This is a genomic window from Rhizobium acidisoli (genome assembly GCF_002531755.2).
In the GTDB taxonomy this organism is placed as follows: Bacteria; Pseudomonadota; Alphaproteobacteria; order Rhizobiales; family Rhizobiaceae; genus Rhizobium; species Rhizobium acidisoli.
This window is the reverse complement of the sequence record NZ_CP034998.1, coordinates 281670-337643: the sequence shown is the minus strand read 5'-3', so window position 1 is coordinate 337643 and position 55974 is coordinate 281670. Positions and strand designations below refer to the sequence as shown.

Genomic DNA, 55974 nt, shown 5'->3' with positions numbered 1-55974 from the left:
TGTTAACCGGTTCTTAAATTTGGTTAACCCGCCGTCTCGTTGATCGCAGAAAACAGCATTATGGTTAATCAACCGTTAACAGATATTAAAAAGCCGCGCTCCATTGAAGCGCGGCTCGTTTGCGAGGTGCCCGCCGGAGACCGGCGGGTCGATGTTTTCTGCGGATTATTAGCCGCGGAACAGCGTGAGGATCGTCTGCGAAGAGGAGTTCGCAATCGACAGCGACTGGACGGCCAGCTGCTGCTGGGTCTGCAGGGCGCTGAGCTTGGAGGATTCTTCTTCCATGTCGGCGTCGACGAGACGGCCGACACCGGAGTCGATCGAGTCGCTGAGCGCGGATACGAAGTTTTCCTGCAGTTCGATGCGCTTGGAGATCGAGCCGAGAGCAGCGCCGGCGCTGGTCATGGCCTTCAGAGCCGTTTCGACGTTCGTCAGAGCCGACTGGATCTCACCGAGGGTGAAGTTGGTGATGTCCATCGAGTAGATCGAGCCGGTCGAGCCCGAGGAAGTGCCGAGGATACCAGTGGAGGTTTCAACCGCACCGCCGCTCATGCCGAACAGGACGTTGCCCGTGGTGCTGTCGTCAAGAACGTAGTCGGTCATCACGACGGAAACGGCGTTGGAGCCGTCACGGACGAAGGAAGCAACGACGTTCTTCGTGCCAGAAGCACCGGCAACCCAGTTTTCACCGGAGAAGGAAGCCGACTGAGCAATGCTCAAGAGCTGCTGCTGCAGCTGGCTGACTTCTTCCTGGACCTTGGCTTTGTCCACGCCGTTTTCAGTCGCGGCAACCAGCTTGGCCTTGATGTCGCCGACGACATCGATGGCGCTGTCCATGGCGGAGTAAGCGGTGTCGACCTTGGCGGCGCCGAGGCCGAGAGCGTCGGAAACGGCGGAAAGTGCCTTGTTGTCCGAACGCATGGTCGTTGCGATCGACCAGTAAGCCGCGTTGTCGGATGCCTTTCCAACGCGATAGCCGGACGAAACGTGAGCCTGGGTTGTCTGGAGACCCTGGTTGATGCCACGGAGAGTCTGGAGGGCTGCCATTGCAGCGTTATTGGTGTTGATGCTCGTCATAGTTTGTTTGCCCCTTGTTGGCAGATTTTAAAAAGGGACATTCCGGATTTTCGGCCGGCCCACAGCGATCAGCATCATGCCTGTTAACCATCTCTGTTAGGGTTAACTCGCCGTTTCGATGGGCTTAGAAAACAGCAAGATGGTTAAGGAAAGCTAAATTCGAATTGGAAATAGTGTAAAAATATCTGATACTTAGAGGGATTTTCATTAACCTTATGTTAAAACATTTCGCGGCCGGGGATGACCCGGCCGCGAAACTTGGAACGCTTGTACCAACCGCTCTTAGCGGAAGAGCGACAGGATGTTCTGCGAAGAGGAGTTCGCGATCGACAGCGACTGGATCGCCAGCTGCTGCTGGGTCTGCAGGGCGCTGAGCTTGGAAGATTCTTCTTCCATGTTGGCGTCGACGAGACGGCCGACACCGGAGTCGATCGAGTCGCTGAGCGCGGACACGAAGTCGTCCTGGCTGCCGATGCGGCTGGAGAGCGAGCCGAGAGCAGCGCCGGCGCTGGTCATCGCCTTCAGAGCCGTTTCGACGTTCGTCAGAGCCGTCTGGATCTCACCGGCGGTGAAGTTGGTGATGTCCATCGAGTAGATCGAGCCGGTCGAACCATTCGAAGTACCAAGGATACCCGTGGAGGTTTCGACCGAACCGCCGCTCATGCCGAACAGGACGTTGCCCGTGGTGCTGTCGTCGAGAACGTAGTCGGTCGTGGTGACCGAAACGGCGTTGGAGCCGTCGCGGACGAACGAGGAAACAACGCTCTTGGTACCGGAAGCGCCGGCAACCCAGTTTTCGCCGTTGAAGGAAGCCGACTGCGCGATGCTCAGGAGCTGCTGCTGCAGCTGACCGATTTCTTCCTGGACCTTGGCTTTGTCGACGCCGTTTTCAGTCGCGGCAACCAGCTTGGCCTTGATGTCGCCGACGACATCGATGGCGCTGTCCATTGCCGTGTAAGCGGTGTCGACCTTGGCGGCGCCTACGCCGAGAGCGTCGGAAACGGCCGAAAGTGCCTTGTTGTCCGAACGCATGGTCGTTGCGATCGACCAGTAAGCCGCATTGTCAGAAGCCTTTTCGACGCGGTAACCCGACGAAACGTGGTTCTGCGTGCTGTTGAGGTTCTGGTTGACGCTACGCAGCGTCTGGAGAGCGGCCTGTGCGGAAGAATTCGTGTTAATGCTTGTCATAAATCTGTCCCCTGGAAACTAGATACAAAAAGGAGGACATACCGGACTATAGTACCGGCGATGACGGACCAGCTTCATGCTACTCGGCGCCTTTTTTGTTTGGCCCAAACCCGTCATGTCCAGGGCAATCTCGCAGCCAATGCTTGCCAACTTCTTAAAAATAGAGGCCCCGCGCCGGCTCCTTACATCGCATAGTTAATGCCGGCTGAATCTATTCCTTCGCATGCTAACATACCGGGAAAGAAACCGTTTTCTCTCATGAAAGGAAGCGCCTTCACGAGGCGCACCGGTTTCAAGCAAGCTTCGAATGGCAATGTGGCAGGCGCCGGGATAGCATCATCGGATCGATCCCCCGTTTTCGGGGAGGACGGCTCGTGCGTGTGTCGGCGATCGACAGCCATGCCAGAACATTTCCTTCACGGAGTTGGGTTTTGAACAGCAAAGTTTCGTTCTCTGCGGCATCCAGAGATTACCAGGCGGGCCGCTACACACAGTCCTTGGCGACGCTCAACCAACTCATGGATATCCAGCAGGACGCCAAGACCTACGCGCTGCTGGCCAAGAACCTCGTGCAGCTCGGCTTCAAGTCCGATGCCGCGAAAGCCTACGGCCTGGCCGGCAACTGTGAAGGACCGAATGCCTACGAATACCAGAAACAGGCTGCCAAACTGCATTATGAGATCGGCAATGAGGATGATGCTCTGCTGATCGCCATGCGAAACCTCGCCAAGGCACAGGACGACGCTGAACTCGCCTTCATCATCACTGCGATCTATCTGAAGCGCCAGCAGCGGGATATCATTCGCCCGTTCAAGACGGTGCTGTCACAGAGCTCCAATCCCGATCATATGCGCCTGGCAGCCTTGCTACTGAGCGACGATCTGAACGACGCAACCAACCAGAGCCTCTCGCGCAACATCTTCAAGCGGTTTCCAGGCAATTTCGCATTCCGCTTCCTGCATCTGGTTTTCGCCCGCGAATTCAATGAGTTCGAAGAGGCCAGCAAACATCAGGCGGTGATCGACGCCGCACTCGCAAAGGGCGATGTCGAGGTCCTGCGCAAGGACAACCCGTTCTATCATCTGCACTGGTGCGGTAACGAGGATTTCAACCGGTATGCCACCATCGGCACCACCCCCCTCAACCCGGAACGGGTGGCCTTCCGCCGCAACCAGCCGCACACATGGTCGGACAAGATCCGGATCGGCTACATGTCGTCGGACTTCTGGGATCGCCATGCGACGATGAAGCTCCTGCAGCGCATCCTGGAACTGCATGACAAGGACCGGTTCGAGGTGACGTTGTTCTGCCATACGGGTCCGGAATACCTGAAGCACAACGTTACCGACCGCAGCCGCTGGGGCCGGATCGTCGACGTTCACGGCTTCTCCGACCAGGCGGTGCTGGCAGTCGTGCGCGAGCATAATATCGACATCATGGTCGACCTGAAGGGCCATACTTCAGGCAGTCGCGCGACAGCCTTCAACCTGCCGCTGGCGCCCGTACACGTCGGCTGGCTCGGCTTCCCCGGCAGCACGGTCAATATCGATCTCGATTACGTCATCGGCGACCACTCGGTATTGCCCGAAGTGGCAAAGCCGTTCTACCACGAAAAATTCTGCCGACTGCCGGAGAGCTATCAGCCGAACGACCCGATGCATCGCCCGAAGCCGCGCGCCGTCACCCGCGAGCAGCTCGGCCTGCCGGAAGAGGCCTTCATCTTCGCCTCCTTCAACGGCAACCGCAAGATCACGCCTGAAGTCGTCAACAGCTGGTGCCGGATCCTCAAACGGGCGCCGAACAGCGTGCTCTGGCTGATGGCGAATTCGCCGCGCAACCAGGCGAACCTGTTGAAGCACTTCCAGACGGCAGGCATTTCGCCCAAGCGGATCATCTTCTGCCCGCGCGCGCCTTATGAAGAACATATCGACCGCCAGCAGGCGGCCGACCTCGGCATCGATACCTTCCCCGTCAACGGCCACACGACCACCTCGGAGCAGCTCTGGGGCGGCCTGCCGGTTCTGACCTTCAAAGGCACCAACTTCGCCTCACGCGTCAGCGAGAGCCTGCTGCGGGCCATCGACCTGCCCGACCTCGTCGCAAGCGACCTGCAGGCCTATGAAGATATGGCCGTCGAACTGGCGCAGAACCCCGGAAGGATCGCCGAATACAAGGCGCATCTGAAAGAGAAGCGCTATATCGCGCCGCTCTTCGATGCCGAACGTTTCTGCAATCATCTCGAGCAGGCCTACGAAATCATGGCCGAGCGCGGCAAACAGCGTCTCGCACCCGAGCACATGGACATTGCGGCGCTGCCGCCGCGAACGGCGCCGTTCGGCGCCGAGTAAGCCTTTCAATCGTCACGAAAACCCGCCGAAGCGATCCGGCGGGTTTTTCGTTGGCGAAGACCTGGGCGAAGATAGGGGGCGGGCACAGATAGGAGCGGCGGCTGGTCAGTTGAACGAGCGCACCAGACTGCCGACGAGCAGGTTCCAGCCGTCGATCAGCACGAAGAAGAGAATCTTGAACGGCAGCGAGATCGAGGTCGGCGGCAGCATCATCATGCCCATCGCCATGGTGATGGTGGCGACGATGAGGTCGATGACGAGGAAGGGCAGGACGACGAGGAAGCCGATCTCGAAGCCACGGCGAATCTCCGAAATCATGAAGGCCGGGATCAGCACGCGGTAGTCGATCGGATCGGTGGTCTGGATATTCTGGCCGCGCTCACGCGCCAGATCGACGAAAAGCGCCAGATCCTTGTCGCGGGTGTTGGCGGCCATGAAGGTGCGGAATGGTTCGGCAATCCGCTGGACGGCCTCGGTCTCGTTGATCTGGTTGGCAAGCAGCGGCTGCACGCCGTTCTGCCAGGCCTGATCGAAGGTCGGCGACATGACGTAGAAGGTCATGAACAGCGACAGCGACAGGAGGATCATGTTGGAGGGCGTCGAGGAGAGGCCCATCCCCGAGCGCAGGATCGAGAAGGCGATGATGAAGCGCGGGAAGCTCGTCACCATGATCAGGATGCCCGGCGCGACCGAGAGAATGGTCAGCAGGCCGAATGTGCGGATGATCCAGGCGGCGACGGAGCCATCGACCGGCACGTTCAACAAGTCAGTCGGCAGCTGCTGTGCCACCGCCAGTTCCGGTACCGCCATCATGGCGGCAAGGAAAACTATGAGACGAATCATTCGATGACAAATGTCCTGAACATGACCTTCGATACCCGCCCTTGCGAGCGAAGGTCAACACGTTCCTGTATGTCATCCTTGAGATATTGAAAGCCCCGCGGCCCTTCGATCTGCTGCAGGGAAACGGTCCTGATATATGCGAGGATATCCTGGTGAATATCCTCGGAAACCTTGACATCGGGTGGCCCGTTGAACAGCAGCGCGACCTCGAGTCGGACCCAGTTTTCCGAGGGGTAAGCGAGGTTCGACGTGATCGGCTCGAGCTGGACGACGTTGTTGGCCTCCGTCGAGATGTGGGCCAGGCCTTCCTCGGCCTTTTTCTTGGCCTCGGCGTCCTTGGCCTGCTCGGCCTCCTTGGCGCCTTTGATGTTGGGCGCGACGATCGTGCCGACCGCCCAGCCGCCGCCGGCGCCGAGCAGCGTCAGGACGGCGATGCCGATGATCGTCATCAGTGTGCCGGATTTCTTCTTCGGTTGACCTGCGCTTGCGTCTGGCTCTGCCATCGTCGTTCAGCCTCAAAGCGGCGAGAAAAGATCGACGGCCTGCTGGCCGCGCGGAGGCTGCTGCATTTCCATCAGGCGGCCGCGGCCACCGTAGGAGATGCGGGCTTCGGCGATCTTGTCGTAGGAGATCTGGTTTTCGGCATTGACGTCCTGTGGGCGAACGATACCGGCAACGTTCAGGATACGCAGTTCCTGGTTCAATCGGACTTCCTGCGAGCCCGAGATGACGAGGTTGCCGTTTTCGAGAATGCCGGTGACGACGGCGGCAACCAGAAGGGTCAGTTTGTCGGTGCGCTCGATCTTGCCCTTGCCGTCGGTGCTGGTGTCGGAACCATAGGTGAGGTCAGTCTTGGACTCGGGCGTCCAGCCGAAGATCTGGGCGTTGACGTCCCAATTCATGCCACTTGAATTCTTGCGGCTGCGGTTGGTCTCGTTGTCGAACGAGCCCTTGTCGTTGATCTGGATGTCGACGGTCAGGATGTCGCCGACATTGAGCGCGCGCGCATCCTTGAAGAGCGCCGCCTGTGAATCGCTCCACAGCGAATAACCCTGCGCCACGGCGCGCGGCTGCTTTGGATAAAGCGCCATCTGCGGCGTCTGGCCGTAGGCAAGACCGCTGCCGATCGGGCTCATGGCGGGCGCGCGGCCGATCTCGCTGACTGCCGTCGGAGACTGGCAACCTGCAAGGAGTGCGAGGGCGGCGATCGCGGCCGGGAAACGCATATTCATGAAGGATCCTTCGACGTATTGGGATCGGACGCACTGGCGATGACGCTGGCAATGGCCGCGGCCTTCTTCGGGTCCATCTCGTTGAGGATGAGGCTCGACTGACGCGGTCCGAGCCGCATGATCACGGCGGAGGCCACCTCAATCTTCATGTCCTGCAGCTGCAGTGCGGCCGAATCCGGCTTCATCTTCTTGTAGATCTCGGTGAGGCCGGCTTCCGCCTGCTTCAGGAAATCGTCGCGCCGCTTCAGCCAGTCCTGGTACTCGGCCTTGCGCTTATCCATCTCCGCCATGCGGGCGTCGATGTCGGCGCGAAGCTTTTCCAGTTCCTGCTTCTGCAGGAGGTAACGCTGGTCGCGGGCGGGGTCGGCGATGTTGGTGCAGAACTGCTTGACTTCGTCCTCAGAGGTGATGTCGCCCGCCGGCGCATGCTCCTGCGCGAAGGCGCCCGGGATCGACAGAAGGACGAGGCCTGCTGCCGGCAGCGCCAGCCGGCGCAGCAATTGCAGGACCGTCATGTCTTTGATGATCTTTATCATTGCAGCACAAGCTCCGCCTGAAGGGCGCCCGCCGACTTGATGCCCTGGAGAATGGCGATGATGCCATCCGGTTTCACGCCGATATTGTTGAGGCCGGCAACGAGGGTCCTGAGGTCGGGACCGTCGATGATGGCGACGCGCCCGCCGGTCTGCTCAGCCGCGATATCGGTCTGCGGCTGGACGGCCGTGCGGCCCTGCGAGAAGGGTTCGGGCTGGATGATCTGCGGCGTCTCGGTGACCTGAACCGTCAGGGTGCCGTAGCTGACGGCGACCGGCGAGACGCGGACGTCGGAGCCGATGACGATCGTTCCGGTACGTTCGTTGATGACAACCTTGGCCGGCGTATCGGTTTCGACGATGAGATTTTCGATGTCGGCCATCAACCGGGTGAGATCGGCCGTGCGCGGCTTCTGGATCACCACTTCCTGCGAATCCTTGGCTTCCGCGACCGGGCCGCCGAAACGTGCCGAGGCATAACCATTGACGATGTCGGCGATCCGGATCGCCGTCGAGAAGTCGGGGTTGCGCAGCTGCAGGACGAGATTGACCGAGTCCTTGAACCGGGACGGCAGTTCACGTTCGATGATCGCGCCGCCGGGCACGCGGCCGGCGGTGGTCACACCTTCGGTCACGGTCGCCGCCTGGCCCTGGGCCTGGAAGCCGGTGACGATGGCAGCGCCCTGGGCGACCGCGTAGATCTGGCCGTCGGCGCCGGAAAGCGAAGTCATGACCAATGTTCCGCCACGCAGCGATGTTGCGTCGCCGAGCGAGCTTACCGTTACGTCGATGCGGCTGCCGGGGCTTGCGAAGGGCGGCAGGTTGGCGGTGACCATGACGGCCGCGGTGTTCTTGGCGTTGGACTGGCCGCCCTGCGTCGAGATGCCGAGATTCTGCAGCATAGCCCGCATCGATTGCTCGGTGAAAGGCGAAGCACGGAAGCCGTCACCGGTTCCCTGCAGCCCGACGATCAGGCCGTAGCCGATCAGCTGGTTGTCGCGGCCGGCCTGAAGCGAGGCGATATCCTTGATGCGGGAGGTCAGCGCCCAGGCGGGCGCGACGTCGACGAGGCTCATGGCGAGCACCGCGACAAGGGTCAGAAACCGGAAGAACAATTTCATTTTGCCCTCACATGGACCGTGCCGTCCGCAAGCACCGTGCCGCTGACGATGACGCCGGAATCCATATTGCGCGCGCGGATCAGCTGCCCTGTGGCGCCGTCTTCGAGCGGCGAGCCGGCGGCTGAGATGGTCATCGCACCGAGCGAGAAGATAAGGCGGATCGAAGAACCGCGGGTCACCGTATAGGGCTCACGCAGACCTGAAACCGAAATCGTGCGGCCCGGCAAAAGCGTGCGCTTGGAGACCAGGCCTTCGACCTGGGAGATGGATTTGGCGAAATCGCCGGAAAGGTTGGGGTTGGTGACCTCGACCTCCTGAAGCTGGCTGGCCGACAATGTGTCGCCGGGGTAGATGATCGTCGTCGGGACGACGGCATAACCCATGCCGGCATCCGCGTCCGCGGGCAAGAAAATGCCCGCGACTGCGATCGTGGCTGCCGCCACCCATCCTGAGATGTGTCCTGCCCGGCAAAACATCATGTTTCGGCCCTTCCCTTTACTTCAGGTTCTTGCTGACGATGGAGGCCATTTCATCAGCGGTGGTGATCACCTTGGAATTCATTTCGTAAGCGCGCTGGGCCGAGATCAGCTCGGTGATTTCCTTCACCGGGTCGACGTTCGAGGATTCCAGATAACCCTGCTTCATGTAGGCGAAACCTTCCTCGTCAGGATTGCCGACGACGGCTTCGCCGGAGGCTGCCGTTTCCTGGAAGAGATTATCGCCGAGCGGCTGGAGACCAGCCTCGTTGACGAAATCGGCAAGCGTCAACTGCCCGAGGACGGTCGCATCCGTCGCACCCGGCAATTTGGCCGAGACCTCGCCCGAGCGACTGATCGTCAGCTCGGTCGAACCTGTCGGAATGGTGATGCCCGGCAGAACCTCGTAGCCGTCAATGGTGACGAGCTGGCCCTGGTCGTTCTTGTTGAAGGCGCCGGCGCGAGAGTAAAGCGTCGTCCCATCGGTCGACTGGATCTGAAAGAAGCCCTTGCCGATCAGCGCCACGTCGAGGTCGTTGCCGGTCTGGGTCAGTTCGCCCTGGAGATGCAGGTTGCGGACCGCCGAGGTCTGGACGCCGAGGCCGATATTGGCACCTTCCGGAACGACAGCCTGGTTGGCGCGGTTGGCGACACCCTTGGCGCGTTCGGTCTGGTAGAGAAGATCGGAGAATTCGGCGCGGGCGCGCTTGAAACCGGTCGTATTGATGTTGGCGATATTGTTCGCGATGACTTCGAGATTGGTCTGCTGGGCATCCATGCCCGTTGCCGCAATGGCGAGCGCTCTCATGTGTTCGTCCTCAAATCAGTTACATCTGCATCTTGGTGACTTCGAGAAAGGCCGAGACGACCTTGTCGCGGATGGCGATCGCCGTCTGCAGCGTCTGCTCGGCCTGGAGCATGGAATCGACGACTTCACGCGTCGTCGCCGTGCCTTTGATCCCGGCAAAGGACATGCTTTCCGCGCCCTTCAGGCTGCTGACCGCGTCGCTCGCCATGTTGCCCATGACCGAGGCGAAGCTCATATTATTGGCCGCACCTGCGGTGCCCGGCATGGTGGCGGCAGACGACGAGGCCGAATTTTCGGTGTCGACGGCGCCAAGCGCACGAGTCATCGAAAGGTTGCTGACATTCTGGACGCTGCTGATCATAATTATTGGCTCTTCAGGAGATCGATCGTGGAGGAGATGAGATCGCGGGTCTGCTTGATGGTCTGCAGATTGGCGTCGTACGAGCGGTTGGCTTCGCGCATGTCGGCCATCTCGACCAGAATGTTGACGTTCGGCAGCTTGACGACGCCCTTCTGGTCCGCAGCCGGATTGCTGGGGTCGAATTCGGTGCTGAAGTCGCCTTCGTCGACGCCGACCTTCTTGACGTCGACCGTCTCGACACCGCTCACACGATCCATCTGCTGGCCGAAGGTGATCGTCTTGCGGCGATAGGGATCGGCACCGGGTGTGTCGCCGGTCGAGCGGGCGTTGGCGATGTTTTCCGAAACGATGCGCAGGCGCGTCGACTGCGCCTCGAGCCCGGAACCGGCGATTTTCATTGCTGCTGAAAGCGGATCCATGACTTTTACTTCCTGACGGTCATCAGCATCATGCGGTTGAAGGAACTGACCAGCGAGGTGTTGAGATCGTACTGACGCTTGATATCGCCGGACTTGGAGAGCTCCTCGGCCAGACCGACCGTGTTACCGGATTCCTGGACGCCGATTTCCTGGTCGAGTGAGGCGTCCTTGACGTCGATATCGCCGCTGGCGCTGAAATCATTGCCGCTGAGATGCGCCGGATTGGTGCGCGCCATGGTGATGTCTGATTTGTCGAGCACGGCATCGAAGGGCGTGACGTCCTTGGCGCGGAACTTCGGGGTATTGGCATTCGCGATGTTGCCGGCAACAACCTGCTGACGGATCGTCAGCCATTCCGCCTGTCGCGAAGCCAAGTCGAAAAGTTGGATCGGTTGCATGAGACTCTCCGTTTTTACTGTCCCGAACCTATTGCGGTAATCTTGCGTGGGACTTACGGGAATTCAGGTTTCAAGGCGCTTTTCGGGGAGCGCCGCGCCCCAAAAAAACCGAGGCCCCGGCCGGTTCGCGGCGGAGCCTCTCTTGCCTCAGGCGTTGACCGACAGGTTCAGTTGTTCTGGTAGGTCTCACCCTTGGAGGTGACGATCATCCACTTGCCCTCGCGCTGTTCGATTGTCGCAAGGCGGCTCTGATCCGGCAAGATCGAGCCGACGCGCACCACATACATGCCGGAGGTGTCCTCGATCAGCGCCCGACCATTGGAGACGTGCAGCAGGCGGAAGGACGACTTGCCGGGGAAGGGCTGATCCTCCAGGATGGGGCGGCCCTCGCGCTCCTTGCCGAGGTCGGAGACCGTCGCCGTCGTCAGCGGATCGATCGGCGGCGCCTTCTTGTCCGGCTCGTTCTTGTTGACCATGGCAAGCGGCGAGACGCTGAAGACGTTACGAGCCGGCCAATCCGGCAGCTCGCGGGAATTGTCGCTGGCGGCGATATTGATGCCGAATTTGTCTTCGTTGAAGAAAACATACCAGGGAAAGAACGCGGAGGCGCCGGCAAGCGCCAGGCCGGCAAAGGTCAGAAACCGATCCAGGCGGGCGGCCTTCCCGCGCTGCTTCGGGGAAGCGATGCGTTCGTCGTCGAATTCAGCCACATCTATCTCCTCTGGATGGCTCCGCCCTGATTGCCGACACCGGCTGCAGCCTTGAGGGCGCCGGCGAGATCGGCAAAGGCATCGGGCGAGTTGCGATCGCCCGGCGACTGTTTCAGGACGTCGTAAATGATCGGCACCTGCTTGACCGCCATGTCGAGATCGGGATCGGCTCCCTGGCGGTAACCGCCGATCAGGCGCAGGTCGCGCGTTTCCTCGAAGCGGTGGATCAGCACTTTCAGCCGCGACACCAGCTTTTCCTGGTCCGGCGTCCAGGCCTTGCGGGCAAGACGAGAGATCGAGGCGAGCGGATCGATCGGCGGATAACGCCCTTCTTCGGCAAGGCTGCGCTGCAGGACGATATGACCATCGAGAATGCCGCGCGTAGAATCGGCGATCGGGTCGTTGTGGTTATCGCCGTCGACGAGGATCGAGATGATCGCGGTGATGGTGCCGGCGCCCTCGGGGCCGGGACCGGCGCGCTCCAACAGGCGCGGCAGCTCGGTGAAGACGGAAGCCGGGTAGCCGCGGGCGATCGGCGGCTCGCCGGAGGCGGTCGCCACCTCGCGGATCGCATGGGCGAAACGCGTGACGCTGTCGACGATGAACAGGACGTTCTCACCCTTGTCGCGGAAATGCTCGGCGATGGTGACCGCCGTCAGCGGCGCCATCTTGCGCAGCATCGGGCTCTCGTCGCTGGTGGCGACGACGGCTATCGCCTTCTTCATGTTGCTGCCGAGCGTATCCTCGATGAATTCGCGCACCTCGCGGCCCCGTTCGCCGACAAGCGCAATGACGACCTTGTCGAAGGCATCGGCGCGGGCGAGCATGGACAGCAGCGTCGACTTGCCGACGCCGGAGCCGGCGAAGATGCCGAGACGCTGCCCGAGGCAGAGCGGCGAGAAGATGTCGATGGCGCGTACGCCGGTCTTGAAGCCGGCCTCGACACGCTTGCGGGTCATCGAGGGCGGCGCGGTATTGGAGATCGAGCGGCGGTCGAGGCCCTCGGCGATCGGGCCGAGGCCGTCGATCGGCTCGCAGAGCGAGTTGACGGTGCGCCCGCACCAGTTGTCCGACGGCGAGATGCGGAAGGCGCCCTTGCGGATGACCGTATCGTGGATGCCGATCGGCTCGCCTGGTTCGATCGGGCAGACATAGATCAGATCCGGCTCGACGCGAACGACCTCGCCCAAATGGATGCCGGTTGCCGATTTATGGGCGACGAACTCGCCGAGGCGAACATGGCGGGAGAGACCGCGAACCGTGTAGTGACCGGCAGCGATGGTCTGCACGCGACCGCCATGGGCAACCGAAAACTCCGGCGATGCGTATCGGTCGACGAGGCCAGCCAGATGCGCCAGCTTCGGGGAAAGACCGTCCTCGGACAGCAGCGTGGTGCTCATTCTTCAATCCCACCCGCAAATGCGACGCATTTTCGGTCTCTGTTCTTATGCATGTCGTCCTCCCAAAACCGCTGCACACTTTTGGGCGACATGCATTAGCGGCTACCTCCAAGCGTCTGGACGGCTTCCTTGAAGGAATCCTCGCTGTCGCGCATCAGCGACGAGACGCTTTCGAAGGCGCGGTTGACTTCGATCAGCTGGGTGATCTCGCGCATGGCGTTGACATTGGAGTTTTCGAGATAACCCTGCTCGACACCGACATTGAAGCGGTCGACGACGGCGCGCGGCTGGTCGGTGGTCATGATGCCGCTGTTTTCGTAGCGCAGGTAACCCTTGCTGATATCCGCCTCGAACAGCCCGAGTGAACCGACCTGGCGGTCACCCTGATAGATGATGCCGTCGGTGCCGACGGCCGGCTCGCCGCCTTTGGAGTTGAGCTGGATCGGTGCGCCGCCGGCGTCGAGAACGGGATATCCGCGGATCGAGACCAGTTCGCCGGTATCCTTGAGGGTGAAGCGGCCGTCCCTCGTCAGCACCCGGCCGGCGGGCGTATCGAGCGAGAACCACGCATCGCCCTTGATGGCGAAATCAAGCATGTTGCCGGTGTGCTGCAGCTCGCCGTTCGACTCGTTCAGATAGTCATTGCCCTGGGAAACGAAGGCGACCTTGGTGTTCAGCTTGTTCTTGGTCGCCGCCACCATCTCGTCGAACTTCACCTCGGTGGCGCGAAAACCGGTCGTGTTCACGTTCGCCATGTTGTCTGCGATGGTGTTCAGGCGCTTTTCGAGAGCCATCTGCGACGACAGAGAAACATAAAGACCGGATTGCATGTCGGTAGGCTCCAAGCATTGGCGATGAACGGAACGAAAAGCCGGGCGTCGTCTTATGAGGTTCGGCCGGGATTTCGCTGAGGCGGCATCTCAGAAACGGGTGCGGGCACCCATTCGTCTCCTTAAGACTGACGCCAGATGCTTGCGCGAAGCTGGCACGCGGAAATGCTTGGCGCGCGGGCCCGTTCATCAGCCTCACGCAAGGCAGAAACCCTAACCGTCTTAGAGAAAAGTAACGTTCAGATTGGGCTGACGATGAATATCATTATCGGATTTATAGTGACTTGCGGCTGTGTCATCGGCAGCTTCATGGCAATGGGCGGCCACGTGGACGCGCTGTTCCAGCCCTTCGAATTCGTGATCATCGGCGGCGCCGGTCTCGGCAGCTTCATCATGGCGAACCCGATGAAGGTGGTGAAGGATTCCGGCAAGGCGCTCGGCGAAGCCTTCAAGCACGCCGTGCCGAAGGAACGCAATTATCTCGATACGCTCGGCGTGCTCTATTCCTTGATGCGCGACCTGCGCACCAAGTCGCGTAACGAAATCGAAGCCCATATCGACAATCCGGCAGAATCGACGATCTTCCAGTCGGCCCCAACCATTCTGAAGAACAAGGAACTGACGGCCTTCATCTGTGACTATGTGCGCCTGATCATCATCGGCAACGCCCGCAGCCACGAAATCGAAGCGCTGATGGACGAAGAGCTCAACACCATCATGCACGACAAGATGAAGCCCTACTACGCGATCCAGATCATGGGCGATTCCTTCCCGGCGATCGGTATCGTCGCGGCGGTTCTCGGCGTCATCAAGGCGATGGCCCATATCAACGATTCGCCCGAAGTGCTCGGCCACCTGATCGGCTCGGCGCTGGTCGGCACCTTCCTCGGCATCCTCTTGTCCTACTGCGTCTGCTCGCCGCTGGTCTCCCAGATCAAGATCGTGCGCAACAAGCAGCACCGCCTTTACGTCATCGTCAAGCAGACGCTGCTTGCCTACATGAACGGCTCGGTGCCGCAAGTCGCTCTCGAATACGGCCGCAAGACGATCTCGGCTTACGAGCGCCCGTCCATCGATGCGGTCGAACAGGAAATGATGAACCCAGGCGGCGAAAACAAGGCGGCTTAAATGACCATGAGCAATGCTTCGCACGACAAACCGGCAATGGATCCTGCCCTTCTCGCCAAGCTGACCGGCGGGCTCGGCGACAAAGGCAGGGTCGCCAAGATCTGCAGCTCCTTCGGGGAAATCTACAGCGAATTCTTTCCCGACGTCATCAAGAGCGAGACCGGCCTCGAGGTGACGGTCAACTATCTCGGCTGCGAAATCGGCTACAAGAACCATCTGATCGACGACCTGAGCTCGAACGTCACGCTCGTCGATGCGACCTTGCGCAACTGGTCGCAGAACATCACGATTGCCTGCGGCAACGGTTTCGTCATTACGCTGATGGAGCACCTGCTCGGCGCCACCGCCGATACGATCGAGGAGCCTGCCGACCGGCTGCTGTCGATCATCGAGACGGACCTGGCGGTGATGGTTTTCGACAAGATCGCCAAGGTGCTGCGCTCGGCCGTCAACGCACCCGGCGGCTTCGAACCGAGCCTCTCGGTCCCACACGCCCTTGAGATGCGCGCCCGGCCGCCGGAAGACCGCCCGGACGAATTCGCCGCCGCCATCAATATGTCGATCACGCTTGCCGGCATCGTGTCGGAATTTTCGTTGATGGTTCCGCAGACGGCGCTGTTGAAGACCAAGGTGACGCCGCCGAAGCCGAAGCGCCAGTCCGGCGGCAGCTCAGCGGAATGGACCGAACAGCTCGGCGACCAGGTTCGCCGCTCGCATGTCACGCTCGAGGCCAAGATCAGGCTGCAGGACCTGACATTGCGCACGATCTCGAAGCTGATGGTTGGCGACGTCATTCCTTTCCGTGACCATGGCGACGTGCGCGTCGAGGTCAGCGCCAACAGCAAGGAATTGTATGTGTGCGAGTTCGGGCGTTCAGGCGAAAACTACATGGTCCGCGTCAAGGATACGATGAACTCGGATGACGAACTCATCCGTCATTTAATGAATTAATCGGTTCTCTGGCTTTCGGGCTGCAAAGGCAGTTTGAGGCAAGTTTCAACTGGAATAGTGATTTCATGGCTACGAAGAAAACACAGCAGAACAGCGACCTCTCCCTGGATATGCCGGGCAGCGAAGCGGATCTCGATCAGGCGATCGACGATCTGCGCGGCGTGCTGAAGCAGGATGCCGATGGCGACCTGCCGCAGTTTGGCGACGACCTGCAGAACGACGCCTTCGCAGCAGGAACCGATCTGGCGGCTTTCGGCGGCGAGATTTCGGACAGCCCGTTCGGCGGCGACGATTTCGGCGGCGATTTCGGTGCCGGCAATGCCGGCGCGGCTGCCGGCATGGATTTCGGCAGCACCCCTTCTTTCGATGCGTCGCCGGCTCCGCTCGGCAGCGCCTTGAATTCCAATTTCGAACTGATCATGGACATTCCGATCGATGTCCAGATCATGCTCGGCACCAGCCGCATGCAGGTCTCCGGCCTGATGAACCTCAATGAAGGGGCGACGATCGCCCTCGACAAGAAAATCGGCGAGCCGGTCGAGATCATGGTGAACGGCCGCAGGATTGCCCGCGGCGAGATTACGGTGCTTGATAACGACGACACCCGATTCGGTGTGAAACTGATAGAAGTTTTGAGTACGAAAAAAGCCTGATCCCTGTGTGGGACGGAGAGGTTAGACCATGATGGACTTTGACGATTTCGGCGGCGCGCTAGCCGGGAAACCGTTGACCCAGGCTGAAAAGGCGGCGGCTGTTCTTCTCGCTATGGGAAAGGGCGTCGCCGGCCGGCTGTTGAAATATTTCACCCAGGCCGAATTGCAGACCATTATCTCATCCGCCCAGTCGCTGCGCGCCATTCCGCCGGACGAGCTGTTGATGCTCGTCTCCGAGTTCGAAGACCTCTTCACCGAGGGCGCCGGACTGATGGACAACGCCAAGGCGATCGAAGCCATTCTGGAAGAAGGCCTGACGCCTGACGAGGTCGACAGCCTGCTCGGCCGCCGCACGGCGTTCCAGGCCTACGAAACCTCGATCTGGGATCGCCTCAGCGAGGCGGAGCCGACATTCATCGCCCAGTTCCTGCTGCGCGAACATCCGCAGACCGTTGCTTATATTCTGTCGATGATGCCTTCCAACTTCGGCGCCAAGGTGCTGCTGCAGCTTCCCGACAACCGCCGCGCCGACATCATGAACCGAACCGTCAATATGAAGACCGTCAGCCCGAAGGCTGCGCAGATCATCGAGAACCAGGTCATGACGCTGCTTGCCGAGGTCGAGGCAGAGCGCAATGCCGCCGGCTCGACGAAGGTCGCCGATCTGATGAACGAGCTCGACAAGCCGCAGGTCGACACGCTGCTTACCTCGCTCGAATCGATCAGCCGCGAATCCGTCAACAAGGTCCGCCCGAAGATCTTCCTGTTCGAGGACCTCATGTACATGCCGCAGCGCAGCCGTGTCCTGCTGCTCAACGACATCTCGACGGATGTGCTCACCGTCTCCCTGCGCGGTTCGCCGCCCGAGATCCGCGAATCGGTTCTCTCCGCCATCAGCCCGCGCCAGCGCCGCATGATCGAATCGGATCTGCAGAGCGGCATGGGCGGCGTCAATCCGCGCGAGATCGCCATTGCCCGGCGCGCCGTGGCGCAGGAAGCGATTCGCCTGGCCAATTCTGGCCAGATCGAACTCAAGGAAAAAGAAGGCGACGCTTCGGCAGCCGCCTGATCCTGCGAGACTGTTAACAAATCCAGCCGCCCGCAAGGCGGCTGTTGATCGCCATGCCACAGGCGACTACCCTTCCAACAATAGGCCGCGCTCTAAAGCGCGTCGCAGGAACCCGGTTTCCGCGACGCGCTTTAGCTCTTTGTTTTGACGCATGTCGTCATCCAAAACCGCTGCACGTGTTTGGGCGACATGCATTAGCTGCGCTCTATATCTTTGACGGAGGGCCGCGACTTGGCAGATGATGACAAGGACAGCAAAACAGAAGCCCCGACCGCGAAAAAGCAAACCGACGCCGCCGAGAAAGGCAACGTGCCGTTTTCGCGCGAACTGTCGATCTTCGCGACCATCCTTGCCACCTATATCTACCTGGTGTTCTTCCTCCCCGACAGCGTCGGGCGGATGGCTGAAACGCTGCGCGACATCTTCGATCAGCCCGACCAATGGAAGATCGAGACCGGGCCTGACGTCCTTTCGCTGTTCGTTAAGCTCGGCTGGGCCACTGCGGCGCTGCTGGCGCCGGCTTTCATCCTGTTCATGGTGTTCGGCATCGCCTCCTCCATCTTCCAGAACCTGCCGACGCCGGTGCTCGAACGCATCCGGCCGCAGGCCTCGCGCATCTCTCCCGTTAAAGGCTGGGAACGGCTCTTCAGCCTGCCGGGCCTCATCGAGTTCGGAAAATCGCTGTTCAAGGTCGTCGTCGTCGGGGTCATCCTGTTTTTCGTGCTGAGGAGCGAATATTTCAGCTCGATCGACGCAATGTTCTCCGATCCGCAGACGATCCTGGTGCGGATCTCGACGGCGATGCGCAAGATCATCATCGTCGTGCTGATCGCCACCGCGATCGTGGCGATCGTCGATGTCTTCTGGACGCGTCATCACTGGTTCACCGAGCTGAAGATGACGCGGCACGAGATCAAGGAAGAAAACAAGCAGGCGCAGGGCGACCCCTTCGTCAAGGGCCGCCAGCGCTCGCTGATGCGCGACCGCGCGCGCCGGCGCATGATCTCGAATGTGCACCGGGCGACGCTCGTCATCGCCAACCCGACGCACTATGCGGTGGCGCTGCGCTACGCGCGCGAAGAAAACGACGCGCCGGTGGTGCTGGCCAAGGGCCAGGACCTCATTGCGCTCAAAATCAGGGAGATTGCCGAGAAAAACGGCATCCCGGTGTTCGAGGATCCGCCGCTTGCGCGCTCCATGTTTGCGCAAGTCTCGGTCGATACTGTCATCCCGTCAGTCTTCTATAAGGCCGTTGCGGAGCTGATCCACCGGGTTTACGCCGCAGACGCCAAGAACAAACGGGTAAGATAAGCCGAATGAAAAAATGCCCTCACTCTACCCAGCGTGAAAAAATCCTCGCAGTTGCGATCAGCCCGGTCGCCACGGAACTGCGCCTTCTGGATGCTTCTGACCTTATTTCGCTGCTGCGCTTCGAGTATTACGGCAATCTTTCCGATCTCGTCGCTTCGGCGGCAGAGCTTTTCTTTCATCCGGGCACGGTGAATTTCGGCCTGGGCGGCAACTATACGCTGGAGTGGGGCGGCAAGCCCAAAGTCGTTCTCGATCTGGAAATCAAGCCGCGCGGCGTCACCGTCTATGCACAGCTGACGCTTGCCGAAGATCACGCCGGCATCGAGATCAACCATATCGCGTTCCAGGATCCCTCGGCCGATCCCGATGAGAACACCCGCTTCCTCGAAAAGAGCCTTCGAGAATCGCGCTACAGCGTCAGCCAGGCGCCGCGGGCGCTGGCCAGCTGACCTCTTATCAAGACATGAGAGCTTTCATCCGGCTCAGCTGAGCTGAGCTGAGCGGGGCTCAGCTGATATATCCGAGCCGGATCGCCTTGGCGATCGCCTGGATGCGATTGACGGAATCGAGCTTGATCGTCGCCGAGCCGAGATAGGCGTTGACGGTGTGCACCGATAGGCCGAGCTTGTCGGCAATCTCTTCGCTGATGCGGCCGTCGCCGGCAAGCTGGAGACAGGCGATCTCGCGTTCGCTGAGGGCTTCGGCGGCCGCCGTGCGGCGTTCGTCGAGCGAGAGCAGATCCATCATGATATGGCAGCAGCGACCGTGCAGCTCGACGATGGTATCGCTCGAGGGGTCGATCTCATCGCCGGTGAAAACGATGAAACCGTTGCCGACGGCGCCGAGCCGCACTGGAAAGGCAAGGCCGGAAAAAGGCACGATCCCATCCTGCAGTCGCGTCATGAACGGCGCGAAGTCGGCAGGACCAGGGGCCGCGCGGTCGCAACCGCCCGCCCATGAGAGCGGCAACAACGACTTTTCGATATGCTCGAGAAGGACATCGCCGTAGGCATCCGTGAAGGCCTTGCCGAAACCGGCATTGGAAGACCCCCAGTTTTCGAGTTCGCAGACAAGGCGCTGCTTTGCCGGAATACCCGAGCCGCTGACGCGGAAGATCGCGAAGCCGTGAGCATCGGCGAGTTTCTGCATGGCAATCAGCCGCGGAAAGAGATCGGACCGGCTGGAAATCCTGTTCACACGCACCATGCGCGACTGCTCGGCACTGCTCATCGTCCTGGCTGATGGATGTGCCATGGATCCCCCTATACGAGATTATTGCGGACGGCGAAGGCTATGGCCTCGGAGCGGGTCTTGGTCGCCGTCTTGCGCATCACGCTGGTAATGTAGTTGTTGATGGTATTGCGGGAGATGCCGAGGATCATCGCGATCTCGTCGCTGGTCTTGCCCTCGGCGATCCAGAACAGGCATTCGAGCTCGCGGTCGGTCAATTCGAAATCGCGATCGACCCTGGTACCGCCACAGCGCAGGAAACTCGCGACGTAACCTGCAAGCAGGCCGACATCCCGCAGGCGCTCCGGCGACAGGATGAACCCCTCGCCGAACAGGAACATCAGGGCCAACCGCGACCGGCCGACATTGAAGGTTACCGAACAATATTGGCGGCTGGCGCCGTCCGGCACGTCGGCACTGTCAGGCATAAGAGCAAAATTCGGCTGGAAGACCTGCATGCATTTTTCCAGCTCCGTCGAACGGGCATAGCCGCGAACCAGATCGTTGGCGATATCCCTGACCAGGTCAAACGGCCAATCCGACGAGACGATGAAATCGAGGCCGCTTTCCTGGAGGAGATCGCAGCGCGCCAGAAGGTAGTGCGAAGCACCGACATACTCCGTCAGCGCGCGCAGACCGGACTGCAACCTGCCAGTGTTGGCGACACCGTGCAGGCGCTGGAGCAGTTGATCGCGCGGCAACAAATCCGGCACCACAGCGCTCGCAAAATTCGACATTTGCCTCTCGCCTTTGCTCGCCTGAATTACATCCATATCCATTGGCAATGTCCTGCGGCTGAGAAACGATCAAACTCGGTGCAACAGCAATTTTTCTATAAGGGATTCAATTCGAGTCCCGCTCGAATCCCATTTCGAATCACCCAAGGGTAAGCCAGCCGATGCAAATCACCATCTCCGACTTCTAGGGATTTACTTCCACTGCCGCCCATGCACTGATTCGATGACCAATTCCAGCCCTCAAGACAAGGAGAGGCTAAGGTGATTCTGGCTGTATCGCAACTTCATTCGCGTTTTACGCGAGTCGAGGATCTGACAACTATCCCGTTACAGAAATGACACTGTGTACCGACATGAAAAAAGGCCGGTTGCCCGGCCTTTTTCTTACGCTGCTTCGTCGATCGCCCATTTCCGGAGGATTTTCGCGGCGCGTTCCTCGTTGATCTCGACCATGCGGGACAGCTTGCGTTCCGGGCCTTCCTTGACGCGGCGGTTGAAGTTGCCGTCGTCGTCGCCGAGGCTGAGCAGATCCTCGGTGCTGTCGAAGCCGAAGTCGGATCCGAAGCCGTCCATGAGGGCTCCTCCGGAAGCGCCGGCTGCCGGCGCGAAGTCCGGAAGCTCGAGGCCGGCCGCCTCCGGCGTGGCGTCGCCGAGAACCGAAGAGCTGCCGTTGCCGCTGACGCTGCGCACCAGAGGCCGCAGGCCCATCCAGACCACCACGAAGGCGACCGCGACGAAGGCCAGCGAGTTGATGATGCCGGCCAGGTTGCGGCTCAGCATATCCATGACGCGGACACCGCCGGTGGCGTCTTCGAGCAGCTGGTTCTCGAGGAAGTCCATGGCCGTGACGGTGACGACGTCGCCGCGCTTGGCGTCGATGCCGGACGCCGAAGCGACGATCTTCTGCATTTCCGCAAGATAGGCGTCGATCTTGGCCTGATCGGCCGGCTCGCCGACCATCTTGGCGATGCGGCCCTTATTGACCACCACGGCGATCGAGAGCTTCTCGACCTTGTAGCTGTTGCGGGTCGTCGCCGTCGTCCGGCTGTTGATCTCGTAGTTGGTCTGCTCTTCGCGCTTGTCGGACTTGTCCTGCGATTCAGGCCCGGCCGAACCACCGGCCTCGGGAGCCGCCTGCGGAATATTCTGCTCGACCGTCGTCGCGCTGTCGGACTGCTTCTGCTGCGACTGCTGGGCTTCCTTGGTCGAGCGGACCGAGCGTTCGACCTTGGATTCGGGATCGTAGGTGGTTTCCTGGATCTGCTGGGCGTCAGTGTTGAGATCGGCGGTGACGCTGGAGCGAAAGTTGTCCATGCCGAGGAAGGGGGCCAACGCCTTGTCGATGTTGGATTCGACTTCCTGCTGGACGTTCTGGACGATATTGAGCGATCGGTTCAGCGAGCTGTTGCTAGCTTCGTCGCCGGAAGCGAGCAGCTGACCGGCGGAATCGAGGATGGTCACGTCATCGACGTCAAGCCCCGGCACGGCCGAGGCGACGAGGTGGCGGATCGAGGTCGCAGCACTGCGCCCGGTGGTGGCGCTGGCGCGAATCATGACGGAGGCGGTCGGCTTCTGCTCCGCCTTCCGGAAGTTTCCGACCTCCGGCATGACTATATGCACACGCGCGGCTGTTATGCCCGAGATCGACTGGATGGTGCGGGCGATTTCGCCTTCCAGCGCTCGAACCCGCGTCACCTCCTGCATGAAGGAGGTCAGGCCCAGCGAGCCGACATTGTCGAAGAGTTCGTAACCGGCATTGGCGCTGTTCGGCAGGCCGCGCTCGGCAAGCAACAGGCGGGCCTTGCCCGTCATCCCCGCGGGGACGCTGATGCTGGTACCATCAGTGCCGACCTGGAAATCGACGTTAGCTTCGGCAAGCGCCATGCTGATCTGGTTGAGATCGGGCGAATCCAGACCGACATAGAGCGTTTCCTGTGCCGGCTTGTTGACGAAAAGGGCGGCCGCAAGGACGATTGCGATGGAGACGGCACCGACGCCTCCGAGAATCATCAGGCGTGTTCGGCCAAGGGAACCGAAGTTCTTAAAGATCTGAACTAATTGATTTAACAGATTCATTCTGTTCTCGCACGATTCGTCAAAGACAAAGCAGGCTTATTGCCTCATCTGACGAATAATCGGCGAAACTTGCGCGAGCGTTTCGTAAAGGGGGCGCAGCCCCTGAAGGACTAGAAGAAATCGAAGTCGCCGGCTGCCTTGCTCAGGGGCTGGGAATGGCCGTGGCGTGTGGCGCCGCCCAATGCTTTCTGCATCTCCGCCAGTTTTACGAGGCTGAGCGCGGTCGCAACGTCGACGGCCCAGCCGTGCGGGATTTCGCCGGTGATGGTGTCGATGAACTCGGCAAGGCCGCGCGATTTCTGCACGGCGAGATCGATGCCCTGCATGACTTTCATGGCATCCGGCGAATTCAGGATTTCGGCGCCGCCGAGATCGAGAAGCTGCGGCTCGATGCGCTCGATGAGATAGGCAACGTCGTGCAGTTCGGAAACGATGCGCATCAGGATGTCGCTCAACGCTTCAACTGGCGCAGGCGGCTCCATCACCGAATTAAATGTCATATAAAAATCCTCGCCATCAAAAAAATTCGATACTGGTTTCGACGGGCTTCGGCGGAGCGGCAGGGCGCTGCTCGAGAGCGACGGTTCTCTGCGTTTCGGCGCCGGTCAGGGGGTATTGCCGGGCACGGCCGGAGACGGGCCAAAATTCAAGCTTGCGTCCATGATCTCCGCCTGTGGAGGAGCCGACCACCGGAATGCCTTCATCCCGCAGGAACTGCATGGCGAAGGCCGCGTTCTGCTCACCGACATTGGAGAATGTCGAGATCGTCTTCGCACCGCCGAAGATCTTGGCCTCCAGCCGGTCGCGCCGGGCGCCCTGCTTCAGGAGACCGTTGATCAGCAGCTCCATCAGATGCACGCCGTAGCGCGTGGCATCGCCGCCTGACGTCGGCGAGGTCGCCGAGCCCGGCAGCAAGAAGTGGTTCATGCCGCCGATACCGGCGACAGGGTCTCTGAGGCACGCAGCCACGCACGAGCCGAGAATGGTCGAGAGGACCGCATTCGGATCGCTCAGAACCTTGTACTCGCCCTGAATGATGTGCACGCGGCGGGCTGCCCCCTCAGTCATCATTTCAAGGCTCCAAACACGGCTTCGATGGCCGCTTTCATCTTCTCGATCGTGAACGGCTTGGCGAGCACGTTGTTGGCGCCGAGCTGGGCTGCCTTCTGCACCAATGCGCGGTCGCCCTGGGCGGTGAGGATGATGAAGGCCGCCTTTTTGGTGTTCGGGTTGGTGCGCACGGCCTGAAGGAAGCCGATGCCATCCATCTTCGGCATGTTGAAGTCCGAGATCACCAGGTGGTGCGGCTGCTCGGCCATGATCCTCATGCCCTGCTCGCCGTCGCCTGCAGACGTGATCTGCTTGAAACCGAGCTGGGTCAGCGCGTCGCTGAGCAGCAACCGGCTCGTTACCTGATCGTCGACGATCAGAACTTTGATTTTCTCCGCGATCGACATTTTATTCGGTCCCTTCCTTTCGGGCGGCTGTCATTTTCAATATTTCTTCACCGATGGCAGACAGGGGCAACTGCTGCTCCACGGCGCCAAGTTCATGAGCAACCCTTGGCATTCCGTAAACGACACAGGTTTTTTCGTTCTGGCCGAGTGTTCTGGCGCCGGCGTGGCGCATTTTCAACAATCCGGCGGCGCCATCGCGGCCCATTCCGGTCAAGATCACGCCGACGGCGTTGCGGCCAGCCAGCTCGGCGACCGAATCGAAGAGGACGTCCACCGATGGGCGGTGACCGTTGACCGGCGCCCGGTCGACGAGACGGCAGCACGGCGCCGAGGCGTTGCTGACCTGGAGATGACGCTCGCCGCCCGGCGCCAGATAGATTTTGCCGATTTCGAGGCGGGCACCATCGGTCGCTTCCTGCACCACCGGCGCACAGAGGCGGTTCAACCGTTCGGCGAAGCTCTTGGTGAAGGTCGGCGGCATATGCTGGGTGATGACGGTCGGCGGGCAATTGGCCGGAAACTTCTGCAGCACGGCGATCAGCGCCTCGACGCCGCCTGTGGACGAGCCGATCGCGACAATCTTGCGGCCGACGCGGAAATCGGCGACGGAGGGCGGAGGCGCCGGGGCGGCAACCGGCTGGGAGAACTGGCGCTGTGTGCGGGCGGCGGCCTTGACCTTCTCGGCGAGGTCGCCGAAAGGCCTGAGTTCGCCCGGCGCCGGCTTGCCGACGCAGTCGAACGCGCCGATCTCGAGCGCTGCAAGCGACGCCTCGGCGCCGCGATGGGTCATTGTCGATACCATGATGACGGGCATCGGACGCAGCGTCATGATCTTTTCGAGGAAATCGAGACCGTTCATGTTCGGCATCTCGATGTCGAGCGTCACGACGTCGGGATTGAGCCGCTTGATGGCCTCGCGCGCTTCCAGCGCATCGCCGGCCTGGCCGATGACGTTGACCTCGGGGTCGGAACTCAAGACGGCGGTGATCAGCCCCCGCATCGTCGGGGAGTCGTCAACGACGAGAACCCTTGCCGGAGCGCTCATGCCTTCCTCCCGAGACCTTTGGCCGTATAGCGATAGGTTGTGATGCCGATATTGTCGAAGACGTGTTTCGCCTCGCCGGACACACGCTCGGAATGGCCGATATAGAGATGACCGCCCTCCGGCAGCAGGCCGGCGAAACGCTGCCAGATCTTCATCTGCGTCGGCTCGTCGAAATAGATGACGACGTTACGGCAGAAGATGACGTCGAACTTGCCCTTGAACGGCCATTGCGCCATCAGGTTCAGCTCGTTGTAGGTGATCAGCCGCTTGACGCGGTCGTCGACTTGGAACTTCCTGCGGCCCTGGATCTCGACTTCGCTGAACCATTGCTTGCGCATGGCGGGCGAAACGGTTTCGAGCGCGTTTTCGTCATAGGCGCCAGCCCGGGCGATCGCCAGGATCTTCGGGTCGATGTCGGTCGCCAGGATCTTGAAGTCGTAATCGGCGACATTCGGCATCAGCGACAGAACGGTCAGCGCGATCGAATAGGGTTCCTGCCCGTCGGAGGAAGCGGCCGACCAGATGCGCACCCTGCCGCCCGATTTCGCCCGCTGCAGAAGCTCGGGCAGGACATGGTCGCGCAGGTGGTCGAAATGATGGTTTTCGCGGAAGAAGCGGGTAAAATTGGTCGTCAGATGCGACAGCATCTCGCGGCGCGGCGCCGCACCCGCCGGAGAAGCGACGAGCTCGCAATATTCCCGGAAGCCGGACAGGCCGAGATTGCGGATATGCTTCGACAGGCGCGAATAGACCAGAGACGCCTTCGTCTCGTTGAGGAAGATGCCGGCATCCGAATAGATCATCGCGGCGATCTCCGTGAGGTCGCGGCGCGTCAGCGGATATTCTCCGCTCGCCAAGACCTCGTCGGATCCCTGTCTCTGATCTTTTGCGCCCATTGCGTTCATGCGGCTTCGCTTTCGGTCTCGGGAAAGAGGGATTCGAGTTCGATCAGGCAGATCATACGCTTGTCGATGGCAAGAATGCCGCGGGCAAATTGACGTTCGAGCTCGGTGGAAATCTCGGGCGTCGGCTGGATGGTTTCGTCGGTCACCGTCAGGATATCGGACACGGCGTCGACCAGGAGGCCGACGACCTTGCGCCGCACCTGGGCGACGATGATGACATGACGGGCCGTCGGGTCGGCCGGCTTCATGCCGAGCCGGGCGGCAAGGTCGATGATCGGCAGCACCGCACCGCGCAGGTTGATGACACCGAGCATATAACCAGGCGAGTGCGGCATCGTGGTCGCCGGGGTCCAGCCCCGGATCTCACGAACCGACATGATGTTCACGCAAAATTCCTGATCCCCGATGCGGAACGCGATCAGCTCGCGATCCCCCTCGTTCAGATTTTTTACGGCGTACGACATTCCCTTACCCTACCGCTGCTAACGACATTTCTGCTTTGAGCGACTGGCCGCGCGAGGCGCCGACAACCGCGTCGACATCGAGAATGAGAGCGACGCGCCCGTCGCCGAGAATGGTGGCGGCGGCAATGCCCGGCACATGGGTGTAGTTGGCTTCCAGGCTCTTGATGACCACCTGGCGCTGGCCCTGGATGGCATCGACCATCAGGGCGCGCTGGCCGCCGCCTTCGGATTCCACCAGAAGCGCCACGCCCTCGACCGGGTTGGCCTGGGTCGCGCGGAAGTTCAGGATGCGGCCGACATCGACCAGCGGGCAGAAGCTGTTGCGGATCGAGATCAGCCGGTGGTTCGCACCGAAGGAGTGGATCGCCGAGGCTTCCGGCTGCAGGGTTTCGACGATCGCGGTCAGCGGCACGACCAGCGTCTGGCCGGCGACGGTGACCACCATGCCGTCGAGGACGGCGAGCGTCAGCGGCAGGCTCATAGTGAAGACCGAGCCGTGGCCGGGCTTCGAGGTGATGTTGATGCGGCCGCCGAGCGCCTGGATCGAACGCTTGACGACGTCCATGCCGACGCCGCGGCCGGAGATGTCGGAGATCTTGTCGGCCGTCGAGAAGCCCGGCAGGAAGATTAGGTTGTCGATCTCCTCGTCCGACAGGTTGGAATCGGCCGGGATGAGGTCGTTGTCTATCGCCTTCTGGCGGACCTTCTCGCGATTGATGCCGGCGCCGTCGTCGGCAAGCTCGATCAGGATGCGTCCTGAACGGTGCTTGGCGGTCAGGCGGACCGTGCCTTCGGTGTTCTTGCCGGCGGCGGCGCGCTTTTCAGGCGTTTCAATGCCGTGGTCGACGGCATTGCGGATCATGTGGGTCAGCGGCTCGGCCAGCTTGTCGATGACCGTCTTGTCGACTTCGGTGTTTTCACCTTCGGTGATCAGACGGATCGACTTGCCGGTCATGTCGGCGATTTCGCGGACGATACGCGACATGCGCTGGAACACCGGCTTCACCGGCTGGGCGCGGATCGCCATGACCGAGTCCTGGATCTCGCGGGTGAGCTGCTGCAGCTCTTCCAGGCCCATATTGATCGAGGAGGTGCCGGTCGTGTCGTTCTCGATGACGCTCTGCGACAGCATCGCCTGGTTGATGACCAGCTCGCCGACGAGGTTGATCAGGCGGTCGACGCGGTCGAGATCGACGCGGATCGTCTGGCCGGCGCCGGCGGCATTGTTCTGGGCGGCTGCGGCACTTGCAGCGGCGGCTGCGGCGGCTGCCGATTCCTTCTTTTCGACGCGGGCGGCAGCGGCTGCCATCTGCGTTACGTTGGAGGCGGTTTCGGCAGCGGCAACAGCGGCGGCGGCCTCGGCTGCGGCAGTGCCGGAAACGTCTTCGGCAGCACCTGCTTCGTCCAGGATCGACAGATCGAAGGGAACCGGCACCATCGGCAGTTCGTCGTTGCTGGTCGCCTCAGCCCTTGCTTCCTCGACCGGCTTCACCGTCAATTCGCAATCCCATTCGGCGAATTCGAAGACGGTGCGAATGGCGTCCTCGCCCTTGTCCGTCTTGATCGTGATATTCCAGAAGAAATAAGCGCCTTCCGGATCGAGCTCATCGAGGCCCGGCAGTTCATCGCTATTGCAAAAGATGGTCATCTCGCCGAGGCGCGAAAGGTCGCGCAGCAGCAGCGTGGCGTCATTGCCCTTGGAATAGAGTTCGTAGCGCGGCTTGAAGATGATTTCATAGGCCGGCATGCCGGAGCCCGCGTCGCCTTCGCCGCCAAAATCGTCGAAGGAAAAGGGGACCGGCTGGAAGCCGCTGTCGTCGGTCGGCTTGGGAGCCGGCGCCGGAGCGGCGGCTACGGGCTTTGCGGCGGCCTTGGGCGCCGGAGCCTCGGCGGCTGCCGAGGGAGACGGCAATTCGCCATTGGCCAGCGCCTCGAGCTCCTTGACGAGACCGCGGCTGCGGCTTTCATCGACGCTGCCGCCGTCGCGCGCAGCATTCGTCAGGTCGGCGAGCACGTCGGCCGACTTCAGCATCACCTTCAGGACGTCCTGGGTCGGCTCGAGCTTATTGGATCGAACGCAATCGAGAGTGGTCTCGAAAACATGGGCGAAGGCGACCAGATCATCAAGGCCGAAGGCGCCGGCGCCACCCTTGATCGAATGCACGGCACGGAACACCGCATTGACGGTTTCCGGATCGCGATCGCCATCATTCATTTTCAGAAGACCGGATTCCAGCTCGGCGAGCTGTTCCTCGCACTCCTGGAAAAAGATCTCTTTGATTTCGTTCATATCCATAGGAGAAAATCCTGATTTAAGCGGTTACACGCTCAATGGCATCGATCAGCTTGGCCGGGTCGAAAGGCTTGACGATCCAGCCGGTGGCGCCAGCCTGGCGGGCGCGGTTCTTCTTTTCCGCGTCGCTTTCGGTGGTCAGGACCAGGATCGGGATCGCCCGATATTTCTCGTTGCGGCGGACACCTTCGATGAAGCCGAAGCCGTCGAGGCGCGGCATGTTGATGTCGGTCACGATGACGTCAGGATTGGACTCTTCGAGAACCTCGAGACCCTCGACGCCGTCTTCCGCCTGGATCGTCTCGAAGCCGGCATTGTTGAGCGTCACGAGAAGCATGTTTCGGATGGTGCGGGAATCATCCACGGTAAGAACTTTTTTCTTCATTGCCGAATCTCCTTGGCAAGCAGGTGATCAATATTGACGCCCACCAGCTGCATGGTTTTCTGAAATGCGTCGGACACCTTGGAAAAGGTGAATGGCTGCTTGTCCTGCTCCCAGGTCTTCTCGGCGGACATCAGAACCTGGGCGCACAGGGCACCGATCCGTTCGACGCCGGAAGCGTCTATCGACAGACCGCTACCCCGAAGAGAGAGGAGTTTATCGCGCAAGGCGGAAGCCTCGTTGAGGTCGAGCACCGCTGTCAGATCCAGCGTCTTGCCACTCTTCTTTGCTACCATCAGCTTTTCCTTGTCCCCTTGTCCCCGGCTCGAGAAGACGAGCTGCGGCAATCATCCGATAGGTTAGTAAACATTCCGCCCACCTCCGACGCTTGCGAAGGGCTGCGGAAGGCTAAAATCATCATTTTCGTATTCGTCCTCGGCCACAGCCGGACGGGCGGCGGCTTCGATGGCGCGCGGCGGCGTCACGCGAACCGGCGCCGGGCGCCCGGCATTGGCGTTTTCCCGGGCGATGCGGAATTCGCGAATCGTCTGGCCGAGCTCGACAATGACCGTATGGAGGTGGTCGGCACCTTCGGCCGAGCGCTCCGCAAGGCCGGCGCTGCCTGCCACTTCGCCGCCCAGGCCCTTGACGTCGGAAGTCACGCTATCGAGGCTTGATGCATGTTCGCCGGTGCGGGTGGCGATGCCCGATATGGCGGCATTGATGTCGGTGACCTGGCGCACGATGCTGCCGATCGAATCCTGTGTGCGGCCGACCATCTGCACCCCGGCATCGACCTGCGCCTTGGTGGTCGTCACCAGCGTCTTGATCTCGCGGGCGGCCTCGGCCGAACGCTGGGCGAGCGCGCGGACCTCCTGGGCGACAACGGCAAAACCGCGGCCGGAATCGCCGGCGCGAGCGGCCTCGATGCCGGCATTCAGCGCCAGCAGATTGGTCTGGAAGGCGATCTCGTCGATCGTGCCGATGATCTGGCCGATCTTTTCGGCCGACTGCTCGATATCGGCCATGGCGCTGATCGCGCGGCCGACGACCTCACCGCTTTCCTCGACGGCGGCGCGCGTCGAGGCGGCGGCCTGCTCGGCGGCGCGGCTGTCGGCAGCGCCATCGCGAACGCTGGCGGCGATGCCGGCAAGCGCGGCGGCGGAAAGCTGCAGCCGGTCGGCCTGGCCCGACGCCGTGCCGGCGAACTGCCTGGACAGGCCGGCAAGCGAACCGGTCGCCGCTTCGGCCTTCAGCGTGCGTTCGGTGATGGCAGCAAACTCTGCCTGGAGGCCATCCAAGGCGCCGTTCAGCGCGGCCGCAGTCGCCGCATGGGCGCCGTCGACGGGGGCGCGCCGCGTCAGGTCGCGGGCGGAAAGGCCTTCGATGACATCGCCGAAGATCCTGAGGATCTCGGCCTCGTGGTCGGCGCGCTGATCGGCGAGCGCACGGCTCTGGGCGGCGCGCTGAGCATTGAAGCGCAGCGAGACGGCGATTTCCACATCGACCATGACGAGGCGGATGATCGCCGTCATCAGATCGGATATTTCGCGGGTGCGACGCTTGGCCGACGGCAGCAGCGGACGACCGGCAATTTCCTCGGCGAGACCGGCAACGACATGCTCCAGCATGACGCCGTGGCCGGCGACGTGCCAGCGCGGATCGAGGCCGATCTTGCTTTCGGTATCGGAGAGAACCTTGACGCGCTCGGCATAGAGGCTGTCGAACCGGGCATCCGTCAGCACGTCCCAATGCGAGGACTGCAGATCATGCAGGCGCTCGACCTGGCGCTCGCTGTCGAAATTGCGGGCGGCGTCGGGGAATGACTGGAATCTGTGGAAGAGATCTCTGAGGCCTGCCTTCAGATGCGCTTCGAGGGCCGGCCGGTTGCGGCGCACCAGCTCGCACTGGTCGGCATCGAGGCCGGCAAAGCGCAGGCGGTCGCGCAAGCTGCCTGCCTGCGCTCCACGAGCCTGATCTGATGGCATATCCTGCCTCAACGCCTGTCCCCGACCCACTGTCCAGGCGAATGCCTGGTTAAAAACTTTCGCAGCATCCAGAGAAACGCAAAGCCTCGAGACGGTTCTCACCACCGGTTAAAACCGGCGGGTCGAAGCCCCCTGATCAGCTATGTTTCGGAGCTGTCTGAAGAGATGGATACCGGATCAACCCGGTACGGCGGGACGGCGTCATGCCTGGTGGGAACGAGTGCATCTTCCCATTCCGACGTGTAAACCAATGTTTATGGTTAATTCCTTGCTTGAAGGTTAATAAGCCCTTCGCATTGCCGGCTTTTGAAGCAATTCAAGGCCGTTGGCAGCAAATAGTGCGGCGGAGTTGCACGGCTGCTACAAGGCACACGCAAGCTCCGTGTTATAGGCCGGTCGATAACCAAGACATGACGTCGACAAGGACAGAGCAATGATTGTTCTCGGATTGGGTGCCTGCTTGATTGCAATGACGCTGCTTGCCGCCGTCGCCCGCCTCGATTCTCTCGCCGCAAACCGCGATATCAGCGCGCTTCGGGTTTTCTAAAACCCGCACCTGCCCGTTGGCAGTCCGGCACCTTTGGTGTATCGCACTGGCGCCTTTCATGTCAGCGGAACACGTGGTTCATGTCCCCCAGATCTGGTCTTCTCATCGTTCTCGGCTTCACGCTCTGGCGCGTCGTCACGCTAGCTTTCGATCGGACGGACCTTTTCGTCGATGAGGCGCAGTACTGGTTCTGGGCGCAGAATCTCGATCTCGGCTATTATTCCAAGCCGCCGATGATCGCCTGGGTGATCCGTGGAATGACCGAGCTTTCCGGCTCCAACGCCATCTACTGGATCAGGCTCTCTGGGCCGCTCATCCACATGGCGGCGGCACTGGTTTTGATGAAGGTTGCAAAGCGTTTTGTCGGCCCGGAGATCGAAGGCTGGACGGGCGCCGCCTATATTACCCTCCCGGGTGTGGCGCTTTCCTCGGTGTTCTTCTCGACCGATGTCATCCTGCTGTTCTTCATCGCGATCACCCTGCTTGCCTATTTCGGCCTGACACAGCGGCGCTCGCTCGGGCTGGCGCTGGTCATGGGCCTCGGCGTCGGCCTCGCCTTCCTGACGAAATATGCCGTGCTGTTCGTCGTTCCGGGCGGGGCGCTTGCCCTCCTCCTCATTCCGGCGGCGCGTATCGCCATCCGGGATTTCATCATCGCGGTCGCGGTCGCGGCGGTCGTCGCCCTGCCGAACCTCTGGTGGAACCTGCAGCACAACAATACGACGGTGCGGCATACGCAGGACATCGCCCATTGGAGCGATCTCGGCATCAATCTCCGTCGCGGGCTTGAATTCTTCTCCGCCCAGTTCGGCGTCGTCGGGCCGATCATCTTTTTTGCGATGCTCTGGGCGGTCTATCGCATGATCAGGGGCAGGAGCGACGACCGGGAAAAGATGCTGGTCTGGCTGTCGATGCCGGTGGTGGTGTTGATTACACTGCAGGCAACGGTCGCCAAGGCCTATGCCAACTGGGCCGTGACCGCCTATGTCGCCGGCACCATCCTTGCCGTCTGGCTGCTTTACCGGATGTGGCCGACGGGCCAGCGGCTGTCGCTCGGCATCAACGGCATCGCCAGCCTGCTCTTTCCGCTGGCGACGATCTTTCCGCAGCAATTGCTGCTGCCGAACGGCGACGAAGTGATGAAGCGCTATCTCGGCCGCGCCGAGGTCAGCCGCGAGACCGCCGCACTCGCAGCTCAGGCCGGCACCGACATCATCGTCACCGACGATCGCGACATGGTCGCCGATCTTTTCTATACGCTGCGCGATGCCTCCTACAGGATCTATGCGCGGGCCCCCGCCGGCCTTCCGGAGAGCTACTACGAACAGGAATTCGCGTTGCCGGCCGACATCCCTGGCAAGGTGCTTTACCTGACGATCGGGCCCTTGAGCTGCGCCTCCGAGACGCCCGAGGTAGTGAAGAACTGGCAGCCGACCGAGGGCTATTACAAGGGCAAGTCGCTCTCCGTCTACAAGGTCTCCGCCGCCTGCCTGGCGCCCTGAGCCAATCGATTCCGGTCTAGGGAATTATGCCGCGGGCAGGCAGAGGCCGGTGCCGGCCCCTTCGATCTCGACGAATCTGACGCCGCCTTCCTCGAAGGCGAGGCGCAGCTGTGCCTCCGTCGCGCGGTGGATGTCGTGGTGGCGCCCCTCATAATCGCGGATGGTGCTGCGGGAAACGGCAGCCCTTTCGGCAAGATCGGTCTGGGTCCAGTCGAGCAGGCCGCGCGCCGCCCGGCAGAGAGCCGGGGTAAGAATTGTTTCCCTTGCGCCTTGACCCATGATTACAACTTGCCCATATTGGTCGATATAAACCATATATGTCACATTACAAACGGGATTTCCAGATCGGGAGACAGCAATGCCGCACGATACGCCCTTGATTTCGACAATCGTCGGCGGCCTCGTGCTGGCTTTCATCTTCGGCGCGTTTGCCCATCGGCTGCGCATGCCGCCGCTGGTGGGCTATCTGATTGCCGGCGTTCTGGTGGGGCCGCATACGCCGGGTTATGTGGCGGACCAGAGCCTGGCGCCGGAACTTGCCGAAATCGGCGTCATCCTGCTGATGTTCGGCGTCGGGCTGCATTTCTCGCTCAAGGACCTGCTGTCGGTGCGCGGCATCGCCGTGCCGGGCGCAATCGCCCAGATCGCCTTTGCGACACTGCTCGGCTGGGGGCTCGGCGCCTTCCTGGGCTGGCCGACCGGCGGCAGCCTGGTCTTCGGCCTGGCGCTTTCGGTCGCTTCCACAGTGGTGCTGTTGAAAGCGCTGCAGGAGAGGCGCCTGGTCGAGACGGAGCGCGGCAGGATCGCCGTCGGCTGGCTGATCGTCGAGGATCTCGCCATGGTGCTGGCGCTGGTGCTGATCCCGGCCGCAGCCAGCATCGGCGGTGAGGGTCACGCGCCGGTCGAGCCGCTCTCGGCCGGGCTGAACCGCCTGTTCGGGCTCGATCTCGGCATCGGCGGCATGATCGCCATGACGCTGGTGAAGGTGGCGCTGTTCGTGGCGCTGATGCTGGTCTTCGGCCGCAAGCTCATTCCCTGGACGATGCACCGCATCGCCCATACCGGGTCGCGCGAACTCTTCCGGCTCGGCGTGCTGGCGATCGCGCTCGGCGTCGCTTTCGGCGCGGCCAAGCTTTTCGGCGTGTCGCTGGCGCTCGGCGCCTTCTTTGCCGGCATGGTGCTTGCCGAAAGCGAGCTCAGCCATCGCGCCGCCCAGGAAAGCCTGCCGTTGCGCGACGCCTTCGCCGTGCTCTTCTTCGTCTCGGTCGGCATGTTGTTCGATCCGAACATCCTGATCGACAGACCGCTGCCGATCCTCGCCACCATCTTCATCATCGTCATCGGCAAATCGGTCGCCGCCCTGCTGATCGTGCTCGCCTTCAAGAAGCCGCTCGGCACGGCGCTGACGATTTCGGCGAGCCTCGGCCAGATCGGCGAATTCTCCTTCATCCTCGCCGCCCTCGGCGTCGAACTCGGGCTGCTGCCGGAGGAAGGCCGCGACCTGATCCTGGCCGGCGCCATCATCTCGATCATCCTCAATCCGCTGCTGTTCTTCCTCTGCGACCGCATGCGGCCGATGCTAGAAGGCGCAAAACGAGAGGAAGCCGTGGTGGAATCCGCCCCCTCCCCGGATGCGGCGGCCGCTCATGAAGAGGTGCCGCCCGAAGACGACGAGGTACACCCGACGGCTCTCCGCGGCCACGCCATTCTCGTCGGCTACGGGCGGGTCGGCAGCATCGTCGGACAGAATCTCAAATCGTCAGCCACACCTTTTCTCGTCATCGAGGATTCCGACAAGCGCATCGGCGAACTGAGGGCGCAAGGGGTCGAAACCCTGATGGGCAACGCGGTGATGCGGGAAACGCTCGACCTCGCCAATCTTTCCGGCGCCCGCAGCATTGCCATCGCCATCCCGAATGCCTTCGAGGCCTGCCGCATCGCCGAGCAGGCGCGCAGCGTCAACCCGTCGATCCTCATCGTCGCCCGCGCTCATTCCGATGCCGAGGTCGATGAATTGAAGCACTACGGCGCCGACACCGTCATCATGGGCGAGCGTGAAATCGCGCTTGGCATGGTTGACCGGCTCGCCCAAGTGCATCATGACAGTGTGCCCTATGAAGACGGGCATGGGCCTGATACAATTATGACGGCGGATGAGCCTCCGCCGCCAAAAGAATGAGAGATTGGCACGCTTTTGAGCCGATACGGGAGTGACATCGCCGGGACGGAGAAGGTGGAGCTGGACCAGCACCATCTGACCAGCCGTGTCGCCGCTTCCCTGCTTGTCGCCATCCTTGCCTATATCGGCCTGCTCGTCGGCGGTAATCTGGTCATTTCGCCGGCCGCCGCCGTCAATACGCTTTCCTCTTCCGGCCGGGATCCGCAGCCGCCGCAGCTGACCGCCCGCGATGCCGTGCGCGGCGTGCTTGCCACCGAGCGCAGGCTTGCGCCGAAGCAGGCGGCCCATGACGGCGGATCGCCCGCCCTTGCCGCGGCCCCGGTTGTCGATCTCGCCGGCTGGACCATATCAGCCGCCTTTCCGGCATTTGATGCTCCGCGTCATGCCGCAGTCTCCAGGACCCATCAGCCGCGCGGACCGCCGGCTGCTGCCTGACGTTTGCGCCGAGGCGCTTCCGACATCTGACGACATGCCGCCAGCGCCCGAGCGCCGGCCCTCGATTATCTAAGGAATACAACATGCGTACTTCACCATGGCTGGTGTTCACCTATACGGTGATCATCCTACTCGGCCTATTGATCGCTTTGCCGAACGTCCTGCCGCAATCCGTCCTTCAGCGCGTGCCGGCATGGCTTCCGCATGAACAGGTGTCGCTCGGCCTCGATCTTCGCGGCGGCTCGCATCTCGTTCTGGAGGTCGACGAGGCGGATCTGACCAAGGAGCGGCTGCAATCGCTGCTTCAGGACGCGCGCCGCGTGCTGCGCGAAAAGGGCATCCAGCCGAAGGCCGTCGTGCGCAGCCAGAACCAGATCGTCGTGACGCTCGCCGATGCCACGCAGAGCGATGCTGCCGTCACCGACCTCAAGACGCTCGCCAACCCGATCAGCACAGGCCTCAGCGCCGGCCAGTCGGATCTTGATGTCCTGGCGAACGGAGCGACCATCACCATCGGCTTCTCCAAGGCCGGCATCTCCGCCAATGTCGACAACGCCGTCCAGCAGAGCCTTGAAGTCATCCGCCAGCGCGTCGACCAGGTCGGCGTTTCCGAGCCGACCATTCAGCGCATCGGCGCCAATCGCGTGCTCGTGCAGCTGCCCGGCGCACAGGATCCGACGCGGCTGCGCCAGCTTCTCGGCTCCACGGCGAAGATGTCGTTCCATATGCTGTCGCCGAACAACCAGCCCGGCCCCGGCGTGACCATGCTGAAGGACGATGAAGGCCGGACCTATCCGGTGCTTGACCGCGTCGAACTCTCCGGCGACCGGCTTTCCGACGCCCGCGTCAGCTTCGACCCGAACACGCATGAGCCGATCGTCAGCTTCCGCTTCGACAGCGCCGGCGCTAGCCGCTTTGCCGATATAACCCGCCAGAATGTCGGCAATCCCTTCGCCATCGTCCTCGACGACAAGGTGCTGAGCGCGCCCGTCATCCGCGAGCCGATCACCGGCGGTTCCGGCCAGATCTCCGGCAACTTCTCGGCCGACAGCGCCACGACGCTTGCCGCCATGCTGCGCGCCGGCGCCCTGCCCGCCAAGCTGACAGTCATCGAGGAACGCACCGTCGGCGCCGACCTTGGCGCCGACGCCATCAAGATGGGTATCTATTCCGGCATCGTCGGCTTTATCCTCGTTGCAGTCTTCATTTTCGTTCTCTATGGCACCTGGGGTGTGCTGGCGAATATCGCGCTCTTGATCCACACGATCCTGACCTTCTCGGCCCTGACGCTGGTCGGTGCGACGCTGACGCTGCCGGGCATTGCCGGTGTCGTTCTCGGCATCGGCCTTGCGGTCGATGCGAACGTCCTCATCAACGAGCGTATTCGTGAAGAGACCCGCAAGGGCAAGGGCGCCTTTGCCTCCATCGATACCGGCTTCAATCGCGCCTATTCGACCATCATCGACGGCAATATGACCGCCCTGATCGCTGCGGCCATCCTGTTCTTTTTCGGTTCCGGCCCGGTTCGCGGCTTTGCCGTGACCATGGCGCTCGGCCTGATCATCTCGATGTTCACTTCGGTCGCCTTCGTTCGCGTTGCGATGATCGAGATCACCCGCCGCCGCAAGTTCAAGGTGCTGAACATCCGGCCGTTGATCCCATTCAGCCCCTATGACAAGCACATCGAATTCATGAAGGCGCGCTTCTTCGGCGTCACCGTTTCGGCGCTGCTTTCGATCGCCTCCGTCGTGCTCTTCATTCACCCCGGCCTCAACTACGGCGTCGATTTCCGCGGCGGCATCCAGATGTCCGTCAAGACCCAAGGGGTCGCCGATCTGGCGAAGTTCCGCGAAGGTCTTGATAGTCTCGGCCTCGGCGAAATCACACTGCAGTCCTTCGGCGACAAAAGCAGCATTCTCGTTCGCGCCCAGCGGCAGGAGGGCGGCGAAGAGGCGCAGACGGCAGCAGTAACCAAGCTGAAGGCCGAAGTCGCCAAGATCGATCCGACCGCCACGGTCGAAGGCACGGATGTCATCGGCCCGAAGGTCAGCGGCGAGCTTGCTTGGGCCGGCATCCTGTCGGTGGTGATCGCCAGCCTGGCGATGCTCATCTATATCTGGGTGCGGTTCGAATGGCCGTTTGCCGTCGGCGCCATCGTCACGCTGGTCCTCGACGTCACCAAGGCGATCGGCTTCTTTGCGATCACCGGCCTCGACTTCAACCTGACGGCCATCGCCGCCATCCTGACGCTCGTCGGTTACTCGGTGAACGACAAGGTCGTCGTCTATGACCGCATGCGTGAAAACATGCGGCTCTACAAGTCGATGCCGCTGCGCGAGATCATCGACAAGTCGATCAACGAGACCCTGGCACGAAGCCTCTACACCAATGCGACGGCCTTCCTCGCCCTGGTGCCGATGGCGATCTGGGGCGGCAGCGCCGTCTCGAGCTTCGCAATCCCGATGGTCTTCGGCATTCTCGTGGCCGGCGCCTCGTCGATCTTCATCGCGGCACCGATCCTGCTCTTCCTCGGCGACTGGCGCCGCCGCCATGCCAAGGCGGCAGCGGCAACCGATGGCGCCGTCGAAATCATCCCGCCGGAACAGGGTCGCCCGCGCAAGTCGGCGAGCTAAAATCCGCCTGATGACGCATCCTTGAAGAGGGCGCCGGTTGCAGAGCCGGCGCCCTCTTTCTATTGTCGATGACTGCAAGGATAAAATCCTGCAGCGATTCAAAGGATTACCGCGTCCTTGGCGCGTCTGATAGGATGTAGGGCGCTACAGCAGAGATCGGGGAAACCGCCAGATGTCATCAAACCCGACGAGACGACCGGAAGAGGACGATAGCAGCGAGGAGCGCATCAAGCGTTTTCTCGCAACCGCCTCGCACGATCTGCAATCGCCGTTGCGCCATATCGCCATGTATGCCGAACTGCTGCTCGACGATCTCGAGGGAACGCTCGACGGCGAACAGCTTCAGAGCCTCCGGATGATCATGGAAAAGGCGCAAGCTGCGCAGCGCCTGACCAAGGCATTGATGAGCCTTGCCGGCGGAGCGCCTCAGGTGACGCCCGAAGAGGTCGATCTGCAGGCGCTGGCCGAAAATGTCTGGGGCGAACTGACCGACGAAATCGCGGTTTCCGATGCGACGCTGGAAAGCCAGGGCCTGCCTTCCCTCCGGACCGACCCTGCCCTGCTCGGCCTGGTGCTGAGGCATCTGCTGACCAATGCGCTGACCTATCGCAGCGAAGCGCCGCTTCATGTGGTCATCAGCGCGGAGCGGGAGATGGCGGATTGGTTCATCCGGATTTCCGACAATGGGGCGGGCATCGATCCGGCTTATCGGGAGCGGATCTTCGAGCCGTTCTGGAAATTGCCGAAGGTGGGAACGGTGCCGGGCGCCGGCCTCGGACTGACGACGGCGCGGGAGTTTCTGGCGGCGCTTGGCGGCGATCTCAGCCTTGAACATTCGGATCAAGACGGCAGCCGCTTCCTCATCCGCCTTTCGGTCGCCTGAGCTTCACGAGCGCATCTTTTCAGATGCTGTAATCGTCCTTCCAAAAATCCGGGACGTCATAGTTCACATATTCGCGGATGATGTGCTGCAGCGTCTGGGCGTCGATTTCGTCCTTGCCGATGCGGAAATCCACGCCGTAATCCGGGAATTCCTGGAAATAGCCGCCCGATATGTCGGTCGAGACGACGCCGATCGGGCCGGTGTAGCCGATGCCGCGCAGTTCCGGCACCGTTTCGCGGAAATCGGCGTTCGGCAGCAGGCGGTTGTCGAGCAGGATGAGATCGAAACGCGCCAAGCGGATCTTTTCCAGCGCGTCACCGATCGATGGCGAATATTCAACCTCGACGGCCGGCTCGGAGAGATCGGCGATCTTCTTCTTGAGCGCCCGGAATTCGATGAATTCGTCGTCGACGAAGAGAACCTTCACGGCATTCTTTCGCACAGTTTCGGTGGTCATCGACTTAATTTCCCCAATCCCGAAACCGGCTTCACGTGACCAAGCCGTTCCGCAAGGCGATCGCCACCATGTGAACGCGGTTGACAGCGTCAAGTTTACGCGCAGCCGCGGTGATGTGCGAATTGACCGTATGTTCGGAAAGACCGAGAATGATGGCGATCTCAGCCGACGTCTTGCCTTCGCTCGTCCATTTGACGATTTCCTGCTCGCGCTGGGTCAGCCGCCCGGACATTTCCTGCGTCAGGATTTCCTCATAAAGCTTGTCGAAAATCCGCATGGCGTCGAGAAGCATATCGGCAATCTCGCTCTGATCCGGCTCCTGACGCTCGCCGCTGAGGACGAGGCAATAGCGCCGCCCCTCGGGGGTGAACAGCGGGATGAACAGAAAGACGCCGCTCAGGAACTCGTTGAACACGAGATCGGAGCGATAATCTTCCGGCCGTGCGCTCCTGCCATGAACCGGCGTTGCCAGAAACTGGGCGGACTTTGCCCGAACGGTCCCGAGCGCTTCCTTCAACGTCGTGATGAAAAGACCGACACGCCGCTCGGCGACATTGGTGATGACGATATCGCGTTCCCCGAAAGGAGCCGAAGTCTCGGAAATGCGGGCAAGCGCGAAATTATCGAAGTTGTAGTGCTGTGCCGCCGACTTCAGCAGGCGGAAAAAATCGGTGCGGTTGATCGCCCGGCTCAGCTCCGGTCCGGCATGAAAGGGAATTGCCGGGGCGTTGTTCATTCCCACTCTTCCTCTCCTCGATGCCTCCGATCCCGAAATCTTGGGATATACGTCTTAAACGCGAAGAGCTACAAAAATTGCGAGACAGTTGATGACGAATATCGAAACGGGGACTTTCGGCATTCAAAGGCGGAAATCATCAATTATCTCAGCTACAGGTGATGCACGGGCAGATTTTACTGAGGGCAGTAGTTCTTACCTGGGTATCGTTTTCTTCCTGCATTCAACATCCAAGAATGCAGGAAGGCAGTGCCAGACGTAAGCGCGAGAGAGCCGACAGACCCATTTGGCTAAGGGGTTGGCTGATGTTCGTGGCGGCGAACGCGGGTCGATCGGTTCTCTCAGCGCTTATTTTGCCTATCATTTGCTTCGCTTCGGTTGCATCTTGTGGTGCGACCTCGACCTTGTCAATTGCGGTTTGTCAAATGGTTGGGACATGGGACGGGGAACAGGTTACCGGGCCTTCGCCGCTTCCTACAGCTCAAGATTGAGAATAATTCCGGCAAGATCAAGCGGCTTTTCCAGATAGGCGTCGGCGCCGGCCTCAAGCGAGCGCGCGCGGTCCTCGGCAGCATCCGAGCCGCTGCAGATGGCAAGCCGCATCGCCTTGAAACGGTCGTCCAGGCGCAGCCTGGTCACCAGGGCGATGCCGCTGTCGAGCGGCATGTAGAGATCGGCGACCAGCAGTTCCGGCAGCGCCCAGCCTTCCGCCGCCCGCTGCTCCAGCGCCGCCAGCGCCGTCTCGGCGGTCGAAAAACAGAATAGATCGACATCTATCTGCTGCTTCCTGCGGATATAGTCGAGATAGAAGAGATCATCCCTGCTGTCGTCGACGTAAATTATGGTTGGCATTCAGCACCATGATTTGGATATTGTTCGATGAACCTTGCTGTCCTTCGACGTCACGATATCGCGATTTCGCGAAAATTCGATCCTTCTTGTCGAAAAATCATTTCGGAAAAAGCGCAGCGCCGTTCTCCCCTGCCTATTGAGTATTCCTCGATTTCGGAAAAAATGGCCGCGCGAACCGAGGAGGACATGACGGGTGCAGGATAGTGGCAACGTGGACCTGCAGGACCAGCGGCAGCGGCAGCGCTACCGTGGCTTTGCGATTGCGGTCGGCTGCCTGATGTTCCTTCTCGGAATGAGCGCCCTTGCCGGCTGGCTATTGCAGATCCAGGTGATCATTTCGCTGGTTCCCGGCTTTCCGTCGATGGCCTTCAACACCGCGCTCTGCTTCGTGCTGTCCGGCCTGGGGCTTGCCGCCTCGACGCTGGCAGCCCGTCGTTTTCTGGTTGCCGCAACGGTCATGACAGGGATTGCGGCGGCGATCGCCGCGGCCCGGCTCTTGGAAATCGTAACCATCGGCCGGACGTTCCACAATATCGACCTGCTGATCACCCGCTTCGTCATTCCGCCCGATTTCATCGCGCAGATCGGCGGCGGCATGGGCCCGAACACGGCGCTGGTCTTCCTGATCGCCAATCTTTCGCTGCTGTTCTCTCTCTACGTCGAGAGGAGAAGCCAGGTGGTGCAGGAGCTGACGAGCTACATCGTCATCACCCTCGGCATGATCGCGCTCGCCAGCTATGTCACCGATGCCGAACAGGGTTACCGCTGGGGGCCCTATGCGGCGATGGCGCTGCATACGGCGGTCGGCATGGTGATCTTCGGCTCAGGCCTGCTCGCGCGCTCCTGGTGGATGCAGCCGGCAAACCGGGCACAGATTCCGCTCTGGATCCCGGCGGCGGTCTGCTTCACCGGCCTCCTCGTCGATCTCTATACGCCGCTCGGCGTTGCCAACGGCATTCTCTATGTGCCGCTGGTGCTGACGGCGCTGTGGTTCGGCAACAGGAATGCGCCGCTTTTCTTCGCGTTTGCCTGCACCGTGCTGTTGATGCTCGGCTTCTTCGCCGTCAGGCACGACGAGGCGGCATTCTGGCAGGAGATCGCCAACCGCACGATTACGGCTGCGACGCTCTGGCTGATCGCCATCCTCGTCTTTTATTTCATGCGCAACAATCATAACCTCGAAACCGAGCGCGTCCGTTTCGGCGCGCTGGTGCGCGGGACGCCCGATGCCGTCATCGTCATCGACGAGAGTGGAACGATCAGGAGCTTCAACCCGGCGGCTGAAAGCATGTTCGGTTACACCCCGCAGGAGACGATCGGCCGGAATATCAAGATGCTGATGCCCGAACCCTATCATTCCGAGCACGACGGCTATCTCGCCCATTACCGGAAGACCGGTGAGGAGCGCATCATCGGCACGACGCGCATGGTCTCCGGGCGCCGCAGGAACGGCATCGTCTTTCCGATCGACGTTTCCATCAGCGCCGTTTCCACCGGCGATGCGAAGATCTTCGTCGGCATCGTGCGCGATATCAGCGAGCGCGCCCGACAGGAAGAGCGGATGAAAACGACGCTTGCCCAGCTCGAGGCCTATACGGCCGAACTCGAGCGCAGCAATCACGACCTCGACGAATTCGCCTATATCGCCTCGCATGATCTCAAGGAACCGCTGCGCGGCCTGCACAACCACTCCCGATTCCTGCTGGAGGACTACGAAGACAAGCTCGACGACGACGGCGTGCGCCGGCTGAACCGGCTGGTGCGCCTCAGCCAGCGCATGGAAAAACTCGTCAACGACCTGCTGTATTTCTCCCGGCTCGGTCGGCAGCAGCTGGCGGTCAAACGCAGCGACATCGGCCTGATCGTCAAGGATGTCGTCGCGACCATGGAACTGCTGCTCGAGGAACGCCATGCCAAGGTCATCATCGACGGCCAGTTGCCGGATGTGGTCTGCGACGCGCCGCGGCTGACCGAGGTATTCCGCAATCTCATCACCAATGCGATCAAATACAACGACAAACCGGCGCCGCTGGTGTCGATCGGCTATCTCGATCGGTTCGTCGGCCAGGACGGCACGATTGCCCGCAACGTGTTTTTCGTCCGGGATAACGGCAAGGGCATACCCCAGGAATTCCATGAGGACATTTTCCGCATTTTCAAACGGCTGGAAAAATCGCAGGATTCCGACGACGGCACCGGAGCAGGCCTCACCTTCGTCCGCAAGATCATCGCCCGGCACAATGGCGATATCTGGCTGGAATCCGAAGTCGGCACCGGCACCACATTCTACTTCACTCTGGGAAAAAAGCGCGAGGGGCAGAATGCAGCAGCGTGACACGCAACCGATCCTGATCGTCGAGGACAGCGAAGACGATTTCGAAGCGACGATGCGCGCCTTCAAACGCACCAACCTGCGCAACTCGATCCGCTGGGCCGCCTCGGGGCAGGAAGCGCTCGACATGCTGGCCGTGATGGTGCCGAAACCGGGGCTGATCCTGCTCGATCTCAACATGCCGGGGCTTGACGGCCGCAAAACGCTGGAGGCGATCAAATCGAACGCCGGCTGGCGCAAGATCCCGGTGGTGATCCTCACCACGTCCGACGACGAGCGGGATATCGAAGGGTGCTATGCGCTCGGCGCCAATACCTATGTGCAGAAGCCGGTCGATCTCGACGGGCTGTTTGCGGCGATCCAGCGGCTGAAGGAATACTGGTTCGAAATCGCCATCCTGCCGCTCGAGGACTGACAGATTGGCGGAAGAGTGCAGCATTCTCATCATCGACGACAATATTGACGATCGCGAGGTCTATCGCCGCATATTGGGCCGCGTCTCCAGCACCGCCTATAGCGTCCTGGAGGCGGAGACGGGCGAAGAGGGCCTTGCGCTGAACGGCCGGAAGCGGCCGAACTGCATCCTGCTCGACTATTCGCTGCCGGGCCGCAACGGGCTCGGCGTTCTTGCCGATATTCTGGAGAACGATCCCGCCGCCAACGTCATCATGCTGACCGGCCAGGGCAGCGAGACCGTCGCCGTCGAGGTGATGAAGAGCGGCGCGCGCGACTATCTGACCAAGGATTCGCTGTCGCCCGAAACCCTGCATCGCTGCATCCAGAACGCCATCATGCACGGCATGCTGGAAGCGCAGCTGGAGCAGAAGCGGCAATCGCTCGAAATCTTCACACGCGCCATGGCCCATGATCTGAAGGAGCCGCTCAGGACGATCAAATCCTTCAGCCGCATCCTCCACGGTTCTGCAGCGCTTCCGGCCGACGACCGGGAACTGCTCGATTATGTGCTGAGTGCCGCCGACCATATGGAAGACCTGATCGTCAAGGTCTCGGGCTTCACCAGGCTCGAAGCCTCCGGCGGGCCGGAGCTCACGCCGGTTTCGCTTTCTGCCGTACTCGACCAGGTGGAGGACAATCTGCGCCAGCAGACCGAAAGCCGCGGCGCGATCATCATCCGGGGCACGCTGCCGGAGGTCATGGGCGATGCGACGCTGCTGACTCAGCTCCTGCAGAACCTCGTGTCGAATGCCATCCGCTATTGCGAGCAGAAGGTTCCGGAGGTCACGATCTCAGGCGAAGCCCATGGCGATTTCTGCCGCCTTACCGTCCGCGACAACGGGCCCGGCATCGATCCTCAGCATCGCGAACTGATCTTTCAACCGTTCAAGCGACTCGTCGGCCGCGGCATTGAGGGCACAGGGCTCGGCCTTGCCATCTGCCGCCGCATCGCGCAGCTGCATGGCGGCTCGATCTGGTGCGAGGCGGAGGACGGCCCGGGCGCCACTTTCGTTCTCGACGTGCCGCTCGCCGAGACGAGGCCCGAGCCGCCCGCTGCAGCGGCCATCCCGCACAGCGGCAAGCCGGCGGAGCAGCCGGGCGAAGGTGAAGGCAGGCTCGCCGAGGTGCTGCTGGTGGAGGACAGCCCGGCCGATATCCAGCTCCTGAAGATCAAGCTGATGCGGCGGGAGAAGGTGAATTTCAACCTGCATGTCGCCACCAACGGCCGCGAGGCGATGCGGCTGCTCGATGAACGCGCCGGTATTGCCGATCTGCCGCAGATCGACCTGATGCTGCTCGATATCAACATGCCGATCATGGACGGCTTCGAGGTACTGCGTGCGCTTTCCACCGATGTCCGCCTCAACCAGATTCCCGTCTGCATTCTCAGCACCTCAAGCGATGAGACCGACCGGCAACGGGCCAGAAATCTCGGTGCGCGCGCCTATATGGTCAAGCCGCCGACCCTGCAGCAACTCGAAGAGGCGCTCGAATATGTCGATCATCTGGAATTGCTGCAGCGCGGCGATTCGCTTGCGCTTTGTGCGGAACAAAACTAAGCGATGGTCATTGGCAACGGTATGACCTTCGCAGCTTTCATACTCGCGCTCCTGACGACACCGCTTCAATCAGGACTGCTTCCGATGGTATCAGGCATACATCACGTCACGGCCGTCACCCGAAAGGTGCAGGCGAACGTGGACTTTTACGCAGGTTTTCTCGGCCTGCGGCTGGTCAAGCAGACGGCCGGCTACGAGGACGCGACGCAACTCCATCTGTTCTACGGCGATGCTGTGGGGACACCGGGTTCGCTGCTTACCTTCCTCGCCTGGGAAGACGGTGCGCCCGGCCGGGCCGGCTACGGCCAGATCAGCGAAATATCACTGTCGATCGACCCCGCCAGCATCGGCTACTGGCTGACGCGCGCCATGAGTTTCGGCCTGCGCTCGGAAGGACCGGCCGATGAATTCGGCGAGCCCGTGCTCCGGCTGAAGGATCCCGACAACATCATCCTCAAGCTCGCCGGCGCAAAGGACCTGGTATCGCCGGCGGCCTGGCACGGCGCCTCGATCCCCGCCGAGCACGCCATCCAGCGCGTGCGCGGTGCGACCATGCTGACGGAGAAGCCGGCTGAGAGCCGCAGCTTTATCGAGAGCCATTTTGGTTACCGCTTCCAGGCCAATCGCGGCTCGATCGACAGGCTGGTTTCGCAGTCCGGCGACGTCATCGACGTGCGCGATGCCCGCGGCTTCTGGGCTGGCGCGCCGGGCACCGGGACCATCGATCACGTCGCCTTCCGCGCTGCCGACGATGAGTCACTGCATTCCGTCCGCAAGGCCCTGGAAGCCACCGACGCATCGCCGACCAACCTGCACGACCGTAAATATTTCCGCTCGCTCTATGCCCGCGAGCCCGGCGGCACGCTGATAGAGCTTGCGACCGACAAGCCGGGCATGATCGTGGATGAAGAGCAGGCCGCTCTTGGGACGAAGCTGTTTGCGCCGCCCGAAGCGATCACAAATCTCCATGATCTGAAGGTCGTGCTGCCGCAGTTTGCAATGCCCGGCCAGCCGCGCATTAATTACCGCGAGCTGCCTTTCGTCCATCGCTTCTACACGCCGCCGGATCCCGACGGCAGCGTCTTCGTGCTGCTGCACGGCTCCGGCGGCAACGAGACGACGTTGATGCCGCTGCTCAACAAGGCGGCACCGCGGGCGACACTGCTCGGCGTGCGCGGGCGGGCGACGGAGGAAGGGTTTCCGCGCTGGTACAAGCGCATCACCCCCTTCTCCTTCGACCAGAATGACATCAAGACCGAGGCGGAGGCTTTCGCGGCCTTCATCGAGGGTGCTGTCAAATCCTACGGGCTCGATCCCCAGAAGGTCGTCTATGTCGGCTACTCCAACGGCGCCAATCTGTTGAACTCGCTGCTCTACCTGCACCCGAACCTGGTCCACAAGGCGGTGCTGCTCCGCTCCATGCCGGTGCTCAGCGACTATCCGCATGCCGATCTAAAAGGCACCGACCTGCTCGTCATCAGCGGCAAGACGGATGCCTACGGCAAATATGCAAGCGAGCTGGAAGACCGGCTGAAGAGTTCGGGCGCCACGGTCGATTCCGACGTCATTCCCGGCGGCCATGATCTCGGCGATGCCGATGTGCCGATCATCCAGAAATGGCTGCTGCAGGAAAACCGCTAAAGCATGTCGCGCAAAAGTGTGCCGCGGTTTTGCGGCAACGACATGCGTAAAAACAAAAAGCGAAAGCGCGTCGCATGAATCAAGTTTGACGCGACGCGCTTTAACGATCAGCCTCGGCGGGCGACCATGATTCCGGCAAGCACGACGGCGCCGCCAAGCGCCTGCATGGTTCCAATCGCCTCATTCAGTAGCGCCCAGGCAAGGATTGCCGCGACGACCGGCTGCAGCAGCAGCGTCAGCGAGGAGAAAGCCGGCGGCAGATAGGCCAGCGCATAGGTGATCGCCACCTGCCCGCCGGCATGGCTGATAAAGGCAAGACCGAAGAGGATCGACCAGCCATAGAGGCTTGCCGGCAGCATATGGCCCTCATGAATGAGAGCAATCGGGAAGATGAAGACGGCAGCCGATGCCGTGCTCCACAGCATGATGCGGATCGTATCGAACCGGCTGCGCAGCCTGCCGATCGCCAGGATATAGCAGGCATAGAAGAAGGCGGCGATCATCGCGATACCGTCACCGCCGAGGTCGCCATTGCCGATGGCTGCCGGTCCGCCCTTCAGAATGACGACGCCCGCCAGCGCCAGGACCAGTCCGAGCAGGAAGACGCCGCTCGTCCTTGCCCGGAAAAAGACAAAGGCGATCACCGTGACGAAGACCGGTGCGAGGTTGGCCAGCAGCGTCGCATTGGCAACCGAGGTCATGGTGAGCGAAAGGTGCCAGGCGGCGAGATCGAGCGACAGCATGACGCCCGGCAGGATCAGCATGCCGTAATCGGAAAGGCTTTGCGGCTTCGGGCCTGCATGCTTCTTCATCAGCGAGACGATGAAGATCGGGATCAGTGCCAGCGCCACGCGCCAGAAGGCCGTCGCCATCGGCCCGACCTCGGAGAGCCGTACGAAAATCGGCGAGCCGCCGATCGCCGCCCCGCCGAGAATGAGGGCTGCAAGGGCGAGCCGATTGGAAGGCGAGGCTTCGGAAAGGGTGGAGGCAGCCTGCGACATGATCTCGATACTTCTGGTCGCCCGGAAGCAGGGCGATGGGATGTTGGCCGCCGTGAGTATCAGAAGTCGATCATGAACGACAGCCGCCAAGCGACATACGAATGCAAAATCAGACCGGATGCGTGTTTGCCGCGTCTGTCCGCAGCTTTCCGGCAATCTCGTTCGCGATGAAGAAGGCATGCTCGGTCACCTGCGGCAGGCCCATCAGCTCGCCGAAGGTGCCGCGCGCCAGCGGGCCGGAGATCAACAGCGACGGATCCGCCTCTCCTGACGGGCCGATCGCCTCCGAATGCCCGGTGCAGGCAAGGCCGAGGCCGGTGGGATCGAGCGACAAATGGCCGTTTGCCGCAAGCGCCGCAAGCCAGGGCTGGGTTTCGAGAATGCCGCCATGGGCCGGGCCGGTGGTGACGATGACGGCGTCATAACTCCGCTCCAGCGGCTGGCGCTGATGACGCGGCTGCAGGGTGCACAGGATGAACTCGCCCTCGATCCGCGCATCGACGACGGAGCCGGCAAGGATCTCGAGCCGGCCGGCAGCAATCGCCGCGTCGAGCACGGCCTCGACCTGCGGGGCGATGCGGAACCGGTGCACGTCCCAATAGGGACGCAGATGGCGGACAAGGCGGCGGCGTTCGGCAACCGGCAGCGCCTGCCAGAGATCATATCCCTGCGCCCGCACCTGATCGATCACGCCGTGCCAGCTGATCCCCTCCGCTTTTGCCGCATCGATGGCGATGCGGATCCTTGCCAGCAGCGAGCCGGCGGAATGGCCCGCATCGGCCAGGAAATCGCCGAAGAGCGGCTGCGGCACCGGCGCATGCCCGCGCGAACGCAGGCCACGGCGCGAGATCGCCATCACCGGACCCTCATGTCCGCGCTCGGCAAGCGAGGCGATGACATCGGCCGCCGTCAGGCCGTTGCCGATGACCAGCACCCGGTCATGCGGGCGGATGACCTCGAGCGCGCCTGGTTTGGTGGTATCGGCGATGAAACGCGGATGGGCCGCGAGCCGGCTCGCCAGCCGGCCGGGCGCCGCGGGCGCCGGATGGCTGGTGGCGATCACGACCATATCGGCCTCCGTCACGCCGCCCTTGTCGTCGCCGATCGTCCAGCGGCCGGCACGGCGCTCGACGCCGGTCACCGCGACACGGCAATGACGCACGCGTCCGTCTTCCAGCATTGGTTTCAGCAGCGAGGCGACATATTCGCCGAACAACTGGCGCCGCGGGAAAAGCGAGCCATCGGGCTGGTTGGCCTTGCTGTCGCCGGCAACGGCATCGCGGGCTTCGATCCAGGCCTGGAATTCGCCCAGATCGTCCGGCTGCAGGCTCATCTTGGCGGCCGGGACATTGATGCGGTGCGCCGGATCATCCGTGTCATAGGCAAGGCCGCGGCCGAGTTCGGCGCGCGGCTCGAAGACCAGGATAACGGGAGCTTCGCCGCAATCCGCCCGGGCGAGATGATAGGCGACGCCGGCGCCGGAGACGCCGCCGCCGATGATGGCGACGACAGTCCGTTCGGATTTCGGGAAAGGCTTGGACTGCATGGTGGCCGTATCATCGCTTTCGATGCCCAAGCATAGAAGCCGGGCATGGGCCGCGCAATCCTCTGCCGGCAATTGTCTATAAATATTATATAGATCGAGCCTAGAACAGGATGATTTTAGGCCCGGTCGGCCTAAAATCTGAATCCTGTTCTACCTTAAAGAGTTAGAGCATGATGTCGTCCGAAAACCGCTCACACTTTTCGGCATCATGCTCTATGCCGATATCGTCGTCGAAAAATCGGGATTGCCGCGGATCGTATTGCTCACCGTGCAGATCTCGTCTTCGGCCGCATGGACGATTTTCTGCCGGGTCTCCGCATCGATATCGCCTTTGATCGAGAAGGCGATATTGAACCTCGCAACACGCGAAAGGCCTTCCGTCGCCTTCTCGCCGGTGACCTCGGCGGTGATGTCGCTGATCTTGTCGAGAACGCCCATCTGGCTGGCGGCCATGCGGGCGCTGAGCACGAGGCAGGCCGAGAGCGAGGCATAGAGCAGGTCGAGCGGATTGAAGCCCGGCTGCGACGGCGAAGTGACGATATCGATCTCGCCCTTGGTGGCGGAGGTGACATGCGGAAAACCGGTGCGGCCGAGAGCGGCGGTGGCGCCGGTCGGGCGGGGACGGGCCTTGAGATCGACCATGATGAATTCCTTTGACGAACATTCTGCAGATGGCAATCGCCGCCCGGCGCCGCAAGAGGCAAGTGCCACGCATCGGTTTCGGAACCTTTCCATCCGTCATCAGTTGATTACACCTGAACGAAATCAGTGACAAAGGTGGATTGCGATGCCTGATGTCCGCAGCATGGATCGCCAGGGCCGGCAAATGGACGCCCGCGATCGGCTGATCGTCGCGCTTTATTCGCAGCTGAAGGCCGAGCGCGAAACGCGCGAGACGCTGGAATGGGCGATCCGCAACGGCGCCGTCTCACGGGAGGTGCTGGAGGCGATTGCAGCCGATCCGGTGCCTGTCGTCACCAGCGAGGATATCGCCTCCGTGGAGAAGATCATCGCCCTCGACGAGCGGCGCAAACCAAATCGGAACTAAAGAGGAGATCCGAAATGGCCGATATTACCTATCAGGTCGTGCCGCATGACAATGGCTGGGCCTACAAACTCGGCGATACGCTTTCTGAAACCTATGCCACGGCCGATGAAGCGATCGTTCACGCCAGGGACGCCGCGTCGCGCCAGAAGATCGGCGATGGCGATGCGCTGCTCGCCTATCCCGCGCCCGACGGCCGCGGCTGGGCCTTTCAGGAACTCGAAACCGACAAGAGCAACAGTCGGCTCTGATTTGCGACGGAGGATGGAATGGCCGCGCGGGCAAGCTGGAAAGGTCATCTGAAGGTAGGCGACCTTGCCTGCGCCGTCGGGCTTTACACCGCCATCTCCTCCTCCGACCGCGTCTCCTTCAACATCATCAATCGCAGGACCGGTCACCGGGTAGAGCGGCAATTCATCGACAGCGAGACCGGCAAACCGGTCGAGCGGGACGACCAGGTCAAGGGCTACCAGCTGGAGAATGGCGATTACATCGTCATCGAGGGCGACGAGATCGCCGCACTCATGCCGGAAAGCGACAAGGTGCTGAATATCAAGGCTTTCATCGCCTATGACGGCATCGACAAGCTCTATTTCGACCGTCCGTACTATCTCGCGCCCGTGGACGAACATGATGAAGAGGCGCTGGCGCTGATTGCCAGGAGCATGCTTGACGGCAAGGTCGCAGCACTTGCCGAAGCCGTGCTTTTCCGACGCAACCGGACGCTGCTGATCCGCCCGCAAGGTGACCACATCGTCGCGACCATGCTGAACTTCGACTACGAGGTGCGCTCGGCCGAAAGCGTCTTCGACGACATTCCCGACATTAAATTCGACAAGGAGATGCTCGAACTCGCAGGCCATATCCTCAAGACCAAGCAAGGCAGCTTCGAGCCGAGCGAATATGAGGATCGTTACGAGGCTGCCCTTGTCGAGTTGGTGAAGGCGAAAATCGAGGGCCGGGCACCGCCAAAGAAGAAACAGCCGCCAGAACGCAAGGTCGTCGACCTGATGGAGGCGCTGCGGCAAAGCGCTGGGGTGGGCGGCAAGGCTACAGCAAAGAAGGCGCCGGCTAAAAAGGCGCCGGCACGCAGCGACAGCCGCGGAACCAAGAAGGCGAGCTGAGCTAGCTTTTGAGATCTATCGTTTTCGCTAATGCGGTTTGCGCCCGTCATCCGCGGCAAGGCTCTTCTTCAGCGCATCCATGATGTTGATGACGTTGCCGGTCGATTTCACCGGTGCGGGCTTTTTCGCGGGCGCGGCCTTCTTCAGGCTCTTCTGCTTGCCGCGGATCATCGACTTCAGGCGCTTCTGGATCGGATCCTGTACCATGGCCGGGCTCCAATCCTTGGTCTCTTCCTTCACCAGCTGTTTCATCAATGTCAAAAGCTTGCTGTCGATCTCGGCCTTGCTGTCGAGTTCGGCCACAGGTTCACGCACCTCGTCGCCATAACGCAGGGTCCAGAGAATGATGCCCTTGCCCTGCGGTTCCAGGAGCACGGCGCGCTCGCGACGATAAAGCACTAGGCGGGCGATGCCGACCACGTCGTTTGCCTTCATCGCCTCACGGATGACGCAGAAGGCTTCAACCCCGACCTTATCCTCGGGCGCCAGAAAATGCGGCTTGTCGTACCAGATCCAGTCGATCGAGCCGCGCGGCACGAAGCTGTCGATATCGATGGTGCGCGTGCTTTCGAGCCCGACCTCCTCAATCTCCTCGTCTTCGAGCAGAACATAGTCGTCCTCGCCGCGTGGATATCCTTTCACCTGATCCCTGTCGGCGACCGGCTTGTGGGTGACGCTGTCGACATAGCGGCTTTCGACGCGGTTCCTGGTCTGGCGATTGAGAACGTGGAAGCGCACCTTGTTGCTTTCGGTCGTCGCCGGCGTCAGCGAGACGGCGGCCGTCACCAGCGAGAGCTTGAGGTAGCCTTTCCAGAATGTCTGACGTGCCATGTCTGTCCTGCCTCCCGGACATGGTTGGGCATGGCAATCAACGGCGGATGCGGTGTTTGGTTCCGAAAATTGGGTTCGCCGTAAAATCGCCTGGGTAGTGCCAATAGTCCAGAGTCGATCGGACGGTTAACGGCGCGACATGATGACATGATTATATCGGCTGGATTCGCGGAATGAGTTCGCTTAAAGTCGCGCCGCATGGCGAAGTGAGACGTGCCGCCTCAAGAAGCTTGGGGCCACTGGTCAAATTGCCCTGGCCAAATCGCCCACCGAAACGGGCAGTTTGGGAAACTAGGACGACGTTATCGAAACCGCCAAAAACGAATTCGTTCTTCGCGAGCGGAAGCCGAGGATGCGCAGATCAGTTCCCGTCTCCGTTCAATCGAATACCGGCATCGCCTTGATCGTGGCGAACAGCCGAGGTTCTGCAGATTGATTTATATGAGCCTTTGATGACGATAGAAAATGCAGCTTTGGCAAGACACCACTATCCGGCGGGCTACCACCGGCAGTCTGTGCCTCGGTGGCGCGTCCGGCGCGATGTGCTGGCAAAGCTGGTCCTTACGATAGCATTTTACGCGTCTCTATGGCGGGCAACGGGCATGTGGTACGGCCTGCCTGCAAACTTCGACGACGGCGCCGCGGTCGACCCGCTGCCGATGAAAATACTGCTCTATGGCCTTATCCCTTTGTCAGGATTATATTTTCTGTTGGAACAGAAACAGTTCCTACGGGTCTTTTCAAGGTTTTCGCCGTTCATCGTGGTTGTCGGCATTTCGTGCCTGACATCGATCGTCTTCTCCATCGACAAGACCGCATCCTTAAAGGGATTGGCTGCGGTCATCGTTCTCGCCATCCCGCCTCTTCTGTACCGCGCGCGCTACGGCAATGTCGAAGCCTTCCGAGTCCTCGGGCGTTTTGCGATTGCCGCCGCATTCATCAACGTTCTCTACACGGCAGCTTTCCCACAATTCGCCATCATGCGCGGCAGCTATGCGGGCATGGTCAAAGGCGCATTTTATCATAAGAACACGTTGGGGCAGTTTTCCTCGATCAGTTTTGTCTGCCTGCTCTCGACGGAGAAACTCGGCCGGCTTCGTTACAGTACCCTGGTACGCTGGGCTGCAATGCTTTGTCTCCTCGCCTTGATTGTGGCAACGAAGTCCTCGACGGCTGTCGTCTTGACGATGTTCGGCAGCATGATGCTGTATGGCATTCGCGTTATTCACATTTACCCGAACCGTCTTTTTCGTTCCTTCGTCGTTTTCCTGTTGTTCGTGATCATCGGGTTCGGCGCCAGCTTCGTTTACCTCGGCGTGGCTTCAGCGGTTGCAGAAGCATTCGGCAAAGATATTACTTTCTCCGGTCGCACCAATATCTGGGAACAGCTATTGCCATTGATCTGGGATAGGCCCCTAACAGGTTATGGGTTTGCGATGTTTCGTCAGCCCGATGTCATGGAAGAGTACGTCAAGGTTACCTTCGATGCACGATCGACCCATAACACCTATCTTGAGCTAGCGCTCAATATCGGCATTCCAGGCGTTACAGCATGGACGTTGTTTGCGCTGACCCGCGTGTTCCGGAAGATGACAATCGTCGACCCCGATCCGGCAGAATCCGGCGCCAGGCGAAAGGAGATTGTTATCATCATCCTCATCATGCTTGGAGCCATGACCGAGGCAGGCATGATGCTGGCACCTTTCATTTGCTGGCCACATATGGTCATCGCACTCTCGGAACTGCGTCCCAGGTTGCGAACAAACCGGAATCAACGCCAGCCTTGAGGAAAGGTGTGTTCGACGGCTGGCGGTAGAGCGCCTCATTCCGTCGTTCTTGTTGCATCGGTCAATATCGTCGGCCGCCAGATGGGCATGCGAGCAGCCGTTCAAATCGAGAAATACCGCTTCTGCCAGGGCAGCATGTTTTCCTGCCACGCGCGCGGCGTGAAATCGTCATAAGCAGTCTCAGCGATCGCCAACATCCAATTCTGCTCCTTGCGGGCGAGCAAGACGCATGACAATTCCATGCCGGCTTCGACCGTTATAGATGGCCGGTTGGCGCCCGGTATATCGATCCCCTTGTTACGCCACTGGATGCGGATTTCGTCGGGCTCGGATGTCCATTCACCTGAAGAAACGGAAGCCTTTCCGTCGGGCTTGACGCGAAGCGGCGGCGGAGTGACGTTCAGAAAGCTGCCGTCATTGACATAGTTGCCGTCAACGTCCCCCGCAGTCGCCTCCCCGTTTCCCTTCAGCAGAATGCCCTGCTTGCAGCGCAGGAATATGTTGCGCCGAAAGCTTCCGGACCATGGTCGATTGGCGAAAAAAGCGATGTCACATTCGCTGATGACGTTATCGTGGATATTCATATCTTTGCGGAATGCCAGATTCTGATCGGAATAACCGCTCAAACTCACGCCGCGATTGCTGTTCTCGATCCTGTTGTCATAAACATGGTGGCCGCCATGGCTGACTTGATCGCCAACTCCATAGCCGAAGGAATAATCGTTCATCCTGCCATCGCGCATGATATTACTGCGCACGACCGCATCGTCGCCGATCGATGAAAAAGAAAAATTTTTCCCGCCGATGAAATTATATTCAACCAGGTAGTTTCGGGTCCTGCCGCAAACCAGCGCCCCCTTGTTCGAGGTGCTGGTCGGCCTTTGTAGAAAAAGGTTGCCCCGGACCACGACATTGGAACTTATATAGCTATCTTTGTTTTCGTAGGCGAATTGGCAACAATCCGCTCCCTGGCCGGGCGCTGCGCCGACGCGGTT

58 protein-coding genes (1 of these 58 cut by a window edge) are annotated in these 55974 nt (G+C 61.1%); 21 read left to right on the top strand and 37 right to left on the bottom strand.

Annotated features, from left to right (window positions below):
- Positions 1–168 precede the first annotated feature (168 nt).
- Positions 169–1077 (bottom strand): flagellin N-terminal helical domain-containing protein, encoded by a 909-nt coding sequence (locus tag CO657_RS01725; protein WP_054183716.1) that lies wholly within the window; start codon positions 1075–1077, stop codon positions 169–171.
- Positions 1078–1359: 282 nt separating this feature from the next.
- Positions 1360–2265 carry a flagellin N-terminal helical domain-containing protein gene (locus tag CO657_RS01720; protein ID WP_054183717.1) on the bottom strand — a complete coding sequence of 302 codons (906 nt, stop codon included), beginning with the start codon at positions 2263–2265 and terminating at the stop codon, positions 1360–1362.
- A gap of 374 nt (positions 2266–2639) precedes the next feature.
- On the opposite strand from CO657_RS01720, the gene CO657_RS01710 reads away from it, so the two are divergent.
- The gene (locus CO657_RS01710) at positions 2640–4613 is read left to right on the top strand and encodes an O-linked N-acetylglucosamine transferase, SPINDLY family protein (RefSeq protein ID WP_054183718.1); all 1974 of its coding nucleotides are present in this window, start codon (positions 2640–2642) and stop codon (positions 4611–4613) included.
- A gap of 105 nt (positions 4614–4718) precedes the next feature.
- Here the strand turns inward: CO657_RS01710 and fliP are convergent, their stop codons facing one another.
- From fliP to flgF, 13 genes are all read right to left on the bottom strand, one after another.
- Positions 4719–5456 (bottom strand): flagellar type III secretion system pore protein FliP, encoded by a 738-nt coding sequence (gene fliP, locus CO657_RS01705; RefSeq protein WP_054183719.1) that lies wholly within the window; start codon positions 5454–5456, stop codon positions 4719–4721.
- Positions 5453–5959 (bottom strand): flagellar basal body-associated FliL family protein, encoded by a 507-nt coding sequence (locus CO657_RS01700; RefSeq protein ID WP_003588537.1) that lies wholly within the window; start codon positions 5957–5959, stop codon positions 5453–5455. Before CO657_RS01700 ends, fliP begins: the two co-directional genes overlap by 4 nt.
- Before the next feature lie 12 nt (positions 5960–5971).
- Positions 5972–6688, bottom strand: a complete 717-nt coding sequence (flgH, locus tag CO657_RS01695) for a flagellar basal body L-ring protein FlgH (protein WP_054183720.1) — start codon at positions 6686–6688, stop codon at positions 5972–5974.
- Complete coding sequence (locus tag CO657_RS01690; protein WP_054183721.1) at positions 6685–7224, bottom strand: MotE family protein; 540 nt, start codon at positions 7222–7224, stop codon at positions 6685–6687. Before CO657_RS01690 ends, flgH begins: the two co-directional genes overlap by 4 nt.
- Positions 7221–8342 (bottom strand): flagellar basal body P-ring protein FlgI, encoded by a 1122-nt coding sequence (locus tag CO657_RS01685; protein ID WP_054183722.1) that lies wholly within the window; start codon positions 8340–8342, stop codon positions 7221–7223. The genes CO657_RS01690 and CO657_RS01685 overlap by 4 nt, the downstream gene beginning before the upstream one ends.
- Positions 8339–8821: a flagellar basal body P-ring formation chaperone FlgA gene (gene flgA, locus CO657_RS01680; protein ID WP_054183723.1), complete on the bottom strand. Its 483-nt coding sequence runs from the start codon at positions 8819–8821 to the stop codon at positions 8339–8341. The genes CO657_RS01685 and flgA overlap by 4 nt, the downstream gene beginning before the upstream one ends.
- Before the next feature lie 16 nt (positions 8822–8837).
- Positions 8838–9626, bottom strand: coding sequence for a flagellar basal-body rod protein FlgG (gene flgG / locus CO657_RS01675; protein ID WP_054183724.1), 789 nt, complete (start codon positions 9624–9626; stop codon positions 8838–8840).
- Positions 9627–9645: 19 nt separating this feature from the next.
- Complete coding sequence (gene fliE / locus CO657_RS01670; RefSeq protein ID WP_003588549.1) at positions 9646–9987, bottom strand: flagellar hook-basal body complex protein FliE; 342 nt, start codon at positions 9985–9987, stop codon at positions 9646–9648.
- Positions 9988–9989: 2 nt separating this feature from the next.
- A complete protein-coding gene (gene flgC, locus CO657_RS01665; RefSeq protein WP_003570338.1) occupies positions 9990–10406 on the bottom strand; it encodes a flagellar basal body rod protein FlgC in 417 nt (138 codons plus the stop codon).
- A 5-nt stretch (positions 10407–10411) separates the two neighbouring features.
- Positions 10412–10804: a flagellar basal body rod protein FlgB gene (gene flgB / locus CO657_RS01660; protein WP_003588551.1), complete on the bottom strand. Its 393-nt coding sequence runs from the start codon at positions 10802–10804 to the stop codon at positions 10412–10414.
- Positions 10805–10971: 167 nt separating this feature from the next.
- The gene (locus CO657_RS01655; RefSeq protein ID WP_003588553.1) at positions 10972–11514 is read right to left on the bottom strand and encodes a hypothetical protein; all 543 of its coding nucleotides are present in this window, start codon (positions 11512–11514) and stop codon (positions 10972–10974) included.
- A gap of 2 nt (positions 11515–11516) precedes the next feature.
- Positions 11517–12914 carry a flagellar protein export ATPase FliI gene (gene fliI / locus CO657_RS01650; RefSeq protein ID WP_054183725.1) on the bottom strand — a complete coding sequence of 466 codons (1398 nt, stop codon included), beginning with the start codon at positions 12912–12914 and terminating at the stop codon, positions 11517–11519.
- 95 nt (positions 12915–13009) lie between these two features.
- Entirely contained in the window at positions 13010–13744 is a 735-nt protein-coding gene (gene flgF, locus CO657_RS01645; RefSeq protein ID WP_003588556.1) for a flagellar basal-body rod protein FlgF, read from the bottom strand.
- A gap of 255 nt (positions 13745–13999) precedes the next feature.
- Here flgF and motA point away from each other — a divergent pair, with 255 nt between their 5' ends.
- From motA to CO657_RS01615, 6 genes are all read left to right on the top strand, one after another.
- Complete coding sequence (gene motA / locus CO657_RS01640; RefSeq protein WP_037073310.1) at positions 14000–14872, top strand: flagellar motor stator protein MotA; 873 nt, start codon at positions 14000–14002, stop codon at positions 14870–14872.
- On the top strand, positions 14873–15823 hold the full coding sequence (locus CO657_RS01635) for a FliM/FliN family flagellar motor switch protein (RefSeq protein ID WP_054183726.1): 951 nt from the start codon (positions 14873–14875) through the stop codon (positions 15821–15823).
- Between the two features lie 65 nt (positions 15824–15888).
- Complete coding sequence (gene fliN, locus CO657_RS01630) at positions 15889–16476, top strand: flagellar motor switch protein FliN (protein ID WP_054183727.1); 588 nt, start codon at positions 15889–15891, stop codon at positions 16474–16476.
- A 28-nt stretch (positions 16477–16504) separates the two neighbouring features.
- A complete protein-coding gene (fliG, locus tag CO657_RS01625) occupies positions 16505–17545 on the top strand; it encodes a flagellar motor switch protein FliG (protein ID WP_003588564.1) in 1041 nt (346 codons plus the stop codon).
- 231 nt (positions 17546–17776) lie between these two features.
- Entirely contained in the window at positions 17777–18856 is a 1080-nt protein-coding gene (gene flhB / locus CO657_RS01620; protein WP_054183728.1) for a flagellar biosynthesis protein FlhB, read from the top strand.
- Between the two features lie 5 nt (positions 18857–18861).
- Positions 18862–19305, top strand: coding sequence for a hypothetical protein (locus CO657_RS01615; protein ID WP_054183729.1), 444 nt, complete (start codon positions 18862–18864; stop codon positions 19303–19305).
- Between the two features lie 58 nt (positions 19306–19363).
- Here CO657_RS01615 and visR read toward each other — a convergent pair whose 3' ends face one another.
- The 13 genes from visR to CO657_RS01550 form a co-directional block, all read right to left on the bottom strand.
- Positions 19364–20110, bottom strand: a complete 747-nt coding sequence (gene visR / locus CO657_RS01610) for a transcriptional regulator VisR (protein WP_003588568.1) — start codon at positions 20108–20110, stop codon at positions 19364–19366.
- A gap of 8 nt (positions 20111–20118) precedes the next feature.
- A complete protein-coding gene (gene visN / locus CO657_RS01605; RefSeq protein WP_012556592.1) occupies positions 20119–20865 on the bottom strand; it encodes a transcriptional regulator VisN in 747 nt (248 codons plus the stop codon).
- A 342-nt stretch (positions 20866–21207) separates the two neighbouring features.
- The gene (gene fliF / locus CO657_RS01600) at positions 21208–22899 is read right to left on the bottom strand and encodes a flagellar basal-body MS-ring/collar protein FliF (RefSeq protein ID WP_003588571.1); all 1692 of its coding nucleotides are present in this window, start codon (positions 22897–22899) and stop codon (positions 21208–21210) included.
- Positions 22900–23009: 110 nt separating this feature from the next.
- Positions 23010–23399, bottom strand: a complete 390-nt coding sequence (gene cheT / locus CO657_RS01595; protein ID WP_003588573.1) for a chemotaxis protein CheT — start codon at positions 23397–23399, stop codon at positions 23010–23012.
- Between the two features lie 16 nt (positions 23400–23415).
- Positions 23416–23970 carry a chemoreceptor glutamine deamidase CheD gene (gene cheD, locus CO657_RS01590; RefSeq protein WP_003588575.1) on the bottom strand — a complete coding sequence of 185 codons (555 nt, stop codon included), beginning with the start codon at positions 23968–23970 and terminating at the stop codon, positions 23416–23418.
- Positions 23967–24356: a response regulator gene (locus tag CO657_RS01585; RefSeq protein WP_054183730.1), complete on the bottom strand. Its 390-nt coding sequence runs from the start codon at positions 24354–24356 to the stop codon at positions 23967–23969. Before CO657_RS01585 ends, cheD begins: the two co-directional genes overlap by 4 nt.
- Position 24357: 1 nt before the next feature.
- Entirely contained in the window at positions 24358–25401 is a 1044-nt protein-coding gene (gene cheB / locus CO657_RS01580; protein ID WP_003588577.1) for a protein-glutamate O-methylesterase CheB, read from the bottom strand.
- Complete coding sequence (gene cheR, locus CO657_RS01575) at positions 25398–26306, bottom strand: protein-glutamate O-methyltransferase CheR (RefSeq protein WP_003588579.1); 909 nt, start codon at positions 26304–26306, stop codon at positions 25398–25400. Before cheR ends, cheB begins: the two co-directional genes overlap by 4 nt.
- The gene (locus tag CO657_RS01570; protein WP_054183731.1) at positions 26303–26770 is read right to left on the bottom strand and encodes a chemotaxis protein CheW; all 468 of its coding nucleotides are present in this window, start codon (positions 26768–26770) and stop codon (positions 26303–26305) included. The genes cheR and CO657_RS01570 overlap by 4 nt, the downstream gene beginning before the upstream one ends.
- A 4-nt stretch (positions 26771–26774) precedes the next feature.
- Positions 26775–29066, bottom strand: coding sequence for a chemotaxis protein CheA (locus CO657_RS01565; protein WP_054183732.1), 2292 nt, complete (start codon positions 29064–29066; stop codon positions 26775–26777).
- A 16-nt stretch (positions 29067–29082) separates the two neighbouring features.
- On the bottom strand, positions 29083–29448 hold the full coding sequence (gene cheY1, locus CO657_RS01560) for a chemotaxis response regulator CheY1 (protein WP_003570362.1): 366 nt from the start codon (positions 29446–29448) through the stop codon (positions 29083–29085).
- A complete protein-coding gene (locus tag CO657_RS01555; RefSeq protein WP_003588585.1) occupies positions 29445–29741 on the bottom strand; it encodes an STAS domain-containing protein in 297 nt (98 codons plus the stop codon). Before CO657_RS01555 ends, cheY1 begins: the two co-directional genes overlap by 4 nt.
- A gap of 63 nt (positions 29742–29804) precedes the next feature.
- Positions 29805–31433, bottom strand: a complete 1629-nt coding sequence (locus CO657_RS01550) for a globin-coupled sensor protein (RefSeq protein WP_054183733.1) — start codon at positions 31431–31433, stop codon at positions 29805–29807.
- Between the two features lie 627 nt (positions 31434–32060).
- On the opposite strand from CO657_RS01550, the gene CO657_RS01545 reads away from it, so the two are divergent.
- On the top strand, positions 32061–33482 hold the full coding sequence (locus tag CO657_RS01545) for an ArnT family glycosyltransferase (protein ID WP_054183734.1): 1422 nt from the start codon (positions 32061–32063) through the stop codon (positions 33480–33482).
- 24 nt (positions 33483–33506) lie between these two features.
- On the opposite strand, the gene CO657_RS01540 is transcribed toward CO657_RS01545, so the two are convergent.
- Positions 33507–33806, bottom strand: coding sequence for a helix-turn-helix transcriptional regulator (locus tag CO657_RS01540; protein WP_179611597.1), 300 nt, complete (start codon positions 33804–33806; stop codon positions 33507–33509).
- A gap of 34 nt (positions 33807–33840) precedes the next feature.
- Here CO657_RS01540 and ybaL point away from each other — a divergent pair, with 34 nt between their 5' ends.
- The 4 genes from ybaL (at position 33841) to CO657_RS01520 (ending at position 39612) form a co-directional block, all read left to right on the top strand.
- A complete protein-coding gene (gene ybaL / locus CO657_RS01535; protein ID WP_012556587.1) occupies positions 33841–35661 on the top strand; it encodes a YbaL family putative K(+) efflux transporter in 1821 nt (606 codons plus the stop codon).
- A 54-nt stretch (positions 35662–35715) separates the two neighbouring features.
- Positions 35716–36096, top strand: a complete 381-nt coding sequence (locus CO657_RS01530) for a hypothetical protein (RefSeq protein WP_054183735.1) — start codon at positions 35716–35718, stop codon at positions 36094–36096.
- Between the two features lie 83 nt (positions 36097–36179).
- On the top strand, positions 36180–38729 hold the full coding sequence (gene secD, locus CO657_RS01525) for a protein translocase subunit SecD (RefSeq protein ID WP_054183736.1): 2550 nt from the start codon (positions 36180–36182) through the stop codon (positions 38727–38729).
- A gap of 172 nt (positions 38730–38901) precedes the next feature.
- Positions 38902–39612 carry a sensor histidine kinase gene (locus CO657_RS01520; protein ID WP_054183737.1) on the top strand — a complete coding sequence of 237 codons (711 nt, stop codon included), beginning with the start codon at positions 38902–38904 and terminating at the stop codon, positions 39610–39612.
- A 19-nt stretch (positions 39613–39631) separates the two neighbouring features.
- Here the strand turns inward: CO657_RS01520 and CO657_RS01515 are convergent, their stop codons facing one another.
- The 3 genes from CO657_RS01515 to CO657_RS01505 all read right to left on the bottom strand — a co-directional run bounded on the left by CO657_RS01515 (position 39632) and on the right by CO657_RS01505 (position 41657).
- Complete coding sequence (locus tag CO657_RS01515; RefSeq protein ID WP_003588601.1) at positions 39632–40069, bottom strand: response regulator; 438 nt, start codon at positions 40067–40069, stop codon at positions 39632–39634.
- Between the two features lie 31 nt (positions 40070–40100).
- The gene (locus CO657_RS01510) at positions 40101–40805 is read right to left on the bottom strand and encodes a helix-turn-helix transcriptional regulator (RefSeq protein WP_054183738.1); all 705 of its coding nucleotides are present in this window, start codon (positions 40803–40805) and stop codon (positions 40101–40103) included.
- 474 nt (positions 40806–41279) lie between these two features.
- Positions 41280–41657: a response regulator gene (locus CO657_RS01505; protein ID WP_003588604.1), complete on the bottom strand. Its 378-nt coding sequence runs from the start codon at positions 41655–41657 to the stop codon at positions 41280–41282.
- Positions 41658–41684: 27 nt separating this feature from the next.
- On the opposite strand from CO657_RS01505, the gene CO657_RS36570 reads away from it, so the two are divergent.
- The 5 genes from CO657_RS36570 to CO657_RS01485 are packed head-to-tail and all read left to right on the top strand — an operon-like array spanning position 41685 to position 47645.
- Positions 41685–41861: a hypothetical protein gene (locus CO657_RS36570; RefSeq protein WP_156339786.1), complete on the top strand. Its 177-nt coding sequence runs from the start codon at positions 41685–41687 to the stop codon at positions 41859–41861.
- On the top strand, positions 41851–43992 hold the full coding sequence (locus tag CO657_RS01500; RefSeq protein ID WP_054183739.1) for a sensor histidine kinase: 2142 nt from the start codon (positions 41851–41853) through the stop codon (positions 43990–43992). Before CO657_RS36570 ends, CO657_RS01500 begins: the two co-directional genes overlap by 11 nt.
- Positions 43979–44404, top strand: a complete 426-nt coding sequence (locus CO657_RS01495; protein WP_003584210.1) for a response regulator — start codon at positions 43979–43981, stop codon at positions 44402–44404. Before CO657_RS01500 ends, CO657_RS01495 begins: the two co-directional genes overlap by 14 nt.
- 4 nt (positions 44405–44408) lie before the next feature.
- A complete protein-coding gene (locus CO657_RS01490; protein ID WP_054183740.1) occupies positions 44409–46004 on the top strand; it encodes a response regulator in 1596 nt (531 codons plus the stop codon).
- 21 nt (positions 46005–46025) lie between these two features.
- Positions 46026–47645, top strand: coding sequence for a VOC family protein (locus tag CO657_RS01485; protein WP_197283897.1), 1620 nt, complete (start codon positions 46026–46028; stop codon positions 47643–47645).
- Positions 47646–47752: 107 nt separating this feature from the next.
- Here the strand turns inward: CO657_RS01485 and CO657_RS01475 are convergent, their stop codons facing one another.
- The 3 genes from CO657_RS01475 to CO657_RS01465 form a co-directional block, all read right to left on the bottom strand.
- Entirely contained in the window at positions 47753–48646 is an 894-nt protein-coding gene (locus tag CO657_RS01475; RefSeq protein WP_003588612.1) for a DMT family transporter, read from the bottom strand.
- A gap of 109 nt (positions 48647–48755) precedes the next feature.
- Positions 48756–50192, bottom strand: a complete 1437-nt coding sequence (locus tag CO657_RS01470; protein WP_054183805.1) for an FAD/NAD(P)-binding protein — start codon at positions 50190–50192, stop codon at positions 48756–48758.
- Between the two features lie 213 nt (positions 50193–50405).
- Positions 50406–50834 carry an OsmC family protein gene (locus tag CO657_RS01465; protein ID WP_054183741.1) on the bottom strand — a complete coding sequence of 143 codons (429 nt, stop codon included), beginning with the start codon at positions 50832–50834 and terminating at the stop codon, positions 50406–50408.
- Positions 50835–50979: 145 nt separating this feature from the next.
- Here CO657_RS01465 and CO657_RS01460 point away from each other — a divergent pair, with 145 nt between their 5' ends.
- The 3 genes from CO657_RS01460 to ku (CO657_RS01450) are packed head-to-tail and all read left to right on the top strand — an operon-like array spanning position 50980 to position 52361.
- Positions 50980–51240: a hypothetical protein gene (locus CO657_RS01460; RefSeq protein WP_054183742.1), complete on the top strand. Its 261-nt coding sequence runs from the start codon at positions 50980–50982 to the stop codon at positions 51238–51240.
- A 14-nt stretch (positions 51241–51254) separates the two neighbouring features.
- Positions 51255–51488 (top strand): DUF2188 domain-containing protein, encoded by a 234-nt coding sequence (locus CO657_RS01455; protein WP_003570400.1) that lies wholly within the window; start codon positions 51255–51257, stop codon positions 51486–51488.
- Positions 51489–51506: 18 nt separating this feature from the next.
- The gene (gene ku, locus CO657_RS01450) at positions 51507–52361 is read left to right on the top strand and encodes a non-homologous end joining protein Ku (RefSeq protein ID WP_054183743.1); all 855 of its coding nucleotides are present in this window, start codon (positions 51507–51509) and stop codon (positions 52359–52361) included.
- A 27-nt stretch (positions 52362–52388) separates the two neighbouring features.
- Here ku (CO657_RS01450) and ku (CO657_RS01445) read toward each other — a convergent pair whose 3' ends face one another.
- On the bottom strand, positions 52389–53192 hold the full coding sequence (ku, locus tag CO657_RS01445; RefSeq protein WP_054183744.1) for a non-homologous end joining protein Ku: 804 nt from the start codon (positions 53190–53192) through the stop codon (positions 52389–52391).
- A gap of 452 nt (positions 53193–53644) precedes the next feature.
- Between ku (CO657_RS01445) and CO657_RS01440 the strand changes: the two genes are divergently transcribed.
- Positions 53645–54979, top strand: coding sequence for an O-antigen ligase family protein (locus tag CO657_RS01440; RefSeq protein WP_037073316.1), 1335 nt, complete (start codon positions 53645–53647; stop codon positions 54977–54979).
- 101 nt (positions 54980–55080) lie between these two features.
- Here CO657_RS01440 and CO657_RS01435 read toward each other — a convergent pair whose 3' ends face one another.
- Positions 55081–55974, bottom strand: partial view of a right-handed parallel beta-helix repeat-containing protein gene (locus CO657_RS01435; protein ID WP_054183745.1) — the 3' portion only. 252 nt of this gene lie beyond the right edge of the window; the window shows 894 of its 1146 coding nt (coding positions 253–1146); the start codon falls outside the window, past its right edge — the gene reads right to left on this strand; it ends in the stop codon at positions 55081–55083.

Excerpts from the sequence above, each read along its gene's own strand:
- CO657_RS01725 (WP_054183716.1), bottom strand. The coding sequence starts at position 1,077 with ATGACGAGCATCAACACCAATAACGCTGCAATGGCAGCCCTCCAGACT.
- CO657_RS01720 (WP_054183717.1), bottom strand. The coding sequence starts at position 2,265 with ATGACAAGCATTAACACGAATTCTTCCGCACAGGCCGCTCTCCAGACG.
- fliP (WP_054183719.1), bottom strand. The coding sequence starts at position 5,456 with ATGATTCGTCTCATAGTTTTCCTTGCCGCCATGATGGCGGTACCGGAA.
- CO657_RS01700 (WP_003588537.1), bottom strand. The coding sequence starts at position 5,959 with ATGGCAGAGCCAGACGCAAGCGCAGGTCAACCGAAGAAGAAATCCGGC.
- flgH (WP_054183720.1), bottom strand. The coding sequence starts at position 6,688 with ATGAATATGCGTTTCCCGGCCGCGATCGCCGCCCTCGCACTCCTTGCA.
- CO657_RS01690 (WP_054183721.1), bottom strand. The coding sequence starts at position 7,224 with ATGATAAAGATCATCAAAGACATGACGGTCCTGCAATTGCTGCGCCGG.
- CO657_RS01685 (WP_054183722.1), bottom strand. The coding sequence starts at position 8,342 with ATGAAATTGTTCTTCCGGTTTCTGACCCTTGTCGCGGTGCTCGCCATG.
- flgA (WP_054183723.1), bottom strand. The coding sequence starts at position 8,821 with ATGATGTTTTGCCGGGCAGGACACATCTCAGGATGGGTGGCGGCAGCC.
- flgG (WP_054183724.1), bottom strand. The coding sequence starts at position 9,626 with ATGAGAGCGCTCGCCATTGCGGCAACGGGCATGGATGCCCAGCAGACC.
- fliE (WP_003588549.1), bottom strand. The coding sequence starts at position 9,987 with ATGATCAGCAGCGTCCAGAATGTCAGCAACCTTTCGATGACTCGTGCG.
- flgC (WP_003570338.1), bottom strand. The coding sequence starts at position 10,406 with ATGGATCCGCTTTCAGCAGCAATGAAAATCGCCGGTTCCGGGCTCGAG.
- flgB (WP_003588551.1), bottom strand. The coding sequence starts at position 10,804 with ATGCAACCGATCCAACTTTTCGACTTGGCTTCGCGACAGGCGGAATGG.
- fliI (WP_054183725.1), bottom strand. The coding sequence starts at position 12,914 with ATGAGCACCACGCTGCTGTCCGAGGACGGTCTTTCCCCGAAGCTGGCG.
- flgF (WP_003588556.1), bottom strand. The coding sequence starts at position 13,744 with ATGCAATCCGGTCTTTATGTTTCTCTGTCGTCGCAGATGGCTCTCGAA.
- motA (WP_037073310.1), top strand. The coding sequence starts at position 14,000 with ATGAATATCATTATCGGATTTATAGTGACTTGCGGCTGTGTCATCGGC.
- CO657_RS01635 (WP_054183726.1), top strand. The coding sequence starts at position 14,873 with ATGACCATGAGCAATGCTTCGCACGACAAACCGGCAATGGATCCTGCC.
- fliN (WP_054183727.1), top strand. The coding sequence starts at position 15,889 with ATGGCTACGAAGAAAACACAGCAGAACAGCGACCTCTCCCTGGATATG.
- fliG (WP_003588564.1), top strand. The coding sequence starts at position 16,505 with ATGATGGACTTTGACGATTTCGGCGGCGCGCTAGCCGGGAAACCGTTG.
- CO657_RS01615 (WP_054183729.1), top strand. The coding sequence starts at position 18,862 with ATGAAAAAATGCCCTCACTCTACCCAGCGTGAAAAAATCCTCGCAGTT.
- visR (WP_003588568.1), bottom strand. The coding sequence starts at position 20,110 with ATGGCACATCCATCAGCCAGGACGATGAGCAGTGCCGAGCAGTCGCGC.
- visN (WP_012556592.1), bottom strand. The coding sequence starts at position 20,865 with ATGGATATGGATGTAATTCAGGCGAGCAAAGGCGAGAGGCAAATGTCG.
- fliF (WP_003588571.1), bottom strand. The coding sequence starts at position 22,899 with ATGAATCTGTTAAATCAATTAGTTCAGATCTTTAAGAACTTCGGTTCC.
- cheT (WP_003588573.1), bottom strand. The coding sequence starts at position 23,399 with ATGACATTTAATTCGGTGATGGAGCCGCCTGCGCCAGTTGAAGCGTTG.
- cheD (WP_003588575.1), bottom strand. The coding sequence starts at position 23,970 with ATGATGACTGAGGGGGCAGCCCGCCGCGTGCACATCATTCAGGGCGAG.
- CO657_RS01585 (WP_054183730.1), bottom strand. The coding sequence starts at position 24,356 with ATGTCGATCGCGGAGAAAATCAAAGTTCTGATCGTCGACGATCAGGTA.
- cheB (WP_003588577.1), bottom strand. The coding sequence starts at position 25,401 with ATGAGCGCTCCGGCAAGGGTTCTCGTCGTTGACGACTCCCCGACGATG.
- cheR (WP_003588579.1), bottom strand. The coding sequence starts at position 26,306 with ATGAACGCAATGGGCGCAAAAGATCAGAGACAGGGATCCGACGAGGTC.
- CO657_RS01570 (WP_054183731.1), bottom strand. The coding sequence starts at position 26,770 with ATGTCGTACGCCGTAAAAAATCTGAACGAGGGGGATCGCGAGCTGATC.
- CO657_RS01565 (WP_054183732.1), bottom strand. The coding sequence starts at position 29,066 with ATGGATATGAACGAAATCAAAGAGATCTTTTTCCAGGAGTGCGAGGAA.
- cheY1 (WP_003570362.1), bottom strand. The coding sequence starts at position 29,448 with ATGAAGAAAAAAGTTCTTACCGTGGATGATTCCCGCACCATCCGAAAC.
- CO657_RS01555 (WP_003588585.1), bottom strand. The coding sequence starts at position 29,741 with ATGGTAGCAAAGAAGAGTGGCAAGACGCTGGATCTGACAGCGGTGCTC.
- CO657_RS01550 (WP_054183733.1), bottom strand. The coding sequence starts at position 31,433 with ATGCCATCAGATCAGGCTCGTGGAGCGCAGGCAGGCAGCTTGCGCGAC.
- CO657_RS01545 (WP_054183734.1), top strand. The coding sequence starts at position 32,061 with ATGTCCCCCAGATCTGGTCTTCTCATCGTTCTCGGCTTCACGCTCTGG.
- ybaL (WP_012556587.1), top strand. The coding sequence starts at position 33,841 with ATGCCGCACGATACGCCCTTGATTTCGACAATCGTCGGCGGCCTCGTG.
- secD (WP_054183736.1), top strand. The coding sequence starts at position 36,180 with ATGCGTACTTCACCATGGCTGGTGTTCACCTATACGGTGATCATCCTA.
- CO657_RS01520 (WP_054183737.1), top strand. The coding sequence starts at position 38,902 with ATGTCATCAAACCCGACGAGACGACCGGAAGAGGACGATAGCAGCGAG.
- CO657_RS01515 (WP_003588601.1), bottom strand. The coding sequence starts at position 40,069 with ATGACCACCGAAACTGTGCGAAAGAATGCCGTGAAGGTTCTCTTCGTC.
- CO657_RS01510 (WP_054183738.1), bottom strand. The coding sequence starts at position 40,805 with ATGAACAACGCCCCGGCAATTCCCTTTCATGCCGGACCGGAGCTGAGC.
- CO657_RS01505 (WP_003588604.1), bottom strand. The coding sequence starts at position 41,657 with ATGCCAACCATAATTTACGTCGACGACAGCAGGGATGATCTCTTCTAT.
- CO657_RS36570 (WP_156339786.1), top strand. The coding sequence starts at position 41,685 with ATGAACCTTGCTGTCCTTCGACGTCACGATATCGCGATTTCGCGAAAA.
- CO657_RS01495 (WP_003584210.1), top strand. The coding sequence starts at position 43,979 with ATGCAGCAGCGTGACACGCAACCGATCCTGATCGTCGAGGACAGCGAA.
- CO657_RS01485 (WP_197283897.1), top strand. The coding sequence starts at position 46,026 with ATGACCTTCGCAGCTTTCATACTCGCGCTCCTGACGACACCGCTTCAA.
- CO657_RS01475 (WP_003588612.1), bottom strand. The coding sequence starts at position 48,646 with ATGTCGCAGGCTGCCTCCACCCTTTCCGAAGCCTCGCCTTCCAATCGG.
- CO657_RS01470 (WP_054183805.1), bottom strand. The coding sequence starts at position 50,192 with ATGCAGTCCAAGCCTTTCCCGAAATCCGAACGGACTGTCGTCGCCATC.
- CO657_RS01465 (WP_054183741.1), bottom strand. The coding sequence starts at position 50,834 with ATGGTCGATCTCAAGGCCCGTCCCCGCCCGACCGGCGCCACCGCCGCT.
- CO657_RS01460 (WP_054183742.1), top strand. The coding sequence starts at position 50,980 with ATGCCTGATGTCCGCAGCATGGATCGCCAGGGCCGGCAAATGGACGCC.
- CO657_RS01455 (WP_003570400.1), top strand. The coding sequence starts at position 51,255 with ATGGCCGATATTACCTATCAGGTCGTGCCGCATGACAATGGCTGGGCC.
- ku (WP_054183743.1), top strand. The coding sequence starts at position 51,507 with ATGGCCGCGCGGGCAAGCTGGAAAGGTCATCTGAAGGTAGGCGACCTT.
- ku (WP_054183744.1), bottom strand. The coding sequence starts at position 53,192 with ATGGCACGTCAGACATTCTGGAAAGGCTACCTCAAGCTCTCGCTGGTG.
- CO657_RS01440 (WP_037073316.1), top strand. The coding sequence starts at position 53,645 with ATGACGATAGAAAATGCAGCTTTGGCAAGACACCACTATCCGGCGGGC.